We start from the raw sequence: 57,671 nt of genomic DNA, 5'->3' as shown, positions 1-57,671 counted from the left end.
GTGACGACGGTCGGCAGGTCCTTCAGCGTCGCGCCGATGACGCCGATCGGGACGCCGCCTTCGAACTTGACGGTGAACGGCAACAGCGCGGGCAGGCCGTTGGTGAAGTACACATTGGACCCGAGGAACGGGAAGTCCGCACCCTTGAACTTCTTGTCGAACTGGCAACCGTCGGTCGGGTTGCAGCCGCCGAACTGCATGCGCTGCAGCTCTTTGTAGCCCTCGTCGAACTCGTGGTTGCCGACGACCGACGCGCTGACGCCCAGCATGTTCAGGAAGTCGATGGTCGGCTCGTCGTGGAACAGCGCCGAGACCACCGGCGACGCGCCGACGTTGTCGCCGGCGGAGAACACGAGTGAGTTGCGCACCTGCGAGCGAAGCTGCTTCACGTGCGTCGCCAGGTAAGCGGCGCCGCCGGCGTCCACAGTGGTCCCGTCGGACTGCGTCACCCGGCCGCTGGAGCCGGACGGCGGCTCCAGGTTCCCGTGGAAGTCGTTGAACGTGATGAGCCGGACGTCGGTGGTGGGGTCCGGGCGCTGGGCCGCGGACGCGGGTGCGGTGGTCACCGCCGTCGTCGCCAGCGCGGCCGCGGCGAGCACCACGAGCCGGGTTGAAAGCCTCATGCGTGTTTCCTCCGATTCGCGCCCAGTCCCCTAACGGGCGCACGGCGGAGGATTCTGCCTCGCGAGGCAGTCAGCTACCAGGGTCAAAAGAGGGACGTAGAGCGAATGTCACCTAACGGCTGCCCTGGAGCAGCACGCGCGCGACGAGCGCCGGGTCGTCGTTCATCGGCACGTGCCCGCAGCCCGGCAGCAGCCGGAACGTCCCGCCGGGAGCGACCTTCCGCAGGTCGGCGACTCGCGGCCGGGCGAGGATCCGGTCGTGCTCGGCCCAGGCGATGGTCACCGGGACGCCGGTGACCGGCCCGGTGAAGCGGAAGTCGCCGCGCGACTGCGCGGCGGTCGGTTCGAAGCCGGGCGCGGTCGCGAGCGCGTGGGCGTCCTCGACGACGGCGTCCGGGGTCAGCAGGCCCGGCTTCCCGACGATCATCCCGGTCAGCGCCTTGCGTCCGGCCGGGGTCGCGGCGATGCGGCGCACGATGTGCGGCGGCGTGCGCTGGGCAAGCGCGCGATGGGCCTTGAGCGTGGCAATCGCGTACATCTTCTGCGTCCGGTTCCACAGCCCGGCCGGCGACAACGCGGTGACGCTCCGGACGAGGCCGGCCTGGCCGAGCGCCAGCGACAACAGGCCGCCGAGCGAGTTGCCCGCGACGTGCGGGCGATCGAGGCCCAGCTCGGTGAAGAGCTCCTTGAACATCACCAGCGCGGGCTCGACGCCGTACCCGCCGGCCGGCTCGGGCGAGTCCCCGAAGCCCGGCAGGTCCACGGCGATGACGTCACGATGTGGCGTGAGCAGCGGAAACACCGGCGACCACGCCTGACGACGGTGCCCGATCCCGTGGATCAGCACCAGCGGCTCGCCCCGGCCTTCGCGGTCGTAGACAACGTCGTCCATTACCCGAGAGTAGGTCCGGGTTCGTGGAAAAGCTACAACCGCCGGTAACAGTTACTCTGCGTCCGGGTGAATCCGCGCCCCGGCGTCGGCGGAGCGCTGGACGGCGTCGAGCACGCGGTGCACGCGCAGGGCGTGCGCGAAGTCCGGCAGGTCACCCTTGAGGTGCCGTGCGTAAGCGTGCGCGACGTTGTACGACGGCTCGGCGGCGCGGCCTGCCAGCTGAGGCAGCTCGTACCGGGTCGGCACGGTGAGCTTCTCCAGCGTGCCGGTCCGGCTGCCGCGCAGCGTCAGCTTCGCGATCCAGAAGAGCGGGTCCGCCGCGGTGACGACCAGCGTGCCCTCGGTGCCGTTGATCTCCCAGCGGAAGTCCGTGGCGGGCGACGACCCGCCGCGCAGGTGCAGCGAGGCGACGGCGCCGCCGTTCAGCACACCGCTGACGGCGATCTGGTCCGGCGCGGTCATCGGGACCGAGTCGCCGGTGACCTCGTCGCGCACCCGCGACCGGACGGTCGCCATCGTCGCCGAGAGTTCGGAGAACCGGCCGAGCACCATGTCGAACGCGTCGACGGTGTGCGCGAACGGGATCGTCAGCATGGTCGCCCCGCCTTCGGGGTGCAGCTGGTAGTCGCGCCCGGCCCGGACCGACGGCCCCCAGTTGCCGCCCGAACCGATCAGCGACGTCGAGAGCACGCGGCCGACGTAACCGTCCTTGATGAGGTCGCGCAGGTAGCGCAACGCGGGCGCGGACCGCCCCTGCAAGCCGACGGCCGTCGGTTTCCCTTGAGCGACCTCGGCCAGCGCCTCGGTTTCGGCCAGGCTCACGCCGAGCGGCCACTCGCTGAGCACCTGCTTGCCCGCGGCCAGCGCCGGCTCGATGAGCGCCCGGTGCTCGGAAACCTTCACCGCGACGACGACCAGGTCGACCTCCGGGTGCCGCGCCAGCTCCCCGGCGTCGCCGAAGGTCAGCGGCACGCCGTACTTCTCCCCGGCCACCCGCGCCGACTCGGCACTGCTGCCGCTCAGCGCGCGGAGTTCGTAGCCGTCCACCGCGGCCAGCGCGGGCACGTGCGCGGTGGCGGCCCAGCCGCCGTTCGCGCTGAGCCCGACGATGCCGACCCGGACCGAAGCCATGAGTGTTCCTTTCGTTGCCCCTGCAGAAGACTTCGACGTGCCGAGCGTCGTGGTCATTCCCGGGTCAGCGCAAGCCGCATCCGGTTACGTCTCCCTTTCCCGGCTATGACTTCGAACTCGCCGGCCGCGCGACTGTGGCGCAACCCACACTGCGCGTCGCACGTGGACGGTCCCGGTCGGACCCCTACACGGAGAGTTCGGTAACACCCATCAACTCGGACGCGATGAGGCGATCGATCCGGCAAGTGGGGGAAACATGGGCATCGAGGTCGTACTCGTGGTGCTGGCCGTCGTCGTGCTGCTGATCGGCGGCACGGTGTTCAGCGCGTGGCGGGCCGAGCGCGCCGAGGACCGCGAAGACGACTGACCGATCGGCCCGGTGACGGTCGGCCGAGTGGCCGATGGGGTCGGGCTCTTCGACCGAAGCGGCTCCCGGGTCAAGATCCATAGCGTCGGTGGCATGACGAACGCACAGGTCACCGCCCTGCAGTACGGGTTCATCGGCTTCCTCGCGCTGTGGACCGTGGTGCTGGTGCCGCAGCTGATCACGCAGCTGGCCCGGCACGGCGGCCTGCGCCTGCGCGGCATCGCGGCGACCGGCGCGGTGCTGCTGTACGGCTGCATGACCCTCGCGGTCGTCTTCCTGCCGCTGCCCGGCCCCGGCACGCGCCGGCTGAGCCAGACGGTGCAGCTGCACCCGTTCCAGTGGATCACCGACATCCACACGGAGCTGCTGAAGCACGGCGAGCCGCTGTCGCAGTGGTTCATGACGCAGACGTTCCAGCAGGCGTGCCTGAACGTGCTGCTGTTCGTTCCGCTGGGGGTGTTCGCCAGGGTGCTGTGGCACCGCGGCCTGACCGGCACGGTCCTGATCGGCTTCGCCGCGTCACTGCTGATCGAGTCCACGCAGGTCACGGCCAACTTCGGGACGGCGCCGTACGTCTACCGCATCTTCGACGTCGACGATCTCATGAACAACGCGTTCGGCGCGGGAACCGGCTGGGTGTTCGGAGCGCTGCTGCTGGCGCTCCTGCGTTCACCGGTCGGCGTGCAGCCGGCCCGGCGCGAGCGGGTCCACCTCGCCCAGACGCGCTAGACGGGCCTTCCGCTGCAGGGCGGCCCGCTTGGCGGCCCGGCGATCCTCGAGAACGACGACGAGGACGGCGACGGCCAGCACGAGCGCGACGAGCCCGAGGACGATCGCAAGCTGCACGAAATCCTCCTCGGTACGGCGCTGTGCGGGAGATCACAACAGGTTACGCAGGTCCGTGGTGAATTCGCTACCCCGGCGACGGGTCAGCGGTGAACGCCCGGCGGACAGGCCGGAAACTGAAGGCGTGAGCACCCGACCCACGAAGGACCAGCTGGCCGCCGCGCAGGACACGACCATCCCCGACGTCATCGCCCCCGGCCTCGACGTCCTCTTCTGCGGCATCAACCCCGGCCTCTACTCCGGCGCGCTGAAACAGCACTTCGCGCGCCCCGGCAACCGCTTCTGGCCCGCCCTCCACGCCGGCGGATTCACGCCGAGGCGGTACCAGCCTGACGAACAGGACCAGCTGCTCGACCTGAAGCTCGGCATCACGAACGTCGTCGCGCGGACCACCGCCCGCGCCGACGAACTCACCGGCGACGAGCTCCGCGAAGGCGGCAAGCTCCTGGAAGCGAAGGTTCTCCGGTACCGGCCGCGGTGGCTGGCCGTCGTCGGGATCACCGCCTACCGGACCGCGTTCGGCTTCCCCAAGGCCCGCGTCGGCCGCCAGGAACACCGGATCGGCGATACCCGGGTGTGGGTGCTGCCGAACCCGAGCGGCCTCAACGCGCACTGGACGCCGGCCGGGCTCGCGGCGGCGTTCGCGGAGTTGCGGACCGCATCCGAACATCGTCGAAATCGTTGAACAAGGGCGAGCCACCCTCAGTAGCGCCCACCGCCCCATCAGGCCCGTTCCCGCCCGGTCGAGCCGACTTCCCGGGAAGGTTTTCTACCCAGAGTTTGCTGTGACCGGGCGATTAGGCCATGAGGGGGAGATGGCGTCATGAGCTGCGCAATCGCGACTCGTACCCAATAGGAGGAGTCACTTTTGGCCGGTCCCGGCAGGGGGAACCGGACGGTGCCGGACGTGTGAACCGAGGGGTCGCGTCAGGCGTCCCAAGAGCGACGGCGCAGAGACGGAGGCCCACGATGCACGGCATCGAGCCCACCCGCAGGCCCATCGGGCCGGCCGGACCCGGCGGGCGAAGTCTCGGCGTGGCGGTCGTCGACCCGGTCCCGATCTTCCGCGACGGCCTCGCCGCGCTCGTCCACCGCAGCCAGGGGCTGCACTGGGCGGGCCAGGCGGCCAGCCACCACGCGGCGCTGCAGCTGTGCGAGCAGGTCAAGCCGGACGTCGTCGTGCTCGACTCGGCCCTCGACCCGAACTGCCACCTGACGAAGCTGCTCAACGCGGGCGACCCGGCGCTGATCCTGGTCACGCTCATCCGTGACACGAATCGCACGCAGCAGTACCTCGCGGCCGCGATCGCCGCGGGCGCGCACGCGATCGTGCCGCGGTCGATCGACTCACGACGCCTCGCCGAAGCGATCCGGCGGGCGCACACCGAGCGCCGGTACATCGACCCGGCGCTGGCCGCGCTCACCGCCCGGCCGAAGCGCTCGACCGTGCCGAAGGGCGACCTCGCCCACGACAGCCCGCCGGGGCCGCGCGGCGGGATGCCGCTGTCCAGGCGCGAGTACCAGGTGCTCCAGCTGGTCGCCGAGGGTCTCGAGAACTCGGCGATCGCGAAGCTGCTGTTCCTGTCCGTCGAGACGGTCCGGACCCACGTGAAGAGCATCCTGCGCAAGCTGTCCGCACGGGACCGGACGCACGCCGTGACGATCGCCTTCCGCGGCGGGATACTGGTCGCCCGCGCGGAGGACGGCCACGTGCCGGTGACTGGCGACACAACGGCGCTTCCGGGGCAGCGCTGACCCCTGAAGAAGCCCGGATTTCCGTACTCGGAAGTGCGGATCTGCTTGCTCCAGTTACCCGCAGGTAATATCCTGAAGTTACCGGCGAGTAAGGCGACGTGTGCCCGGCCGGGGAGCCGAACACATTGGAGTGACGACATGGGCCACTACAAGAGCAACGTCCGAGACCTGGAGTTCAACCTCTTCGAGGTCCTGGGCGTGCAGGAGCGCCTGGGCCAGGGGGTGCTCGCCGAGTCTGACGAAGAGACCGCCCGCGGTGTGCTGTCCGAGCTGAACAAGCTCGCGACCGGCCCGCTCGCCGAGTCCTTCGCCGACGCCGACCGCAACCCGCCCGTGTACGACCCGAAGACCTTCAGCGTCAAGATCCCCGAGTCGTTCAAGAAGAGCTACCAGCAGCTCCTGGACGGCGAGTGGTGGCGCCTGGGCCTGACGAACGACCTCGGCGGCTTCGGCCTGCCGCCGACCGTGCAGTGGGCCGCTTCCGAGCTCATCCTCGGCGCGAACGCCCCGCTGTTCATGTACCTCGCGGGCCCCAACTTCGCGATGATCGTGAACAAGAACGGCACCGAAGAGCAGAAGCACTGGGCGCAGCTGATGATCGACCGCGCCTGGGGCGCGACGATGGTGCTGACCGAGCCGGACGCCGGCTCCGACGTCGGCGCCGGCCGCACCAAGGCCGTCCAGCAGGAGGACGGCTCCTGGCACATCGACGGCGTGAAGCGGTTCATCACCTCCGCCGAGCACGACATGAGCGAAAACATCATGCACTTGGTGCTGGCCCGCCCCGAGGGTCCCGGCATCGAGACCAAGGCGGGCACCAAGGGCCTCTCGCTGTTCCTCGTACCGAAGTTCCACTTCGACTCGAAGACCGGCGAGCTGGGCGAGCGCAACGGCGCCTACGTCACGAACGTCGAGCACAAGATGGGCATCAAGGCCTCGACGACGTGCGAGCTGACCTTCGGCCAGCACGGCACCCCGGCCAAGGGCTGGCTGCTCGGCGAGGTGCACGACGGCATCGCGCAGATGTTCCAGGTCATCGAGTACGCCCGGATGATGGTCGGCACCAAGGCCATCGCGACGCTGTCGACCGGCTACCTCAACGCGCTCGAGTACGCCAAGGAGCGCGTCCAGGGCGCCGACCTGCCGAACATGCTGAACAAGGCCGCGCCGCGCGTCACCATCACGCACCACCCCGACGTCCGCCGCTCGCTGATGCTCCAGAAGGCGTACGCCGAGGGCCTCCGCGCGGTGTACCTGTACACGGCGTCGTTCCAGGACCAGCTGTGGACCGGCGAGGGTGACCAGAAGGTCGCGCACGGCGTCAACGACCTGCTGCTGCCGATTGTCAAGGGCGTCGGCTCCGAGCGCGCCACCGAGCAGCTCGTGCAGTCGCTGCAGACGCTGGGCGGTTCCGGCTTCCTGCAGGACTACCCGATCGAGCAGTACATCCGCGACGCCAAGATCGACTCGCTGTACGAGGGCACCACGGCGATCCAGTCGCTGGACTTCTTCTTCCGCAAGATCGTCCGCGACAAGGGCGCGTCCCTGGCCTTCGTCGCCGGCGAGATCACTAAGTTCATCGAGTCCGAGGCGGGCAACGGCCGGCTCAAGAACGAGCGCGGGCTGCTCAAGCAGGCCCTCGAGGACACCCAGGGCATGCTGGGCTCGCTGATCGGCTACCTGACGACGTCGCAGGAAGACCCGCAGAACATCAACAAGGTCGGCCAGCACACGGTCCGCCTGCTGATGTCGGTCGGCGACCTGCTCATCGGCTGGCAGCTGCTCAAGCACGCCGAGGTCGCCATCGCGAAGCTCGACGCGGGCGCGTCCGCCAAGGACGTCCCGTTCTACGAGGGCAAGATCGCCGTGGCCTCGTTCTTCTCGAAGCAGGTGCTGCCGGAGCTGACCTCCCGCCGCGCGATCGTGGAGGCCGCCGACAACGCGCTGATGGAGCTCGACGAAGCTGCGTTCTGATGGTCACGAAAAGGGCTCTCCCCGAGTGGGGAGGGCCCTTTTCGCGTTTCAGGGTCGCGCGGGGCGGGCACTCCGCTCACCGAGTCCGACGGGCCCGAGTGGCCGGGTCCGCGGATCCTTGAGAGGAGAAAGTGATGACTGTTGCCGGCATCGTCAGCGCAATCATCGTCGGGCTGATCATCGGTGTCCTGGGCCGGCTGGTCGCTCCGGGCAAGCAGGGCATCCCGATCTGGCTGACCATCGTGATCGGCATCATCGCCGCCTTCATCGGCACGGCCATCGCCCGCGGGCTCGGGTACGCCGACACCAACGGCATCGACTGGCTGGAGATCCTCACGCAGGTCGTCCTCGCCGCCATCGGCGTCAGCTTGGCCGCCGGGCTCTACGGCCGCCGCGGTGTGACGAGGTAATCGCTTTTCGAGACCCGGCCCGGTCCGGTCCCCTGTCGGGGGCGGACCGGGCCGGGTCTTTTCATGTCACTCCATCGGGGGTCTGCGCGGGCGACGAGCCGCGATCGGTGCCACCGTGGCGCTTACGCACTATCCGAGGAGGCAGCTGTGCTCGGCGGACTTTGGGGCATCATCTCGACGATCATCGTGGGCCTGATCCTGGGCGTACTCGGCCGGTTGTTCGCGCCGGGCGACCAGAAGATCCCGATCTGGCTGACCATCGTCGTCGGCATCGTCGCCGCGTTCATCGGCAACTGGCTGGCCGGGGTGTTCGGCGTCAAGGACACCTCCGGCATCGACTGGATCCGGCACATCTTCCAGATCGTCGCCGCCGTCGTCGGGGTCATCGCGGCCTCGGTGATCTACGCCAAGGTCAAGGGCGGCAGCCGCACTACCGCCTGACGGCCAGGCCTGCGCCGGCGAGCAGCAGCACGGCGGCGCAGGTCATCGTCGTGGTGAGGGCGTGCGCGGACGACGTCGTGGCGAGCGTCAGGAACAGGCTGCCGAACGTGGCCACGCCGACGACCTGGCCCAGCTGCAGCGTGGTGGTCAGCAGACCGCTGACGTCCGCCGCGCGGTCGAGCGGGACGTGCGTCAGCGCGTTCACCATCAAGGAGCCGAACGCGGGTCCCATCGACAGGCCGAAGAGCAGCAGGGCCACGAAGAACAGCGCGCCGCCGTCGCTGCCCAGGGCGAGCAAGGCGTAGGCGACCGCGGAACCCACGTAACCGCACGGGGTCAGCCAGGCGTGCACCCGCTGGGGCAGCCGGTTCCAGAAGAACCCGCACAGGCCGAAGACGACGCCGCCCGGCGCCATCGCCAAGCCGGCGGCCAGCGCCGTCTTGCCGAGGCCCGACTGCAGGTGCAGAGCCACGCAGAAGAGGAACCCGCCGTAAGACGCGACTCCCGCCCCGAGCGTGGCCAGCCCCGGCGCGACGCCACGGACCTTGAGTACGGCGAGGTCGACGAGCGGGTCGCGCACGCGGCGTTCCACGAAGACGAAGAGCACGGCCAGCAGCATGCCGACGGCGATCGAGCCGAACGTCCAGGCGGGCCAGCCGGTTTCGTGCCCGAGCACCAGCGGCAGCACGACGAGCACCACGGCCGGCACGGCGATCGCGAGCCCGCCGAAGTCGAGCCGACGGCCCGCCTTCGCGGCTCCGGCGGGTACCAGCTTGAGCGCGAGCGCGGCCACGAGCACGCCGATGGGGACGTTCACCAGGAAGATCGGCCGCCAGCCCGCCCCGAACAGGTCGGCGCCGACGAGCACCCCGCCGACGACCTGGCCCGCGACGAACGCGACCGAGATGACGGCGGTGTACGCGCTGAGCGCCTTCGCCCGCGCGGCGCCGGTGAACTGCGCCTGGATGACGCTGATGACCTGCGGCATCATCAACGCCGCGCCGGCGCCTTGGGCGATCCGCGCGACGACCAGCGTCGCGGGGCCGGGTGCGAGTCCGCACAGCAGAGAGCAGACCGTGAAGGCGATCGTGCCGGTGACGAACAGCCGGCGCCGGCCGAACAGCTCGCCGAGGCGGGCGCCGGTGATCAGCAGCATCGCGTAGCCCACGGTGTAGCCGGAGACGACGAGCTGCAGCGCGGCGCCGGACGCGTGCAGGTCGGTGCGGATGTCGGTCATGGCGACGTTCACGACGGTGACGTCGAGCAGCGCCATGAACTGGCCGAGCAGCAGGACGGCCAGCATGAACCACGGCCGCCGGTCCGGCCGGGCTTCCCGGTCCGTGGCCGGGGCAGGAGTGGTCAGTGTCATGCCTCTGACCTTGGGACTTTTCTTTTGTACGTGGAGAGAGCCTGGGGATGCTGGTACTCCCAGCACCTCCTTCGGCTAAAACTGTCGTACCCCTCCGGCACCATGTCCGCATGACCCAGACGCAGGTCCGCACGAACCGCCGGGAGGAGCTCGGCGCGTTCCTCAAGGCGTGCCGGGCGCGGATCGGCCCGGCGGAGGTCGGCCTCGCGCCCGGCCCACGCCGACGTCTCAGTGGGTTGCGCCGGGAGGAGGTGGCGCTGCTCGCCGGTGTCGGCGTCACCTGGTACACGTGGCTGGAGCAGGGGCGGCCGATCAACGCGAGCTCGCAGGTGCTCGACGCGGTGGCGCGCACGCTGCGGATGGAACCCCCGGAACGGGAGCACCTGTACCGGTTGGCGGAGCTGACGCCGTCCCGGCTGCCGTCGACGGTGGAAACGGTGCCGGACACGGTGCGCGAGGTGCTTCGCGCGCTCGACCCGCTGCCCGCCACGCTGGTCAACGACCGGTTCGACATCCTGGAGTCGAACGCGGCCCAGGAGGAGCTGTTCTGGGAGTGGCACAGCTTGCCGTGCCTCCACAAGAACCTGCTGTGGTGCTGCGTGACCGAACCGAACGCGCGGCGGTTCTTCGTGAACTACGACGAGGAGGTCCCTTACATGGTCGCGCGGATGCGCGCCGAGTACGGCAGGCACGTCGGCGATCCGTCGTGGGAAGAGGACATCCGCCGGCTGTCCGCGCTGAGCCCGGAGTTCGCCGAACTGTGGGCCCGGCACGAGGTCGCCGAACCGCAGGCCCGGCTGCGGCAGCTGAACCACCCGCAGGCCGGCCGGATGACCCTCAGGCTGACCGAACTGGCGGTGTCCGAGGCGCCGGGACTGCGGATCCAGGTGTCCACTCCGGACGACGCGCGCAGCTGGGCGTTGCTGCCCCGGACCCGGCGGCCGTCATGACGTCCCTCGATTTGAGCGGCCAGGGGCTGACCTCGTTTCCCCCGCTGCCACCGGGGGTGACCCGGCTCGACCTGTACAAGAACTCGCTCACGTCGGTGCCCGCGTCGTTGTGGGAGCACACCGAGCTGGAAGTGCTCAACCTCGCGACGAACCGGCTTTCCTCGCTGCCACCGGGTATTTCGGCGTTGAAGTCGGTGCACACGCTCGACCTGGCGCACAACGAGTTCGATTCGTTGCCGGACGAGCTGGGAGATCTGGCCGGGCTCACCGAATACCTGTACGTCAGCGACAACCGGCTGTCTTCCTTTCCGGACGCTTGGTGCCGGTTGGGCCGGTTGCGGTACCTGGGCTGCACGGACAACCGGCTGAGTTCGCTGCCCGCGGATCTGTCGGGGCTCACGTCGCTGCGCGAACTCCGCTTGTACCGCAACGCGTTGACCGCGCTGCCGGAGTCGATCGGCACGCTGGGTGCGCTGCGGGAGCTGCACCTGCGGGGGAACCAGCTGGCTTCGCTGCCCGCGTCGATCGGGTCGCTCGGTGAGCTGCGCCAGCTCGACCTGCGGGAGAACCTCTTGGTGACCCTGCCGGATTCCGTGGCTCAGTTGTCCGAATTGGACAAGCTGGATCTGCGGTGGAACAAGTACTTCCGGGAGCCGGCCTGGCTGCGCGGCTTCGAGGAGGCGGGGTGCATGGTCCTTCGCTGACAACTCAACAGAGGATGGTCGGGCGCGGACCGTAGGTCGCGGTGCGCGTCGTCCGGCGGACCTCGGCGCCGCTCTCGACGTCGTAGAGCACGCGGGTGTCGGTGACGCTGAAGCCGGGTGAGCCGATCGTGGCCTGGCACGGGCCGGTACCGCTTCCGCCGAACTGGACCGGTGGTGGGTCGCCGGGCGTCTGGGCGCCGGTCTGGCTCTCGACGCGGTAGTGGCGGGTGCCCCAGATCCGGACCGTCACGGAGTCACCGGAAACCGTGGCCTGGACGGCGATCCCGGTCGGCGAGTCGTTGGTCAGCTTGAGCTCGACGGCGCTGCCGTCGGCGTTGACGGCCTTCGCGTCGCGGCCGGCGGGGTAGCGGTCGAGGTAGTGGTCGTGCTCGAGGTGGCCGCCGTCGGCCAGGCCCGCGAGGTAGCCCGCGTTGTACAAAGTGGACGCGAGCTGCGAGACGCCACCACCGACGACGGTCGCGCCGGTGCCGTCTTCGCCGGCCGGGGCGGGCACGTAGCCGTTGTCGGCGGTGCGCGGGCCGGAGCGGGCGCCGAGGCTGAACGTCTCGCCGGGCTTGACGATCGTGCCGGACACCCGGGCGGCGAGCGTCCGGTTGTTCGTCGCGGCCGGGCCGGCCAGGCCGCCGGTGGTGAACTCGCCGACGACCTCCTTGATGCCGAGCGCGCCGGCGGCATCGGTGGTCACGCCGGGCTTCGACGCGCTGTAGACGACGGGCAGGTCCCGGCCGTCGGTCTTCTTGAGCACGTCGATGAGCGGCAGGAACGTCTTCTCCCAGTTGACCTTCCGGGCGTCCTCGGAGGGCTCGACGGCCGGTTGGTCGCCGGTGAAGACGATCTGGGCGTCCTGGCCGTCGGTCTCGGTGCTCGCGAGCCCGTCCTTGAGGGCGGCCTGCAGCTTGCCCTGGTCGATGCGGACCTCGAGGGCCCCGCCCTCGACCGCGGCGAACTGGAACGACGACGCGATCGTGGCCGGCGTGAGCGGAACGTCCTTGCCCTGCCCGCGCACGACGACCGGTTTCGCGACGGCGGGCACGACGATCTGCTGGTAGGCGGCCTGCACGCCGGCCGCGGTCGCCTTCACGGGCGTGATCGCCATGCCGAGCTTGACGCCGCCGGGGTCGAGCCAGTGGTCGGTGACGCTGTGCACGGCGCCGTCGAGGTCGGTCAACTGCTGGCCTTGTCGCGGCCGGACCGGGTAGGGCGTGACGCCGCCGTCGCCGACCGCCGTGAACCCGACCGTGCCTTCGGTGGCCGGGTGGTTCAACTTGCCCTCGGCGAGCTGACGCACGGCTTGGGCGATCTGGTGGGGATCGGTCTGCGTCGCGACGCCGACCTCGCGGCTGGAGAAGAAGGACATGATCCGCGTGATCGGGCTCAGCGGCTGGTGCCCGGCGAGCCCGAGGGTGTTCGGCCAGTCGAGCCCGAGGCCGGACTCCGAGGGCACGAGTTCGGCCTGGACATCGCCCCCGTGGATGACGACGGGCCGGATGAGCCGCGGCTCGAGTTCCTGGCGCAGCTTGGCTTCCGCCTCGGCGTGGGTCAACCCGCCGACATCGATGCCGGCGACGGTCACCCCGCGCGGAACATCGCCGGCGCTGACGAGGAGATCGATGGCGTAGAGGATGACGAAGAGCCCGAGCGCGATCCCGATGGACATCATGGTCCGGGCGAGGCCCTTGCGCAGCTTCCGCGCGGGAGTCTCGGGGACGGGAGGCGGAGCGGGGGTTTCGAGGAGCTCGCCGAGCAGGTCATCGGCGAAGAGATCGGTGGTGACGGGCGGCGCCGCAGCAGGTTCGGGTTCTGCTTCGGGTTCTGCGAGCGATTCGGCGGGTCCGGCCGCGGCGAGCGGCTCCGCGGGCGCAGGCTCGAGTTCCCGCACCTCGGCAGGCTCGCGCGCCTCGTCGTTCTCCACGCCCCCGCCCTACAGGTAGAGCCCCGTTCCGTGCTCCGTGCGCTCCGTCGCCACCGCGTGGATGTCGCGTTCGCGCATCACCAGGTGGCCCTCGCCCTGGATCTCGACCTCGAGCTGGTCCTCCGGGTTGAAGAGCACGCGGTCGCCGGTCTTGACGTTCCGCACACTGTTCCCGGCGCCCAGTACATCACCCCACGCGAGCCGGCGCGCGACCTGCGCCGTCGCCGGGATCACGATGCCGCCGCTGCTGCGGCGCTCGCCCTCCTCCGGGGACAGCCGCACCAGCACCCGGTCGTGGAGCATCTGGATCTCGAGTTTCGCCCCGTCAGACACGGTTCGCATGCTACTCGGCCGGCTCACCGGCCATGACCAGGCTCAGCTCCCGGGCTCCGTCCGCCTGCAGCCGCACCGGCACGCCCCAGTCCTGCCGCGTGATTCGACACGCGGGGTGCTCACCACCGTCGTCACAGCTCGCGGCCTGCGCGACCACCTGCAGCACGCCCTCGGTGACACCCGGCGCCAGCCGGATCTTGCGCGTCAACCCCGTGCCGGTGCCGACGCCATCAGCCAGCAGCGAGGGCGGCGACGCGCTGATCTCCAGCCGGGTCGACGGGCCGAAGCGGTCGTCCAGCTTCTCGCCCGGCGGCGCCGTGAACACCACCGAAAAGTCGATCTCGCCCGGTGCGAGCACGGTCGGCGGCCTGCGTACGGCGTGCGCGTCGCCCGAGACCAGCGTCGGCTCGCCCGCGGGCAGCGGGCCGATCCGGTTCCCCGCCGACTCGACGACCAGCAGCTCGCCGTCGTGCAGCAGCAGGCCCTGTGGCTCCGAAAGCCCGGTGGCGATCGTCGTCACTTCGCGCGTGAAGACGTCGAAGCGGCGTACGGCGCCGTTGTAGGTGTCCGCGATCGCGATCTTGTCGCCGGGGAGCACCGCGAGTCCGAGCGGGTGCTGCAGCAGCGCCTGGTCGGCGGGGCCGTCGGTGTGGCCGAACGAAAACAGGTCGACCCCGATCGCCGTGTGCACCGTGAACGACTCGCCGTCGGGCTCGATCCAGCGCAGCGCCGACGTCTCCGCGTCGGCGAGCCACAGCTTGTCGCCGTCCGCGGCGAGGCCGGACGTCTGCGCGAAGAACGCCTCGCCGACGTCGCCGTCTCGGAGGCCTTCGACGGTCGTCCCGGCGAACCGGCGGATGGTGCCGGAAACCGGGTCGAACACGCTCAGCGTGTGGTTGCCCGCCATCGCGACGACGATCCCGCCGGCCGGGCCGTACCAGGCGACGTCCCACGGGCTCGTGAGGTCGACCTCGACGCCCTTGCCGGAGTCCGGTCCGGTGCGCCACTGCGCGCCGGTGCCGGCGACCGTGGTCACCTCGCCGGTGATCAGGTCGAGGCCGCGCAGCCGGTGACCGGCGGTGTCGGCGACGACGGCGTGGTAGCCGGCGCGCTCGGCGACGTCGTAGGGCAGCAGCGCGATGCCGGACGGCTCGGCGAACGTCGCAAGATCGAACGGCCCGTCCTGACCACCGCGCTCTCCGCTGCCGAAGCGCCGGATGACCGTCTCGCCGTCCGAGGCGAACTCGACCACGGAGTGGTGCCCGGTGTCCGCGACGAGGACGCGGCCCTCGGCCGTCGCGACGGCCTTGCTCGGGAACCGCAGCTCGCTGACCTGCTCCTCGACCGGGACGTACGGGCTGCCGCCGCGGCGAAGCGTCCCCTTCGCTTCGTGCTTCTTCACGAGGTCCGCGATGACGCGGCGAAGCGCCTCTTCGTGCCCTTCACCCGCGGCGACGTGCACGACGTACCCCTCGGGGTCGACGACCGCCAGCGTCGGCCACGCGCGGACCGCGTACTGCGACCACAGCTCCATCTTCGGGTCGTTGACCACGGGGTGGTGCACGTCGTAGCGCCGGACCGCCGCTTCGATCGACGCGCGCTCGCCCTCGTGCAGGAACTTCGGCGAATGGACGCCGATCGTGACGAGCACGTCCGCGAACTCGGCTTCGAGGGGGCGCAGCTCGTCGAGCACGTGGAGGCAGTTGATGCAGCCGCTGGTCCAGAAGTCCAGCAGGACGACGCGCCCGCGCAGCTCGGCGAGGGTCAGCGGGCGGCCGCCGGTGTTCAGCCAGACGTCGCCGCGCAGCTCGGGAGCGCGCACGCGGGCCTGCGGTCGGGGTGAAGTCACGGCAAGAGTGAACTACAAGTATTCACGCTCTGTTCCGGAGTTCAGCCGATGAGAGAACAAACTCACCCCACGGAGGTGCCCGTGAAGACGGCGGAAAAGAACGCGCGGCGGGGTGAGCCGCCGCTTAGGCTCAGGTCATGACCCCCGTCCAGCCGGCCGGCGCCCTCACGTTCGAGGAGGCACGGCACCTGCAGGAGAACCTCCGGGAACCGGTGCGTCCCGGGCTGACCGGACCCGAGCTCGACGACGTCGAGCGCCGGTTCGGCTTCCGCTTCGCCGCGGACCACCGCACGTTCCTGTCCGCCGGCGTCCCGATCGGCGACCGCTGGCCGGACTGGCGCTGCGGCAACCCCGACCAGCTGCGCAAACGTTTGGCCTGGCCGGTGGACGGCGTGCTGTACGACGTCGAGCACAACGGTTTCTGGCTACCGGACTGGGGCACGCGCCCGGTCGGCCCGGAGGACGCGGTCCGCGAAGCCCGCCGGCGCCTGGCCGACGTGCCGCAGCTGGTGCCGGTGTGCGGGCACCGGTACCTGCCGGGAGTGGCGGAAACCGCGGGCTACCCGGTGCTGTCGGTGTACCAGACGGACATCATCGTGTACGGCTCCGACCTGCGGGATTACCTGCACCGCGAGTTCGCGACGGGCGGCATCAGCACGGCCCCGCCGGACGGCCCGAGGTACATCGAGTTCTGGTCCCGCTTCCTCGACTAGCCGAATCTGAGGCTGTCTAGCGTCAAAGCTAGAGAAGCTTAGAAGCTCCTAGCTCTCCCGCCGCAGCATGCGGCTCACGCCCGCCGCCACCGTGGTCGCCAGGATCCAGCCCGACGCCGTGAACCCGGCCGCGACCCAGTTGTCCGCCCCGTGCATGTACCAGCGCGACTTGTTGCCGAAGTCCACGATCGGCACCAGCAGGTCCGCCGTGTAGATCACCGGGTTCCACTGCAGCCCCGTGTCCTGCTGGTTCACCACGCACCGCTGCCCGTTGGCGATGATCTGGTGCGCCTGGTCCGCCGACTGCCAGTGAACGCAGTCGTCGGAGCCCAGGCCGAACCACAAGCTGCCCAGGACCAGCAGCGTGAACAGCCAGCCCAGCGCGCGCACCGGGCGGTAGCCGTACCCGACCATCGACCGCTGCAGCCAGCTCCACAGCCGCACGCCCGGCCCGAAGAACTTGAAACCGCCGGCCAGCGCCTCGTACCGGAACTGTTGCTTGCGCAACGCCACCGTCGACGCGTGTTCTTCGTTCCCCGCCGCGCGGAGCATGTGGGCCAGCTGGTCGTACGGGCCCGGCCGGTAGCCGCGCATGGCCCTGCTCAGCAGGTCGATGCGGTGGTCCAGTGCCTTGTCGTCGGCCAGCGGGATGCTCTTGCCCAGGGCGTCGTAGCGGAAGTCCTCCAGCTCGATACCGCCGGACGCGGCCCAGAACGCCTCGTTGTCGGTCAGCGTTCCGCAGTGCGCGCGGCGCAGCACCACCCGGCCGGCCGGGGGGACGGCCGGCGTCAGCGTGAACTCGTCCGCCGCGACGTCGCCCGCGTCGAGCGCCACCAGGAACGGGGACAACGAACCCAGCTGAGAACCGCGCAGGTCGACGCGGCGGGCGACCTGGGCGCCGTCGAGGTTGACGCCGCCCTCCGCGACGAACGGGCGGCTGTTGTTGTCCCGGAGCGTCAGGTCGCGGCCGATCCGGCCGGTGCGGATGTCGAGGGAAAAACTGCTGGTCGCGCGCAGGCCCGGCTCGGTCAGCCGCGTCCCGGCCAGGTTGATCGAGCCGCCGACCTCGACGCCCTGCAGCCGCAGCGTGCCGTGGATCGTCGCGTCCGTCAGCTGGAAGTTGCCCGCGATCTTCGACCGGCGCGCCGAAAACACGTCCCGGCCGGGGTGGCGGAACACCGAGTTCCAGGCCAGGAAGTTGCCGCCGACGGTGACGTCGGCCAGCCGCAGCTGGCCGGTCGGGACGCGCAGGCTCGTCGCCTCGATGTCGCCGCCGATCTCGGTGCCGTCCAGGTGCAGGGCCCGGTCGTAGTAGGGCTGGGACTTGCCGCGCACCACGCTGATCTCGGCGCCGGCCAGCCGCAGCGAACCGCCGATCCGGGCGTTGACCATGCGCAGGGTGCCGAGCGCCTGCAGGCCGTCCGACAGCTCGACGTTGCCGTCGACGCGCATCCGGTCGGCGACCAGGGCCGGCCGCGGGTCGAGGTACGGGTCGTTGGACTTCCACGCGTCGACGGCGATCGGGCCCTGCTGGGACACGGTCAGCTTGGCTTCGCGCAGCACGATGTCGCTGTCGACCGTGGCGCTCGGCAGGTACATGATGCCGGTGGCGGAGAAGCGTTTCCGCTGGCTGGCGGGCCCGTAGTTGTCGACCTCGCAGAGCAGGCTGCCGCCGATGTGCAGGCCGTTGCCGTTGAGCGCGAAGCCGTCCGGGTTGTTCAGCGTCGCGCCGGAGAAGTTGACGTTACCGCCGGTCCGCAGGCCGGGGAGCCGGACTTCGCCGTTCGCGACCATCCGGTACGCCAGCAGCGCGCCGGCGAGCACCAGCCGGTCGGCGTGGATCGCCTTGCCGTGCGGGTGGGCGATCACCGTGCGGGTCAGCACCAGCGAACCTTCGATCACCGCGTCGGTGAGGTTGACCGCGGCGTTCGGCATCCCGCGCTCGCGGTCGTCGCCGCGCTGGACGGTGGTCTCCTCGACCTCGTGGTCGGCGCCGTCGACCTGCACGACGCTGCGGATCAGCCGGACGTCGTTGCGGCTGCGCATGTTGCGGGCCTTGAGCCCGGGCAGCCAGCACTTGCGGAAGACCAGGCCGAGCAGGTGGGCCTCGCGCACGTCCGGCGGCTGCTCGAACCGGCAGCGCTCGAAGCGGAAGAGGTACTTGAGGTCCGCGGCACGCAGGTCGAGCGTGCCGGTGATGTAGGTGTCCTCGACGTAGACGATCGGCGCGTTCGTGGCCTGCCGCCGCCAGCGCAGCAGCCCGCCGTTGCCGGGTTTCAGCAGGTCGGACGCCTTGACCTCGTAGCGGCGGTCGGGGATGCCCGCGAACGGGTCGAGCGGAGGCAGCGCGCTTTCGGTCGTCATGGAGCTGCCCCCTCCTCACCCACTTTCAAAGTAGCGAACGCGAACGATATTCGCAGGCGTTTCGCAGGTGAACGGCTGAATTCCCGCCGGCGGCCTCAGTCGAGTCCCGCGCTGTGCGTCGGGTCCAGGACGCGCGCGAGGAACGACTTCGTGCGGTCGTGCTGCGGGTCGACGATCACCTGGCTCGGCGGGCCCTGCTCGACGACCACGCCGCCGTCCATGAACAGCACGCTGTCGGCCACCTCGCGGGCGAACTGCATCTCGTGCGTGACGACCAGCATCGTCATGCCCTCTTCGGCCAGCTGGCGCATCACGGCGAGCACGTCGCCGACGAGCTCCGGGTCCAGCGCGGACGTCGGCTCGTCGAACAGCATCACGTCCGGGTTCATCGACAGCGCCCGCGCGATCGCGACGCGCTGCTGCTGCCCGCCGGAAAGCTGCCCGGGCAGCGAAGTCTCCTTCTCGCTCAGGCCGACCTTCTCGAGGTTCTCCCGGGCGACCCGCTCGGCCTCCTCCTTGCCACGCTTGAGGACCTTCCGCTGCGCGACGGTGAGGTTCTCCAGCACGGTCAGGTGGGCGAAGAGGTTGAACGACTGGAAGACCATGCCGATCTTGCGCCGGGCGCCGTCGATGTCGACGTCCTCGTCGGTGATCTCGTTGCCGTTCACCACGATCTTGCCCTGCTGCGGCTCCTCCAGGAGGTTCACGCAGCGCAGCAGCGTCGACTTGCCCGAGCCGGACGGCCCGATGATGCACACGACCTGGCCGCGTTCGACCTGGAGGTCGATGCCCTTGAGCACCTCCAGCGGGCCGAACGCCTTGTGCAGACCGGAGATTTCAACGATGACGTCGGTCATGTGGCACCCCCGCCGGACACCCCGGCACCGTATTTCTTTTCCAGCCGCTGCTGCAGGATCGACAGCGGGATGGTGATGACGAGATAGCAGAGGCCCGCGACGACGATCGGGGTGAGCCCCTTCGCCTCCAGCAGCGCTTGGCGGCTGAACTGCGCGAGCTCCTGCTGCGCCGGCGTGGTCCCGAGCAGGAACGCCAGCGACGAGTCCTTCGTCAGCATGATCAGCTCGTTGGCCAGCGGCGGCAGCACGATCCGGAACGCCTGCGGGATGACGATGGTGATCATCGACCGGAAGGGCGACATGCCCAGCGAGCGGGCGGCTTCGACCTGCCCGCGCGGCACCGCCTGGATGCCCGCGCGGATCGTCTCCGCCATGTAGGCCGAGGACACGATGCCCAGCGCGATCATGATGGACACGTTGCGCGGCAGGTGCGTGTCCGGGAACGCGATCGGCACGCCGACGCCGACCGCGAGGAAGATCAGCAGCGCGGGCAGGCCGCGGAAGAACTCGATGTACGCCCGCGCGAACCATCGGTACGCGCCCACAGAGGACAGCCGCATCAGCGCGAAGACGAGGCCCAGCCCCAGGCCCAGCGCGAAGCCGAGGGCAGTGAAGATGATGGTGTTCTTGAGCGCGACCGTGATCACGTCGGGGAACTGCGCCGCGGCGACGTCGAGGTCGAAGAACGCCCGCCCGATCTGACCCCAGTTGGCCAGGAACGCGAAGACCACGACGATCACGAGCAGCAGGACGTACTGCGCACCCCGGAACGCCGAACGTCGCCGGCGTCGGCTCAGTGCCATTTCACTCCTCTGGCCAGCCCGGAAGGGCATCGGAAACACCGCTGTGGCCGGTGCCGAAGCACCGGCCACAGGCGGGGGGTCTTACGAGGTGGGGTTACCGGGCAGCCAGGTCGGCGCCTTGCCGAACCACTTCTGGTAGATCTGCGCGTAGGTGCCGTCGGAGACCGACGCCTTCAGCGCGTCGTTGGTGGCGGTGACCAGGGCGGTGTTGCCCTGCTTGATGCCGATCCCGTAGAACTCGTTCGTCTTGAACTCGGTGGCGACGGCCGTGTCGGGGTTCGTCTTGACGAAGTCGTACAGGACGCCGTTGTCGTTGACGCCCGCGTCGACCGTGCCGTTCTTGACCGCCTGCTCCTCCAGCGCCAGGTCGTCGAAGGTGACGATCTCGGCGCCCTTCGCGTTCTCCTTGGCGTAGTCGGCGCCGGTCGTGGCCGACTGGACGCCGATCTTCTTGCCGGCGACGTTGCTGAAGTCCTTGATCGGCGACCCGGCCTTGACCAGCAGCGCCTGGGTGGCCTCGAAGTAGGGCTCCGAGAAGTCGAACTTCTGCTTGCGCTTGTCGGTGATCGTCATGCCCGCCGCGGCGAGGTCGCACTGGCCGCTGTTCATGGCCTCGCCCGACTCGATGTTCTCGAACGCGATGTCGACGATGTTCTGCTGGACGCCCAGCTTCTTCGCGACCAGGTCCACGAGGTCGACGTCGAAGCCGACGATCTTGTCGCCTTGCTTGACCTGGAACGGCTGGTAGGGCAGGTGCGTGCAGGTCGTGAGCTTGCCGGACGCGATCAGCTGGACACCGCCGGCCGCCGTGCCGCCTTCGTCACCGCCACACGCGGTCAGGGCGGCAGCCGCCAGGGCGAGCGCCGGGATCAGCGCGAGCGCCTTGAGTTGGGGTCCTCGGGCCACGTCGTCACTCCTCGTAGTTCTCAGTTCGTGAGAGCACGCATATTGCCACTCATCCATACCAAAGCACAGCACTGTCGAGTTACAGCGACGTTTCGCGCCGCGCCAGCCTGTAGAGGAGTGTCGCGCACGAAGGGGCACGTGGGTGAGGATGTCGTTCATGAACGCGACCCCGCCCCGGCCGAGTCGGTGCTGGCGGTGTGGGTGGCGATGGGGCGGGACTATGCGGACGTGGCGCCGTTGAAGGAATTTTCACCGGGGGTGGGCAGTCCACTTTGGACGTCTCGGTCCACCTGACCCGGCTGGCCTGAGCGCCCCAATGTGGCCTTCGGTGCGTCTGACGCAACCAAGGCGGCCTTCGGTGCGTCAGACGCAACCAAGGCCGCCTTGGGGCGCTCGTCAGCCTCGGGCGTGGGCGTCCAGGATGTGCGCGACGGCCTCGGTGACCCGCTGCGCGTAGTCCAGGTGCAGCCACTCGTCCGGCACGTGGATGTTCGAGTCGGACCCGCACGCGCCGGTGACCAGGAACTGGGCCTCCGGGTACTTGCGCGAGAGCAGGCCCATGAACGGGATCGACCCGCCCATGCCGGTCGCGCGGTGGGGCTGGCCGAAGACCTCGTCGCTGACCGTGCGCAGGGCCGTCGTCAGCCACGGCGACTCCGTCGGCGCGTTCCAGCCGTCCTCGGCCTGCGGGTTGCCGCCGAAGGTGACCTTCGCGCCGTACGGGACGTCGGTGGTCAGGGCCTTCTTCACGGCTTCGAGGCCCTTCGCGGCGTCGGCCGTCGGGGGGAGGCGGAAGCTCAGCGTCAACGTCGTGCTCTCGCGCAGGACGTTGCCCGCGTCGGCGGGCTTCGGGAAGCCGTCGGCGCCGATGATCGACAGCGTCGGGCGCCACGCGTTGTTGAGCATCAGCTCCAGCGCGTCTTCGGTGATCACGCGACCGCCCTCGACCAGCGGGAACGCCGTCGACAGCGCCTCCGGGAAGTCCTGCGAGACGGCCTTGAGCTCGGCCAGCCGGTCCGCCGGGACGTCCACCTTGAGCTCGTCGAGCAGCAGCTCGCCGGTCGCGCTGTCCTCGAGCCGCTCGATCAGCTGCCGCAACACGCGGAACGAGCTGGCGACCACGCCACTCGCGATGCCCGAGTGCTGCGCCGAGTCCAGCAGCTGCACCGTGACGTCGAGGTGCAGCATCCCGCGCAGGCTCGTGACCAGCCACAACCGCTCGTAGTCGCTGCCGCCGGCGTCGAGGCAGACCACCAGCGAGACCTCGCCGATGCGGTCGGCCAGGTGCTCGACGTAGGCGGGGAGGTCGGGGCTGCCGGACTCCTCGCCGGTCTCCAGGAGCACCACGATCCGGGCGTGCTCGCCGCCGGCCGCGTGGACGGCTTCGATCGCCGTCGTCGCCGCGTAGCCGGAGTAGCCGTCGTCGACGGACCCGCGGCCGTACAGCCGGCCGTCGCGGATCACCGGGGTCCACGGGTCGAGGCCCTCCGACCAGCCGCCCACCGGGGGCTGCTTGTCGAGGTGGCCGTACATCAGGACGGTGCCCTTGCCCGCGGCGCCCGGGGTCGCCGGGACGTCGACGAGCAGCAGGGGAGTGCGGCCTTCGAGCCGCACGACGTCGAGGGTCGCCCCGGGCAGGTCGCGCGCGGCGATCCACTCGCGGACGTGGTCGACGGCGGCGGCCAGGTGACCGGTCGTCGCCCACTCGGCGTCGAAGGCCGGGGACAAGGCGGGGATGGCCACCAGCCCGGACAGGCTCGGGATGACGCCGTCGGTCCACGACGTCACAACGGATTCACGAACGGATTTCTGCTCCACGTGATCCATCGTGCCACGCTGTGACACCTGGGGCTTCGCCCCAAGCCGGGGGCTCCGCCACCCGGACCCCCGGAAGCCGCGGGTCCCGGCGTGCGGCACATCACAAAGACGTCGCCCGACCAGGTGATCACGCAGGCGCACGGCCGGGTGCTCGCGCGGCCACTCCTGGTGAGCGCGGGGACCGGCTCCCTACTCTCGTAGGTCCGATGCTCGGGCTTCCAAGCGTTTTCCCTGTTCAGGACCCCTTTCTCAGCAACAAATCAGCATCCGTCACTGACCAAAGCCACGACCTTCGTGCCAGGATGTCGGCGTGAACCGTCAACGCCGACGGTGACCGAGCGCTTCGGAGACCCGAGACGCTGGTCCCCGCCGGTGCAGTCGCTGTGGTCGCCACAAGCGGCCGCCAGAGGCACCGACACGAGGAGTACCGCCCATGCCGTCCGAACAGTGGACGCACCCGGAGCCTGGAGACGGGCCGGCCGCCGTAGCGGCCCAGCCTTCCCCCGAGCAGGTGATCGCCGGATTGCGAGCGACCAGCGAAGGTGGCGCTGAGCTGACTCAGCTGCTCACCCCCGAAGGCGAACGGGTCCCGTCGCCCCGGTTCGACAAGTACGTCGACGACATCGACGACGAAGCCCTGCGCGGCCTGTACCGCGACATGGTGCTCGTCCGCCGCGCGGACCGCGAAGCCAACGCGATGCAGCGCCAGGGCCAGCTCGGCATCTGGGTCCCGCTGCTCGGCCAGGAGGCCGCGCAGATCGGCTCCGGCCGCGCGCTGAAGAAGAACGACATGGCGTTCCCCAGCTACCGCGAGCACGGCGTCGCGTACGCGCGCGGGGTCGACATGAAGGACCTGCTCGGCATCTTCCGCTGCACCGACCACAGCGGCTGGGACTACCAGGGCACCGGCTTCCACCCGTACACCATCGTGATCGGCAACCAGGTGCTCAACGCCGCCGGGTACGCGATGGGGCAGAAGTTCGAGGGCAAGGTCGGTGACGACGACGGCGAAGCCACGATCTGCTACTTCGGTGACGGCGCGACCTCGCAGGGCGACGTCCACGAAGGATTCGTCTGGGCCGCCGTCTACGACGCGCCGCTCGTGTTCTTCTGCCAGAACAACCAGTGGGCCATCTCCGAGCCGACCGAGCGCCAGTCGCGCCTGCCGCTCTACCAGCGCGCCCGCGGGTACGGCTTCCCCGGCATCCGCGTCGACGGCAACGACGTCCTGGCCTGCCTCGCGGTGTCCCGCTGGGCACTCGACGAGTGCCGCCACGGCAACGGCCCGGTCCTGATCGAGGCGTTCACCTACCGGATGGACGCGCACACGACGACCGACGACCCGTCGCGCTACCGGCTCTCCGACGAGCTCGAAGAGTGGAAGCTCAAGGACCCGATCGAGCGCGTCCGGGCGTTCCTGGCCCGCAAGGGCGGCGCCGATCACGACTTCTTCGACCAGGTCCAGGCCGAGGCCGACGCCTTCGCCGCCGACCTGCGCGAGTACACCTTCAACATGCCGGAGCCGCCGCCGGAGAGGATCTTCAGCAACGTCTACGCCGAGGGCAACCCGGTGCTGGACGCGCAGCGCGAAGAGTTCCTGTCCTACCTTGACGGTTTCGTATCGGCGGGTGAGCACTGATGACCGATCTCCAGAAACTCACCATCGGCAAGGCGCTCAACCTCGGCCTGCGCCGGGCGATGGAAGAGGACCCCAAGGTCCTGATCATGGGCGAGGACGTCGGCAAGCTCGGCGGCGTCTTCCGGATCACCGACGGCCTGCAGAAGGACTTCGGCGAGCAGCGCGTGCTGGACACGCCGCTGGCGGAGTCCGGCATCATCGGCACCGCGGTCGGCCTGGCCGTGCGCGGCTTCCGGCCGGTGTGCGAGATCCAGTTCGAGGGCTTCATCTTCCCGGGCTTCGACCAGATCTCCTCGCAGCTGGCGAAGCTGCACTACCGGACGCAGGGCAAGATCAAGATGCCCATCGTGATCCGGGTGCCGTTCGGCGGCGGGATCGGCGCGGTCGAGCACCACTCGGAGTCGCCGGAGTCGCTGTTCGCGCACATCCCGGGCCTCAAGGTCGTGTCCATTTCGAACGCCGTCGACGCCTACTGGGGCATCCAGCAGGCGATCAAGTCGGACGACCCGATCCTGTTCTTCGAGCCGAAGCGGCTTTACCACTCGGGTGCGCTGCGCGCGGAGATCGACGTCGCGGGCACGCTTTCGCCGGTCTTCTCCTCGCAGGTCGTCCGCGAGGGCACGACGGCGACGGTCGTCGCGTACGGGCCTTCGGTGAAGGTCGCGCTCGACGCGGCCGCCGCGGCCGAGGACGGTGGCCAGTCGCTCGAGGTCATCGACCTGCGCACGCTCTCGCCGCTGGACCTCGGCCCGGTGTTCGAGTCGGTGCGCAAGACCGGCCGGCTGATCGCGCTGTCGGAGGCGCCGTCGGAGGCGTCGCTGACCTCGGAGATCGCCGCACGGGTCCAGCAGGAGTGCTTCTACTCGCTGGAAGCGCCGGTCCTCCGGGTGACCGGATTCGACACGCCGTACCCGCCCGCCAAGCTCGAGGAGCACTACCTCCCCGACCTGGACCGGGTGCTGCACGCCGTCGACCGCTCGCTCAACTGGTAAGGGGGATCTCCGCGCAATGCCTACGTACAAACAGTTCCCCCTGGCCGACACGGCCGAGGGGCTGACCGAAGCCGACATCCTGTCGTGGCACGTGAAGCCGGGCGACACGGTGACCGTCAACCAGATCGTGGTCGAGATCGAGACCGCGAAGGCGGCCGTCGAGCTGCCGATCCCGTGGGCCGGGGTGGTCACGGAGCTGCACGTCGAGCCGGGGCAGACGGTGGAGGTCGGCACGCCGATCCTCACCATCGACGTCGACCCCGGCGGGGCTTCGGCTGCCGCGCCCGCGCCCGTCGAAGAGCCCGCCGAGGAGGAGATGAAGCCGCTGGTCGGCTACGGCTCCAAGGCCGTCGTCACGCAGCGGCGCGCCCGCAAGGGTTCGGAGCCCGCTCCGGCTGCTGCTGTCGCTGCTCCTCCGGCGCCCGCTCCGGTTGCTCCTCGCGGTGGGTACGTCCCGCTGGCGAAGCCGCCGGTGCGGAAGCTGGCGAAGGACCTCGGCGTCGACCTGCACGCGCTGACCGGCACCGCTTCGGGCGGCGTGATCACGCGCGAGGACGTCGAGCGCGCGGCCAACGGTGCTGTCGTGGCGGCTCCTGCCGCCACTGTGGACAGTGGTTACGACCCGGCGACCCGCGAGCGGCGCGTGCCGATCAAGGGCGTCCGCAAGATGACCGCGGCGGCGATGGTGCAGAGCGCCTACACCGCTCCGCATGTCACGGAGTTCCTGACCATCGACGTCACGCCGATGATGGAGTTCCGCGAGAAGCTGAAGAAGTCGCGCGAGTTCGCCGGGGTGAAGGTCACGCCGCTGACGTTCGCGGCGAAGGCCGTGTGTCTGGCGGCGAAGCGCACCCCGGACATCAACGCGGTGTGGGACGACGCGGCGCAGGAGATCGTCTACAAGGACTACGTGCACCTCGGGATCGCGGCGGCGACGCCGCGCGGCCTGATCGTGCCCAAGGTCCGCGACGCCGACTCGCTGTCGCTGAAGGAGCTGGCGGGCGCGTTGACGCAGCTCACGGACGTGGCGCGTGAGGGCAAGACGTCGCCGGCGGACATGGCGAACGGCACGATCACGATCACGAACGTGGGCGTGTTCGGCGTCGACACCGGAACGCCGATCATCAACCCGGGCGAGTCCGCGATCCTGTGCCTCGGCGCGATCAAGGACCAGCCGTGGGTGGTGGACGGCGACATCAAGGTCCGCAAGGTCCTCCAGCTGTCGCTGAGCTTCGACCACCGCGTGGTCGACGGTCAGCAGGGTTCGGAGTTCCTGGCCGACGTCGGCGCGCTGCTGGCCGACCCGGCCATGGCGATGACGTACTGACGCACTGAAGGTCCGTGAAGGCCCCCTTACCGGCTCTTATGGCCGGTAAGGGGGCCTTCACGGCTTTCGCCCTCGGCATACTCGCTTGACGGAGTGAGTGCTCACTCCGCACACTGGTCGCATGACACCAGCACCCGAAACCCGGCGGAGAGCGCCGGGCATGAGCGTCGAGGCCCGGCGCGACATGATCGTGCACGCGGTGCTGCCGCTCCTGATCGAGCACGGCGCCGGCGTGACCACCAGCCAGATCGCCCGCGCCGCCGGCATCGGCGAGGGCACCATCTTCCGCGCGTTCAAGGACAAGGACGAGCTGTTCGACGCCTGCACGGCCGAGGCGTTGCGCCCCGACCACGTGCTCGACGCGATCGCCGAAATCCCCATCGAGCAGCCGCTCGAAGACCGGCTCGCCGAGGCCGCCGAGGCGCTCGGCGCCCACCTCGAGCGCATGGGCGCGCTGATGGGCGCCCTGCACGCGTCCGGCCGGCACAAGCAGCGCGACCCCGAGCAGCGCCTCAAGGACCGGCGCGCCACGTGGAAGGGCGGCCGCAGCGAGTCGATGGCCGCCATGCGCGGCGCGATCACCGAGCTGTTCGAACCCGAAAAGGACCGGCTGCGGTTGCCTCCCGAGCAACTGGCCTCGCTGTTCCTGACCCTGTTGTTCGGCGGCCGGCGAATGGCACCGGTCGACAACGCCGCCACCACGCGCCAGGTGGTCGACGTCTTCCTGCACGGCGCTGTGGAGGCTCCGTGATCCCGGGCGGTGGGGGCGGCATGGAGTTCATGCTGGCTCGGCGAGGACGGCGGCGGCACGCCTCGACGGTTCCGGAAAGCGGCCTCACCGGGCCGGTCGAAATCCCGGAACCCAAGCCGGAAGACCAGCCGAAGGACCTTCGCTCGCGGCTCAAACGCGCGAAGACGTCCCTGGCGGGCACGGTCCGCGGCCTGCCGAAGGTCGTGCGGCTGACGTGGCAGGCCAGCCCGGTCCTGACGATCCTCCTGGCGCTGATCACGCTGCTGTCGGGCCTCTTGCCGACCGTGACCGCGTACATCGCGAAGCTGCTGCTCGACTCCGTCGTCGCGGCGATCCAGCACCGCGGCACCACGGCCGACATCGTCAACGTCGCGCTGTTCCAGTTCGGCGTGCTCGCCGCGACCGCGATCAGCAGCGCGATGACGTCGATCGCGCAGTCGCTGCTGCAGGAACGCATGACGCTGACCATCCGCCACCAGGTGATGGCGCACGCGAGCGAGCTGCACCTCGCGTACTTCGAGGGCTCGACGTCCTACGACATGCTGCGCCAAGCCGCGCAGGAGGCGCCGACGCGGCCGCTGTCGATGATGAACTCCGCGCTGGGGCTCGTCCGGACGCTCATCACGTTCGGCAGCATGATCGCGCTGCTGGTGGCCGTCAGCCCGCTGCTGGCGCTGGTCGCGCTGCTCGCGCCGATCCCGGCGTTCATCTCGCAGTCGAAGTACGGCTCGCGCGCGTTCTGGCTGACGTTCCTGATGTCGCCGATCAAGCGGCGGATGGACTACTTGTCTTCGCTGGTCACGACGGACACGTACGCCAAGGAGACGAAGCTGTTCGGGCTCGGCCCGTACTTCGTCGACCGGTTCCGCCGGCTCGGCCTCGTGTCGTACGAGCGGCAGCGGAAGCTGACGATCAACCGCAACCTCAGCTCGACTTCCTGGGGGTTGCTGAGCACGTTCGCGGGCTCGGCGATCGCGCTGTACATCGCGCTGCAGGCCGTCGGTGGCCGGCTGACCCTCGGCGACCTGGCGCTGTACACGGCCGCGGCGACGTCCGTGCAGACGTCGGTGTCCGGGCTGTTCACGGCGTTTTCGGGGATGTACGAGAACAACCTCTACCTCGACACGCTGTACCGCTTCCTGGACACGAAACCGGAGATCACGGCCCCGTCGTCACCGCGCTCGATGCCGTCCACAGTGGAGGGTCACATCGAGTTCGACTCGGTGACCTTCGCCTACCCGGGAGCGGACGAGCCGGCGCTCGACACCGTCAGCTTCGAGATCCGCCCGGGCGAGACGGTCGCGGTGGTGGGCCGCAACGGCGCGGGCAAGTCGACGCTGTTCAAGCTGCTCTGCCGGCTCTACGACCCGACCGCCGGCACGATCCGGCTCGACGGCGTCGACATCCGCGAGTACGACCCGGTCGAGCTGCGGACCCGGATCAGCGCGATGTTCCAGGACTACGTGACGTACCAGGGCACGGCGGCGGAGAACATCGGCCTCGGCGACCTGACCCGGCTGGAGGACCGTCCCCACATCGAGGACTCGGCCCGCCGAGCGGGCGCGGACGAGCGCATCGAGCGGCTGCCCAGCGGCTACGACAGCCCCTTGGGGCGTTGGTTCGACCAGGGCGTCAGCCTGTCCGGCGGCGAGTGGCAGAAGATCGCGCTGGCGCGTGCGTTCCAGCGGGAAGCGCCGCTGTTGATCCTCGACGAGCCGACGTCGGCGTTGGACGCGCAGGCTGAGCACGACCTGTTTTCGCGGCTGCGAGAGCTGTCTGAGGGCCGGACGACGCTGTACATCTCGCACCGGTTCTCGACGGTGCGGCAGGCGGAGCGGATCCTGCTGCTGGACCACGGGAAGGTCGCCGAGTACGGAACGCATGAAGAGCTGATGGCGGCGAAGGCCGGGTACGCGGACCTGTTCACGCTTCAAGCGCAGGCGTACCTGGACGAGGTGCCGAGCTGAAGATCAGCACGACCGCGCCGGAGGGCCGGCGACCCGCGGTAGCCGAGGGCTTGCCCGAATACTGTCGGTGCCTGCCCGTACCCTCGATTCCGGTTCCGGGAGGAGGAGTCGGTGAGCCAGGAGTTCCAGCCGTTCGCGCATCTGACCACCGCGAACACCGCCCTGCACCGCCAGGTGATGGGCGCGTTCGTCCAGGCCAAGCGCCGGTTCACCGTGCACCTGCGCCCGGAAGACGTGCTGGAGACGCTCGAGGGCGCCGACCTGGTCGCGATCAACGGCTCGCTCACCAGCCTGGTCGAGTGGGGGAACCTCCGCGCCGATCCGGACACGAGCCGGGTCACCACGGTCGAGGACTTCCACCGCGCCCGGTTCCTCTACCAGCTCACCGAACGCGGCGAAGCCGCCGAGCTGGCGCTGCAGACGTACGACGAGGCGCTGGGACGTCGTGGCGCGTTGCAGGCTGTCGCGCTCTCGGACATCGCCACCCAGCTGCAGGCGCTGCTCGAGCTGGCCGGCCATTCCGCACCGGACCCGGCGAAGGTGCATCTGCTGCTCCGCGGCCTCGTCGACCGCTTCACGGACCTGGCGGGCAACGCCCAGGCCTTCATGGGGTCGCTGCAACGCACGATCGACCTGCACGACGCCGACATCGACGCTTTCCGCGCCTACAAAGACCGGCTCATCGACTACCTCGAACGGTTCATCCGGGACCTCGTCGGCACCGGCGGGAAGATCGCTTCGCTGATCGAGGAGATCGAGCGGCTCGGCGTGAGTGCTCTGCTGGACATCGCCTCCTGGCGGGAAGCCGAAGACGCCGCGCCGGGGCAGGGCGAGGACGGCGACGACCCGCGGCGGCCGGAATTCGAGCGCGTCCGGCCGCGGTGGGAAGAGCGGTGGCACGGCGTGCGGGCGTGGTTCGTCAGCGCACCGCAGCACCCGAGCCAGGCGAAACTCCTGCGCTCGCAGGCGCGCGCGGCGATTCCCCAGCTGCTGCAGGTGGTGGCCGCCCTCAACGAGCGGCGGTCGGGCCGGTCCGACCGCTCCGCCGATTTCCGCAGCCTCGCGAGGTGGTTCGCCGAGGCACCGGACGACGCCGCGCTGCACCGCCTGTGGCGGTCCGGGTTCGGGTTGTCCGCGTCGCGGCACCTGACGATCGACGCCGATTCGCTCCAGGCGCGCACCGAAGACGAGATCCCGGCCGGCACTTCCTGGACGCAGGCGCCGCCCTTGGCGATCAGCCCCCGGCTGCGCAAGACCGGCAGTTACGAACGCCGGGGCAAGCCGAACCGCGTGGTCGACCGCTCGGAGCAACGCCGGTACCTCGCCGAGCTGGCCACCCGGGAAGCCGCCGAAACGGCCGCCGCGCGGGCCGCGCTCGTGACCGCGCACCCGACGAGGCTGACCGACCTCGGCCGGCTCGACCCGGCCGCGTTCCGGCTGTTCCTCGCCCTGCTCGGCGACGCGCTCGCGGCCCGGACGCCGGGGCAGCGCGCGGTCGCCACCACGACGTCGGACGGCAGCATGGCCATCCGGCTGACCGCGCTCGAGAACGCCGGGATCGCCGAGGTCGAGACGGCGCACGGAGTCTTCCGCGGACCGGATCACCTGGTGGAGATCGTCGACCTCGCCTCGGACGACGCCGAGGAGGCGAGCGCGTGAGCTCGTTGGCCGACGCCCTGTCCGCGTCCCGCCTCGACGAATTCCGCCGGGCCGCGCGAGCGCTGCTGCGGCGTCCGATCCTGCGCGCGACGGGACCGGATTCCGCCGATTTCGTCCTGATCCGGCGGCACGCCGGCGAGCTGCGCGCGTGGTTCGACCGCAACACGGGGTGGCAGCTGCTGGTCGACAGCGAGGTCGCCCGGCTCGTCAAGACCGTCGCCACCACCGCGGATCACACCCATCCGGCCCGTGACGTCCGGTCGAAGCAGCCGTTCAGCCGCCGCCGCTACGTTCTGCTCTGCCTCGCACTGGCCACGCTGGAACGCGCCGACGCGCAGATCACCCTGGGCCGCCTCGCCGGGCAAGTGGTCCTGGGCGCCGCCGATCCCGCCCTGACCGAGGCCGGGATCGCGTTCACCCTCCAGGGCCGCGAGGAGCGGACCGACCTGGTTTCGGTGGTGCGGCTCCTGCTCGATCTGGGCGTGCTCAGCCGGGTCGCCGGCGACGAAGACGCGTTCGTCAAGGACACCGGCGACGTGCTGTACGACGTCGAACGCCGGGTCCTGGCCGGCCTGCTGGCGGCGCCGCGCGGCCCGTCGACCATTCAGGCGGGGGCCTTCGAAGATCGGCTGACCGCGCTCACCGCGGAACTCCCGCCGACGACCGACGACCTGCGCAACCAACGCACCCGGCAGCGGCTCACGCGACGGTTGCTGGACGAACCGGTGCTCTACTACGACGAACTCACCGAAGCCGAGTTCGCGTACCTGACCGGCCAGCGCGCGGCGATCACCGCCCGGATCGCCGAGCTGACCGGCTTGGTGGCCGAGGTCCGCGCCGAGGGCATCGCCATGGTCGATCCCGCCGACGACCTCACCGACGTCCGGATGCCGGAGAGCGGCACCGAAGGTCACGCGACCCTGCTCCTCGCGGCTCACCTCGCGAGCACCGGTGGCCGTCCGGTGCCACTGACCGAGCTGCACGCCGAGGTCCGCGGGTTCGCCGCCGAAAACCGCGGCTACTGGCGGCGCAATTCCGCCGAACCCGGCGCCGAGATCGAGTTGACGACGACGGCGCTGGTCCGGCTGGAAGCACTGCGGCTGATCACCGTGACCACGGATGCCGTCACCGCCCGCCCCGCGCTGTCCCGCTACGCGCTCGCCGAACCGACGATCCAGGAAAGCCGATGACGCGCGAACTGCCCGAACCGGCCTTGACCCGCTGGCAGCCGCTGCGCGCCGGACTGGTCGACCTCTTCTACTACGACACCGAAGAGTTCCGGTTTCGTGACGGCCGGTTGCTGCTGCGCGGCAACAACGGCACCGGCAAGTCCAAGGTGCTCGCGCTGCTGCTGCCGTTCCTGCTCGACGGCGACCTGTCGCCGCACCGCGTCGAGCCGGACGCCGACCCGAAGAAGCGGATGGAGTGGAACCTCCTGCTCGGCGGCGCGCACCCGTTCCCCGAGCGGCTCGGGTACACGTGGCTCGAGTTCGGCCGCGTCGACGACGGCGGCGAAACCCGGTTCCGCACCCTCGGCTGCGGGATGAAAGCCGTGTCCGGCAAAGGCATCGCCCGGCACTGGTACTTCGTCACCGAGCAGCGGGTGGGCGCCGGGCTGGACCTGGTCGACGCGACCGGAACGGCGTTGAGCCGAGACCGGCTCGGCGACGCGCTGGGTGAGCACGGAATGGTCTACGACCGCGCGCGCAACTACCGGCGAGCCGTCGACGAGGCCTTGTTCGGCTTCGGCGAACAACGCTACGGCGCCCTGGTCGACCTGCTGGTCCAGCTGCGCCAGCCGCAGTTGTCCAAGCGTCCCAGCGAAAAGGCGCTGTCGGCCGCGCTCACCGAATCCCTGCCGCCGCTGGACCAGGCCGTGATCGCGGACGTCGCCGAGGCCTTCCGCAGTCTGGAGGAGGATCGCGATTCCCTGGCCGCGATGACGGAAGCGCGCAAGGCGGCGGAGTCGTTCCTCGGGCACTACAGCCGATACGCGCGGATCGCGTCACGACGTCGTGCGGCGCGGCCGAGGACCGCCCAGGCCGAATATAGGCGGGTCGGCGAGAACCTGGCCGCCGCCGAGACCGCGTACCAGGCCGCTGAATCGGCGCTGACCATCGCGAAGGCCCGGCTTGGGGAACTCGCCACCGACCGGAAACGCCTGGCGGCCCGGGACGAGACCCTGCGCGCCAGCCCGGAAATGCGCAGTAGGAACGAACTCGGACGCGCCGCCGAGGACGCCCGCAAGCTCACCGATGAAGCCCGCCGGCTCGCGGGCGAACGGGACCGCGCCGCCGGCAAGCTCGCCACGCGCCGAGAGCGTCACGAGCGCGCCGGCGCCCGGCTCGCGTCGGCCCGCACCCAGCTGGACGCTTCCCGCGAGGCCGCGCGGGAAGCCGCCGAGCTCGCCCGCATCGCCGGCCCGCTCGCGGAACGGGTCGACGCCGCACTGACCGGAAGCCCGGACGTCGCGAGGCTACGGGCAGGCGCGGAGGAGCTGGCCGCGCGGCAGAAGAACGCGATCGAGCAGGTCCACGCGCTGATCCAGGCCGCCGGGAAAGCCGTCCGGGAGCTCACCGAAGCCCGCCGGAAGGCCGACGAGCTGGACGCTGAGGCGGACGACCTCGCGCAGCGGCGGTCCGTCGCCGAAACCGCGGTCACCGAACGCGGTACCGAGCTGGTCACGGCGGTGCGCGGCCACCTCGGCGCGGCCGCCGAGCTCCGGCTCGCCGACCTGGCGGCCACGCTGGCGGAGCTGGAGTTGTGGGTCGAGACCCTCGACGGCGCGAACCCGGCGACCGTCGCGGTGCGCGACGGCGGCCAAACCGCGAGCGCGGCCCTCGCGCGTGCCGACGCGTCCCGCGAGGCCGAGGAACGCGCGGCGCGGCACCGCCTCGACGAACTGGCCGCCGAAATCGACCGGTTGGAACGGGGTGACCACACCACCCCGCCGGTGCCGTACACCAGGCAGCGCGCCGACCGGTCCGACCGCGCCGGCGCACCGTTCTGGCAGCTCGTCGACTTCGCCGCCGACGTCGAGCCGGCGGCGCGCGCGGGACTCGAAGCGGCGCTGGAAGGCGCGGGCATCCTCGACGCCTGGGTCACCCCGGCGGGCGAGCTGCTCGCGCCGGACACCGAGGACGTCGTGTTCCGCCCGGACGGCCGAGTCGGTGGAGCGAGCCTGAGCACCGCGCTGATCCCGGCGATCGACCGCGGAAACCCCTACGCCGACGCCGTTTCCGATGAGGTCGTCACCGAACTGCTCGGCGCCGTCGGCCTCGGCGAGCACGGCGAGACGTGGGTCCGCGCGGACGGCGCGTACCGGATCGGCGTCCTGACCGGCTCGTGGCACAAACCCGCCGCCGAGTACGTCGGCCGAGGCGCCCGCGAGGCCGCGCGACGTACTCGCCTGGCCGCCCTCCACGCCGAGCTGTCCGCGGTGGAGTCAGAGCTCGGAGCACTCGCCGAAGCCCGGCGCGTCCTCCGCACACGGCAAGCCACTCTCGCCGCCGAAGTCTCCGGTCTGCCGGGTGACGAGGCGCTGCGTGAGGCCTATTCCGACGTCAAGCGCCTTGCCGGGGAAGCGCGGCAGCTGGTCGCGAAACAGTCGGCCGCAGTCGAGTCGGTCCGGCTTGCCACCGAGCGCGCCGAAGCCGCGAAAGCCGGCCTCGAAGAGAGTGCCGCGGATGCCGGGTTGCCTGCCACGGCCGCCGAGCTGTCCGAAGTAGACAGTGGAGTCCATGCCTATCGGACCGCGCTCGCCGGGCTGTGGCCGACGGTCGGCCTGGTCGCCGAAGCCCGTCGCGAGATGGACGAGGCCGCGGGCGAACTCGAGGAAGCGGACCACCTCCTGGCCGAGGTGGCGGAGCGCGCGGACGTCCGGCACCAGGAGGCCGCGGGAGCCGCTGAACGGCATCGGACCCTGCTGGAGACGGTCGGCGCCGCCGTCGCCGAACTCCAAGCACACTTGGCCGAGGTCGCGGAAGCGATCCGCGCCAACGAGAGCGAGACCGAAGCCGCCGGCCACGCGCGGGACAAGGCGCTCGACGAGCGTGGCAAGGCGGACGGCCGTCGCGAGACGCTCACCACCGAACTGGAGACAGCGACGGCCGAACGAGCCGCGGCGGCCGAGTCGCTCCGCCGGTTCGCCGCGACCGGGCTGCTCGGCATCGCGGTACCGGACATCGACCTGCCGGATCCGGCCGGTGGGTGGGCGCCGGACCCGACCGTGCGGCTGGCGCGGCGGATCAACGACGAGCTCGCGGAGACACCGGACGACGACAACGCCTGGGATCGCGCGCAGAAGCGCGTCAACGACGAACTCAAGACCCTCACCGACACGCTGTCGCGGCAAGGCAGCAAGGCATCCGGTGATCTGCTCGAGGACGGTCTCGTCGTCGAGGTCGAGTTCCGCGGCAAGCCCGCGACGGTCCCCGAACTCGCGGGTGCGCTGGCCACCGAGGTGGCGGACCGGGAACGCCTGCTGAGCGAGCGTGAACGGGAGATCCTGGAAAACCACCTGGTCAACGAGGTGGCCAGCACCCTGCAGGAGCTCATTTCCGCCGCCGAAAGCCAGGTCGCGCGGATGAACGCCGAGCTGGAGGAGCGGCCGACGAGCACCGGCATGCGGCTGCGGCTGCAGTGGAAGCCCCGCGAGGACGGTCCGGCCGGGCTGGCCGCGGCCCGGGAACGGCTGCTGCGGCAGACCGCCGACGCGTGGTCGGACGACGATCGGGCGGCCGTCGGCGGGTTCCTCCAAGCCCGGATCGCCGAGGTCCGCGCCCGGGACGCCGCCAGCACCTGGCTGGAAAACCTGACCGAAGCCCTCGACTACCGCGCCTGGAACAAGTTCGTCATCCAACGGCACCAGAACGGCCAGTGGAAGCCCGCCACCGGCCCGGCCTCGGGTGGCGAACGGGTACTCGCGGCGAGCGTGCCGCTGTTCGCCGCGGCCTCCTCGCACTACGCGTCCGCGGGTAATCCACACGCACCGCGGCTGGTGACCCTGGACGAAGCCTTCGCCGGCGTCGACGACAACGCGCGCGCGAAGTACCTGGGCCTGCTCGCGGCGTTCGACCTGGACGTGGTGATGACCAGCGAGCGCGAATGGGGGTGCTACCCGGAGGTACCGGGCCTGGCGATCTCCCAGCTGTCGCGGGTCGACGGGGTGAACGCGGTCCTGGTCACGAACTGGACCTGGGACGGCCGGCGGCGCACGAAAGCCGAGCGCGCAGCTCCGGTCACCGCCTCGACGGAACCGGTCGGGCCGGCACCAGGCGGTCTCTGGTCTTGACCGGGAAGAACGTCGGCGAGCCCGATGACCGCGTCGACCGCGACCGGCTGAGCCGGCTGTTGGGCGGCGAGCTGACCTGGCTGGTCGAGCGGGTCCGCAAGCGCCTGGAGCGGGGCGAGTCGCTCGACACGTCGGTCACGCTGACCAGCGCTACCCAGGAGCAGCGCGACGCGGTGCATCGCCTGCTCGGACGCCGTCCCCGCGCGGGGGCCGCGCTCACCGTCGCGCTACCCGCTGTCGACGAGATCCTGCGCCGCTCCGGCGCGAGCCCGGACGGCCTCGCCGCCGCCGTCACCGCGCTGACCGGCCCGATCACCGACCGGGCGGCCCGTGCCGCGACACTGGACACAGCATGGCGACGCGCCTTCGCGCCGCTGACCGCGGTCGCCAACTCCCGGGCAGAACTCGCGGAGTGGTACGCCCGGCTGCACGCGACCGGGTTGGTCCGACGTCTCACGAGCACCCCCGAAACCGCTGGACCACTACTCGCCGACCTCGCCCGAGTGGTCGCCGACCTGCCGTCTTCCGGTGAACCGCTCAGCACTTTCGCGGCCAGGACCGCGCACGACGCCCACGCCCTCGACGACGGCCGCCCGCTGGCGACGCTCGCCCTCGGCGCCGCCCGCGTCCTCGCCGGCCTGCCGGAGGCGCCGAGCCGTGAGGTCTGGGCATCGGTCGGCGTGGTGCGCGACGACGTGTCGAGCACGGTGCTCACCCTCGGCTTCCCCGGCGACGCGCACACCGCCACCGGCCGCGCCCTCGCCGCGTTCCACGCGGTCGGTCAGCCGGTGGTCCTCACCCTGCGCCAGCTGGTCGGCGCCCCACCTCGCCTGCCCACCGGCTCGATCGCGATCTGCGAAAACCCCGTCGTCGTCACCACGGCCGCCGACCGCCTCGGCCCGGCGTGCCCACCACTGGTCTGCACGCACGGCCAACCCGGCGCAGCTGTCATGCACCTGTTACGCACCCTCGCCGAGACCGGCGCCGACCTTCGCTTCCACGGCGACTTCGACTGGGGCGGCGTCCGCATCGGCAACGTCCTGTTCGATCGCCTGCCCATCCACCCATGGCGCTTCGACGCCTCGACCTACCGGACAGTCGTGGCCGCCCACCCCGGTACTGCCCTGGCCGGCACCCCCGTCGCCGCCACTTGGGACCCGCACCTGGCCCCGGCGATGACGGAACTCGCCACGAAGGTCGAGGAAGAACGCCTCCTCGACACGCTGGTCCAGGACCTGGCCGCGGACTGACTCTCCGGCTGCGGGAGCAAATCGGACAGGTCGTTCGTTGTACGGGTATGGCTGTCGCGTTCTTGTTGTACGTCTTCGCCGAGATCGCCGCGATCTGGGCGGTGGGTTCGGCCGTCGGCGTGCTCGGCACGCTGGGCCTCCTACTGGCCGGCGCCTTCCTGGGCTCTTGGCTGGCCCGCCGCGAGGGCGGCAAGGCAATGCGGGCGTTCATGTCCGCCGCGCGGGCCGGCCAGCCGGCGGAGAAGGAACTCACCGACGGGATGCTGGTCGCGCTCGGCGGGGTGTTGATCCTGGTGCCGGGGTTCGTCAGCGACGTGCTCGGGTTGCTGTTGATGCTGCCGCCTTCGCGGGCGGTGGTTCGGCGGTTGTGGCTGAAGCGGATGGAGAAGCGGGCTGTGCGGTTCGCCAACCAGCGCCGGGGGCCGGTGATGGTGGTGGATAGTGAGGTTGTGCCACCTACGGAGCCCCAACCGCGTCGCGAGCAGCCGACGGTGATCGAGGGTCGGATAGTGGAGAACTAGTCCACGCTGGGCTCGCCGGCCCGAACCTTGTCACAATGTGCGCGTGGAGCGCTTGAAGACCACGTCCGCGATACGCGTCCGGATGAGCAAGCAGAAGTCCCGGAACACCGGGATCGAGATGGCGCTGCGCAAGATCCTCCACAGTGCCGGCTTCCGTTACCGAGTGCACCGTCGGCCGGTGACCGGCGTCCGCCGCGAGGCGGACCTGGTATTCGGCCCCGCCCGCGTCGCGGTGTTCGTCGACGGGTGCTTCTGGCACGGGTGTCCGGAGCACGCGACCTGGCCGAAGAACAACGCGGACTTCTGGCGGGAGAAGATCGAAACCAACCGACGCCGCGATGCCGACACCGACGTTCGCCTCGACGACGCCGGTTGGCTATCCCTACGGATCTGGGAGCACGAAACCGCCGAGGCTGCCGCGGACCGCGTAATCACCGCAGTACGGGAACGCCGTTGAGCCTCAGTTCCTGGTCGTGTCCTTCACCAGGCCGTCAACTCCGTTGCGCGTATCTTTCCAACTTCGCTTGACGCACGAATCCAGCTTCACCACGTCGAGCTCCTTGCCCAGTGCCGCGGCGAGGACGTGCGCGGCCAACCGCGGTGGGATCGCATTGCCGATCTGCTGCGCGATGCCCCGACCGGACCACGGGTAGTCCGGTGGGAAAGTCTGCAGCTTGCCTGCTTCGTAGTCGGAGAAGCGGTCCGGCATACCCTTCGGTCTACCGACCAAACGGTTGCGGGAGACCTTTCCGGTGACAGTGAACGCGGGCTGTGTCGACAGCCGCTCACCACGGTCTTTCGGATCGCCGCCGGTGCCGTAGTTGGACACCACGGTGAACTGCTCCGACCAGCCGAGCGCCTCGCCCATGGTCTTCCACGGACGCAAGTGCGGATCGCCCTCGCCGCGCGCCGTCCCTTTACGATAACGACGGTGCGTGGGCTGGGGGAGCTTCGCCTCACCGTCGCGTCGGGCGATCAAGATCGCCCGACGCCGGGTCTGCGGAACTCCGAAGTCCTCCGTGTGGAGGATCCCGCAATCGACGTTGTAGCCGCGCCCTTCGAGCACCCGCGCGTACGCTTGCCACACCGGCAGCACCGCGGGAACCTGTTCGAGAACGATCGCTTCGTACGGAACGCCCGCATCCAGCGCCCACCTCAGGGGCTCCAGCACCAGGCCAGTGCGCTCGTCGTCCAATTGCGCAAGATCCTCGGTGAAGTCCTTGCCGTCGGCAATGGCGTCGACGAAGGAAAGCACCTGCTCCAACGCTCGCCTGCCCGTCCCTGCCCCGGCGACGGTGTACGTCTGACACGGTGGGCCGCCGCTCAAGTAGCGGGCCTTCGGGTAGTCGGCGGGCTTAGAAAGACGGACATCACCCTGCTTGGTGTGCAGCCCGGCTCGCTCGCGCGTGACGCAGGCATCTTCGTCCCATTCGATGCCGGCGACGGACACACCGAGCCAGTGGGCGGCGACGTCGAGCCCACCCGGGCCAGCGAAGAGGTCCACCATCTCGACCTGCGCAGACAAACATGAAGGCGGCTGTCCGTCGGTCATGGAGCGGAAGTGTATAAGGCAGGTCCGAAGAGAGACAGCACTACCGAACCCGACACGCCGGCTGGGCGCTTGTTTCGGCACGTACGCCAGCGTGACACGTTCGTGACCGACCAGAGTAACAAAGTCGACCGTCATCACGACGTGAAAGATCACGAAGCACGTTGCGCTTCGAGGGGACTACTCCGCTCAGTGATCGCCGTCCGACGTCGCCGACAAGGGCCGACGACCCTGCTGCGGACCGCTTCAGCGTAGATCATCCCGTCGTGCGCCCGGATACGCAGAGGTGAGTGTCGGTGACCGACAATGCCGAACGGAAGTACTCGGCGTCCCACGCCTCGGCGAACCCCGAAATTCCGGACAGCCTTGTCGTAATGGCGGCCGGTAACGGCTGCGACTCGACGAACGGTACCCCCACCGTCGGATACGGGCGACGGGGACCGACAAGCCGCTCACTCCAACGGCCTCATCTAATCAGAGATCACCCGCGACGCAGACCGCATGTGATAGGGAAGAAGACTCACGTATTCGAGAGACGAGTGCCGACGATGGAGTCCGTGTTGCACGATCGGATCAGGGCCAGAAAGGTGGACACCGATGTTGCCCGGCAACGATCGAGCACCTGCTCGCACACATACGAGACACCACGGCTGCAATACCGGATGATTCGAATTACCTCGCCGCGCACCGAGAAGCCGATGTCAAGCACGAGGAGCGGGAATCAATGGTGATAGATCCGCACTCTTGGCAGCCGGACCACTCGCTGGTCCAGGCGGTTATGAACCAGTTCGATGTCGCCATCGCGGTGTACAACAAGAACTCGAACCTCCTCTCGGAGCACGCGAATCATGAGGAATCGATCCGGGTCGGCGGCTACTCGGAGCGGACACTGCTCGAGCTCGTCCAGAACGGCGCAGACGCCATGTCCGGAGCCGACCGCGAAGGAAACCTCACGGGCCGAGTCGAAATCGTCCTCGACATGACGAACCAGACGCTCTACTGTGCCAACACCGGACGTCCGTTCTCTCGGAGCGGGATCACCGCGATCACACACGCTCACCTGAGCGGCAAGCGAGGCGACGAAATCGGTCGCTTCGGACTTGGCTTCAAGTCCGTTCTCGCCGTTTCGGACGCCCCCCAGGTCTTCAGTCGGTCGGTGTCATTCGAATTCAACTCGCCACAGGCCCGTGTAGCACTCGCCGGGATCGAGCCCGCTGCGAAACGCCGTCCGATCCTACGGACCGCAACGGTGTCAGACGCCGTGGCCGCATTTGCTGGCGATCCAATCCTCGCCGAGCTCGCCGATTGGGCGACCACGGTTGTCAAACTTCCCCGGGCATCCGGCCTCACCCGGCTCCGTCACGAGATCGAGCTGTTTCCTTCGGAATTCCTGCTCTTCGTCGGCGCCATCCGAGAGGTCAAGCTTCGAGTCCTCGGCACCGAGCCGTTCGAGACGACCCACGTCTCCCGGGATTTCGGAAACGGGGTCCTGAAGATCGAGCGACCTGACGGGAGCGGCGACGAGTGGATTGTCGAGAGCCGGATGCACTCGCCGTCGGCCGAAGCCCGGAGGCAGGTCGGCGAAGCAGTCTCGCGTGAAAGGGTCAAAGTAACTGTCGCAGTCCCACGACGTCACGCACGGCAGCGGATCGGACAATTCTGGTCTTACTTCCCCCTGAAGGACCAAACGTCGGCCTCGGCCCTGTTCAACGCGCCGTGGAGTGTCAACGACGACCGGACCACGCTGCTCAGGAACGACTACAACCGGGAGATGCTCAAGACTCTCTCGGAAATGTTCGTCGGTCTGCTGCCGCAGGTGAGCACGTCCGACGACCCCGCCGCACACCTCGACTACATGCCTGCACGAGGCCGGGAAGCGCTCTCATTCGGCGACGAGCTGCTCTGTGCACACGTGCCGCAGCTGTCTGCAAATGCCGATCTTGTTCCCGACGCGACAGGAGCAATGACACGCGCCGCGAGGCTGCGGCCCCTGGACCTCACCGTCGCCAACGTCGAAGCGGACGATCATCAAGCGTGGATCAATTCACCGAATACGGCCGATGACGTTCCGCACTGGCGTTGTTACACGTCATCGCAGCGAACCACACGACTGCGCCAACTGTTCCTGGCATCGGTATCCCAAAGTCTCCTCGGCAGCGACAGGGATGACAAACGGACCCTGGAGGCTGTGCCCAAGCGTGGACTGCTCTCCTGGCTTCGGGAGTGGGCCGACGGCGACGACGTCGCGTCTTCTGCCCGTGCCCTCGAGTTCGTGTACGCCCACCGGAACCTACCCGATGTCGATCAGGCCAGAGTGATCCCGACCACCAACGGCATCCGCACGCTGCGGGACAGGAACACCGTCTTTCTGAACCAGGAAGACGACATAGCGATCGAAAATGCCGTCTTCGTCGCTCCCGATTACCTCGCTCAGCCCGAAGTGGACAAGATCCTCAGAGAATTCAGATTCCGCGACTTGGACCCTCTCGCGATTCTGAATGCCCGCCTGGCGAAGCTGTCGGCCAATCCTGATGACGAACAACTCTCCAAGGTTTGGGATGCTGTGCTCGGGGTCCCGATGGCGCAGGCGGTAAAGGTCCTGGCCGATCACACGACCACGGTCAAGGTTCCGACCGCGGACGGCGGCTGGGCGTGGCCGACACAGGTTTTCGATCTCGACGAACCCCTAGGTGACGAGCTGGCGGCCAAGACTCTGGATCACGAGCGTTGCCTGCCCTCGGTGGCGCACCGGCTCGGTGTCGTGCACAGCCCCGTCAGCAGGTACTCGTCGGAGGACGAGCCCCGTTTCGGGCAGTACCGCGAGTGGGTCCTGGCCACGCTCAACGCGCAACAAGGTCCCGGTCAGCGTCCGGTCGAGCGAGTGGAGTTGTACCCGGGCGAGGGCCCCGGCCCGTTTTCCGTGCTGTTCCTGCTGCGGGATGCCGAGGCATCCGACCGGACACGCGCGAACTGGACCGTCGGATTGCTCCAAGGCGGGGACTCGGACTGGACGTGCGAAGATCTGGACACGGGCACGTCCCACCGGATGCAGTCGCCCGTTCGCTGGGCAGTGGACCGCGCCGGCCTGCTGGACACCGATCACGGATTCCGTCTTCCTGCCGAGGTCGTCGCTCCGTCAATGCTCAAGTACAAATACCTTTTGCCACTTTTCCGCGGACCTCGCCCAGCCGCTGAGGCACTGGGTCTCCCTGACGCCTTGGACGCCGTACCGGCTCCGATGCTCCGTAACGCACTCGAAGCAGAGCTGTTCCCACCCACTCTCGACAACGCCGTGCTCGTCGAGTTCATCACCACCGCATGCCGCGTCGCGTACCCCGACAGTCGTCCCGTGACCATCCCGGCTCGGGTGAAGCGCGCGGTCGAAGCACGTCCACCGGCATCCGTGTACCTCGCCACAACTGACGAGCAGGAAGAATTCCTGTACTCCCGTCAGCGACCGTATCTTCGGGTAACGGAAGATACGGTCGTCGATCTCACAACTTCCGTCGGCTGCCGCCGATTCGAAGACAGCTTTGCGTTCTCGATGGTGATCGAAGGGGAACAAGAGAGCGAGCGCGTCGTTGACATCTTCAGTGGGCTGCGGGCCACGCCAGCCGCCGACGCAGTGCGAAACGCAACGATTGCACGGGCGCTTCGCTTGGTCAAGCGGGTAACCACCGAGAATGGCGTCGAGGACCAGTCGCTCGAGTGGCACCGCGATGGGCCCAATTTACTGGTACTCAGTGACGCCGACGAGCGCCGCCTCCTCGCCGTCGTCAACGAGGCCTTCGGCCTCTGCCTCACGAACGCCGAACTTGAGAACGTCCGTAAGGCTGCGCTTGACCAGCGGCTCCAGGCGCTTCGCCAAGAAGCGAAGGCCGCGTCCACCGACGCCGAACGGCTGGAGGTCTACTTCGGTCCAGACGACCTGCGCGACGCACTGCCCAAGGGACTTTGGCAAGCGCTCGAAGGTCAGGGTCTGGTGGATGACAACACCTCGGTCGCCGAACTGCTCCTGAGGGTTTTCGGCTCCGACTCGATCAAATTGCTCGCCGACCAGTTCCGACAAGAAGGCTTCGTCGATGTACCTACACAGTGGACGGGAGGCGCCTCGACCATCTCGTGGTTGCGGCAGATGGGTTTCGGAAGTGAATATGCTGGCCGACGCACGCGGCACCAGGAGGAAGAATTTGTCGTCCCGGGTGCCGTAAAGCTCAATGCTCTTCACCCGTTCCAGCAGAAGATCAGTAGCCGCCTGAAGGACGTCCTCACACTTCGTGAGGCGAATGGTCGTCACCTCAAGGCAATGGTCGAGCTTCCGACTGGATCGGGCAAGACACGCGTGGCGGCCGAAACGGTCCTCCGGCTCTTCATCGACGGCGGCCTGCGCGGGCCGGTCCTGTGGATAGCACAGTCGCAAGAACTCTGCGAACAGGCAGTCCAAACCTGGAGCACCGTCTGGCGTGGCCTCGGAGACGAGCGCCCGCTGACGGTAGGCCGACTGTGGGAAAACAACACAGTGCACGAACCGGATACGGAATTCTCTGTCGTGGTCGCGACGGATGCCAAGCTCGACATCGTCCTCGAGAATCCCGAGTACGGTTGGCTGAGGAACGCGGCTGCGGTGATCGTCGATGAAGGGCACCGAGCAGGCGGTTCTGAACGGTACACTCGAATTCTGACCTGGTTGGGCATTGCTGGCCGCGGTTGGGAACGTCCCCTCGTCGGGCTGTCTGCGACGCCTTTCAAAGGTACGTCCGAATCTGCGACCGCAGCGCTCGCGAGCCGATTCGGCATCCGTAAGATCGATATCTTCGACTCGGCCAACGCCTACCGGCATCTCACGGAAACCGGTGTCTTGGCAAGGGTTCAGCACGAGGTGCTTTCGGGCATCGACGTCGTCCTCCAGCCGGACGAGGCGGCCGAGGCAGAGCGGCAACGCCGGGTTCCGGCACGTGTCATGGACCGCGTCGGCGCCGACCTCGCACGTATGTCGACGCTCGTCAACCACATCATGAGCCTGGATCCGAGCTGGCCGGTGCTCGTCTTCACCCCGAACGTCCTTTCAGCCCAGGTGCTCGCCGCGACATTGCGCTATCGAAACGTCGCGGCGGCCGCCGTGAGCGGGCAGACCGGCAGACAGGAACGCCGAGAAGTCATCGAGAAGTTCAAGAGGAACGAGATCCGCGTTCTCGCGAACTGTGATCTGCTGGCCCAGGGGTTCGACGCCCCCGGTGTCCGCGCCCTCTACATTGCTCGCCCCACTTTCAGTCCGAACGCCTACATCCAGATGGCCGGACGCGGCCTCCGTGGACCCGACAACGGAGGAAAAGAAGAGTGTCTGATCGTAGACATGGCAGACAACTTCGGAACCTTCAACGATTGGCTCGGTTATCGTAAGTACGAAGACCTTTGGCAGGAGCAGCACGCGTGATCCTCGTTCCGGACCTGACCGACATAGAAAAGAATGCGACCAGCGACGCGGAACGCCGTGCAGCCCGCCTCCTGCGGGAGATCGAGGGGGACGCCGACGCAGTTGCCTTCCATTCGGTGAAATTGCGGTCCCACGCATACAAACAGCAGGCCGAAGCGGACTTTGTCGTGCTGTGGAAAAAAGTCGTCATCGTCATCGAGGTCAAGGGCGGCGGCGTGAGGAAACACGACGGCGTCTGGTACAGCATCGACCGACGGGGTGACTGGCACAAACTGGCCACCTCGCCGATGGAACAAGCGCAGTCGGCGATGTATGCCCTTCGGAAAATCTTCCGCGAAGAAGGGGTCGGCTGGTTCGCACACGAGGCCGTCGTGATCACTCCGGACATCGATGACCCTCCGCACTCGATCGAGTGGCAGCCGAGCAACTGGCTGGCGCGTGATCACATGAGTATCGGGAGGTTGACCAACGCTCTCGACAAGATTGCGGACAACGCACAGAAGCCGCCGACGGACCGTAAGCTGGCAAGAATCGAAGACCTGCGGACGCGCCTGTTCGGGCACTTCACCCGCATGCCGGTGATCGACGCACAGCGCGGTGCGGTGATCGAGGAGCAGAACCGCGCCACGGCGGGCCAGGCTAGGGTGCTCGCGTCTCTGGCGCGGAATCCTCGGGTGCTGATCTACGGCGGCGCCGGTACAGGTAAGTCACTGGTTCTCGTCGAGGCGGCCAAGCAGGAGGCGGACCAGGGGAGATCCGTCCTGATAACATTTCGCTCGCCTGCGCTCCGCAGCTTCTTCTCACCTCACGTGCTCGGTCGCGAGATCGATTTACTCCCCTTCGACCTGCTGGAACCCGCCAAAGCCTATGACGTCGTCTTCATCGACGAGGCACAAGACCTGATGACGGCGGCTGGTATGGACAGGATCGACGGAGTGGTCGTCGGCGGCAGGGACACGGGGCGGTGGCGGATGTTCCTCGATATGAACAACCAGGCGCATGTGGACGGGCACTTCGACCCCGATGTTCTGGAGATCGTTGTCTCCGAGGCGCTTTCAGTCGATCTGGCCCTCAACGTCCGAAACACCCGGGCGATCGTGCACATGGTCCAAGAGTACGTCGGAGCGGATGTGGGAGATCCGGGCATCGTCCACGGTGAAAAGGTCCGATGGCAGACGACCGAAGAAGAACACAGTCTGGCCAAGGCCGAATCCGTGGCGGAGGGATTGACTGCCGACGGCGTCCGTGCCGACGACATCTGGATCATCTGCACGACCTCGAGCGCACCGCCTGAGAAGACGAAGCGTGGTTTCACCGTGACCAGCCCCAAGTACGCCAAGGGCCTCGAGGCAGATCACGTGATCGTCTGTGAGCTTCCCGAGCGGTTCGACGAAGCGGCGACCGCAGCCTTCTACGTCGCCGTGACGCGCGCACGAGTTTCCTTGGACGTGGTACTCACCCGCGATGACAAACGACGCATCCAGCACCTGGTCCGACGACAGTTGGAGAAGAAATGACCCTCACCCGGATTCAGGAGGTTGCACTGGGTCACCTCCGGACGGCGTACACCGGCCCTGATTGCGGTGAGAAGGAAGTTCTTTTCAACTTGCCCGACCGTCAGTACGCCGTGGGAATACTGTTTCCCGCAGCATCGGCGCCTCCGGGACCAGACGCCGCCGGAGAAGGTGCGCAGGTGGAGGCGGACGTTGTTGCGGGTGATGTGGAGGAGGCCGGCGCGAGCGTCCCGCTGGCCGAGGACTGGCGGCCGTCGTCGGTCGCGATTTCCTTCGTCACCGACAAGCCGAGCGTGTCGTGCGACTTCTCCGGTGGGACCTACCGGTCGATCAGCGACGAAGGTCCGCCACGTTGGCAGCGTGCCCCCTTCCGGTTCGAGGGGCTCGAACTCGCACAGGACCATCCCCCGCATGTCCTCAAGGCGGGCGAGGTTCCGATCGAGATCGGATCGAGGTGGCGTACCTACGGGGACGCTCACCTCGTGACAGTGCACGCTCGTGTGTTGGCCGCTTCGACCGAGGAGGACCGCCGCGACATCGACCTGACGCTCTTCCAGGTAGCTCTCGGGGTGACCCCCGCACTCGGTGGCCGAATCCTGGAGTACGACAGGACCAACGCGTTCGACTCCGACCCTGAATCCGCTGAGTTACGGCTCCGGTACCGAGACAACAAGATTTACGCGGTCGGCCACGGCATGGCGGCGGACTGGGACCTTACCGACGGGATTTGTACGCGGATCTTCCTCCAACCGGTGCCTGCCTTCGTCGTGCCCGCTGTAGAGACGACCGGACTCAATCCCGAATCCGTAGAATCGGCAGCACTCCTCCTCGACAACCTGTCACGTATCGACACGGAGACCAGCCGCGTGACTTCGATGCTGGACGCTTTCGTCGACGCATTCTCCCAATGGGTCACCGAGCAGACCGACTGTGTCGACGGCTTCGGAGCCGATGCGCCGATCGCGCGCTCCATCACCGATCGGGCGGGTACTGCCTTGCACCGGATGAGAGCAGGCGTCGAACTCCTTCGCGCGCCTGGGCAAGACTCGTTGAGAACCGCCTTCGCACTTGGCATGACCGCCATGCAGCTCCAAATCCGTCAGACCGCGATCAAGAGCGGCATCGATCCGATGCTCGTCGAGGAGCCCCGGTGGCGTCCGTTCCAGCTCGGTCTCCTGCTGGTGGCCATGGCATCGACAGTCGACGAAACACACGGTGACCGTGAACTCGTCGACTTGATCTGGTTTCCAACCGGCGGCGGCAAGACCGAGGCCTACCTCGGCCTGGCGGCCGTGGAGATCTTCCGGCGCCGCATCACCCACGGCGTCTCCGGGGCGGGCACCGCCGTGATCACGCGATATACCCTTCGCCTGCTGACCTCCCAACAGTTCCAGCGCGCGGCCACACTCATATGTGCCATGGAGCTGCTTCGGAAAAAGGACCAGCGAGCGAAAGGGATGGCACCGTTCTCCATCGGACTCTGGGTGGGGAACGAGGTCACTCCTCGCACCCGGGTAGACGCGAAGGCAGCGCTTGAACGTCTACACAGAGCAGCACGCCCCGAGGAAGCGAACCAGTTCCAGATCGAGAGCTGTCCGTGGTGTGGCGCGCCGCTTCTACCGCGAACAAGGTCCATCAACCTGGCTGGCTACGGCTTCCGCGACGTCGGCCATGACGTAGTCATCCACTGCACTCAGGCGAAATGCGAGTTCCACAGTGAGCTCCCCGTGGCCGTAGTCGATGACGTCCTCTACGACGAACCGCCGACAATTCTCCTGGCGACCGTCGACAAGTTCGCGCGCCTGCAGTTTCTTCCCGAGGCTGGCAAGTTGCTCGGACTCGGCACGCCGTTTCGGCAACCGTCGCTGATCATCCAAGATGAGCTGCATCTGCTATCGGGTCCGCTTGGCACGACCGTCGCTGTCTTCGACGCCGTCATCCAGGTGCTCCTGAGCCATGGCGGTCGGGCTCCCAAAATCGTCGCGTCGACCGCCACGATTCGTGCCTCGGACGAACAGGTTCGAGGTCTGTACGGACGAGACGTGGCTCTGTACCCGCCGGCGGGTCTGCACGGCGACCGGACCTTCTTCTCGCGTCCGGTAGAAAACGGTGAAGGCCGTCTCTACGTCGGGCTGATGCCCCAGTCGATCTCGCAGGTGTCCGCGGTCGTCGCCGCGACAGCCCCCCTGGTCGAAATACCGGAGGTGCTCGCCGCGGGCTCGACCACGTCCACCTCGAGAGACTCCTACTGGACGCTGGTGATGTATCACAACAGTCTCCGTGAACTCGGTCGCACGGGGACGCTGGTGGTCGACGACGTCAACGGTCGTCTTGAACCGCGCTCGGAGCGGCTGAGGGTACCGTTGCGGCAGGTTCGCGCCGAGCGGATCCTGGAGCTCACCAGTCGACGAGGGCCGGATGAACTTCCCAATGACCTTCGCGAGCTGGGACGAAGCATCGACGATTCGCCAGAGGCGATCGACGTCGTGCTTTCGTCGAACATGCTCTCGGTCGGGATCGACATTCCCCGACTGGCTCTGATGCTGATGGTGGGGCAGCCCAAGACGACCGCCGAGTACATTCAGGCGACGAGCAGGGTGGGACGTGGCCGGAACAACGGCGTGGTCACCACACTGTTCCGGTCCAATCGGGCCCGTGATCGCTCGCACTTCGAAAGCTTCCGTTCGTATCACGAAGCCCTGTACCGCAACGTCGAACCGACGAGCGTGACCCCGTGGTCGTTGTCCTCTCGAACGCGTTCCTTGGCCGGTGCATTGGTCGCCTTACTGCGGCATTCATTTCCGATTCTTGCCGCGAACGACGGCGCGTCGCACCTTGACCTCGACGACGATCGCATACAAGGCTCGATCGAAAAGCTTTTGACGCGCTTCCTAGACTTGGTGAATCGCTCGGACGGAGTCGAAGCGGAAGAGACCAAGGAAGAGGTGTGGCGGCTCCTGCGCGAATGGGACCGCCGTGCGAAGATCGCCCGCGAGGCCTGTGGCGTACTGGTGTACGACCGCCGGAAGCAGGAAGACGATGCGCTGCTCAAACGCTTCGGCCAGAGTGGTCCGGGGTGGCTCGTTGCAGATTCGATGAGGTCGGTCGAGCCGAACGTCGCGATCCGCGTACGCGAACCGCTGGAAGGTGGCAACGGTGGAACCCGTCGTGCATGATCTACGTCTTTCGGAGACGATCACGCCTTTCGGCGTGGGAGCCATCGTTGATGTGCTGGGCGAATCTCTGATCGCGGCCGACACCTCCTGGTGGGACCGCAAGTACGCGACCGAGATCAGCTGTGATCGGCTTCTCGCCCGGCTGGGGCCGGGCGTCCTTCGACAGGCGCCCGCACACGCCGGGCGCGCCGCCAAGGAAACAGCGCACCTGCTCTACTGGCGCTTTCCCGCGTGGCGGTTCTGCGAGCAATGCACACGATTATCCCAGATCACGGGCAGGAACAAGGGTCGCTGGGTCAACAGGTGCGAATGCGGCGGAAGGCTCGTTCCGATGCGCTACGTCGCCGTCTGCGAGAAAGGCAGCCACATTCAGGACGTGCCCTGGTTCAAGTGGACGCATCGGGGCAGCAGTGGGGACGTCACCGACTCCGTGCGTTTTTGTCGTTCTTACAAGGAACTTAAGTTCGTGCGATCGTCCCAGCGCGGCGAGGGCCTTGCGTCGCTCAACGTCCACTGTGCGGGGTGCCGGCGCAGTCGGCCGCTCTCCGAGCTGGTGGGTAAGAATTCACTGAACCGCGACGGGATTCGCTGTACTGGTTGTCAGCCTTGGCAGGAGCCGACTAGCGACAAGGTGTGCGATCATCAGCTCAGCGCCGTTCAGCGGGGCGCCACCGGAAACTACATCGCCGAACATCTGTCGGCCCTCGACATTCCCGAAGATATTCCCCGGTCGGCCGAGCAAGCGGAAGAAATCCGCAATCACGTGTACTTCGAGAAGGTGGTCGCCGACAATGGCGGCCCCCAGGCCGAGATGGTGGCCGGATGGATTGCCGACGAGGTCGGGGTTACAGCTGCGGACGTGCTCACACTCGCGGCTGGCGGAGACGCTGCTGAGGAACCTTCCCTTCTCGGCCTTAAAGACGGCGAGTGGGCAGCCTTCTGCAAGAAGCTCGATGGCGGTCGGGATCACAGCGTTGGCGACTTCGTGGTCGACGGTTGGCAGGTGTCCGCCGAGAGTCGCCAGCCCTCGGCATTGACGAGCAGGTTGACAGGAATCGGCCAGGTGCGCCGCGTCCGCGAGGTTCGGGCACTTCGCGGCTTCCGGCGGCACAACGCCGACGCCGAGTTCATCAAAGCCGGCTTGGGTATCGACAGCAAGCGAAAGCCGATCTACCCGGCCATCGAGATGTTCGGCGAAGGAATCTTTCTCCAATTCAACGAGGACCGGTTGTCCGAGTGGGAAAGCCTGCCGGAAGTCCGCGCGCGTGCCGAGATCCTGGTGGATCGGTGGAACTCCAGTCCATGGGCTCACCGCCTCGCCGTGCCGGAGCCGCGTTTCATCGCGTTGCACACCATCGCTCACCTTCTCGTCCGTCGGCTGGCCTTCGCCAGCGGTTACTCATCGGCTTCGCTCCAAGAGCGCATCTACGCGCACTCTGAGCGTCCTGATCGCACCGCCGGCATTTTGATCTACACAGCGGCTGGCGACGCGCAGGGAACTCTCGGCGGCCTCGTCCGGCTCGGACATCCCGATAAGCTCATTCCTCTGCTGCTGGCTGCCTTGGGCGACGCGGATGTCTGTTCGAACGATCCGGTGTGCATCGAGAGCGATCGCCAAGGTTCTTCGAACCTCAACCTGTCCGCCTGCCACGGCTGCGCACTCGTCAGTGAGACTTCATGTGAGACCGGAAACCGTCTCTTGGACCGCCAGCTGGTCCTCGGCGGTGGGACCGTGCCCGGACTTTTGGACCATGTACTTGACGAGGTGCGGCGCACGGACAGCGGATGACCTCGATCGAGGACACCGCGACGGCGCTGTTCGCAAATGCTGGCTACAGCTAGTCCCCGGTCGGCTTGGGGATGTCGAAGTAGCTGGAGAACCGCACCGCAGGCGCGTACTCGCCCTTCACCTTCACCCGGCCCGTCACGAACATCGCCGCCACTGCTGCGTTGCCCGTGGCCATCCGGATGAAGTCGTCCACCGACAGGGTGATCGTCGTGTCCGGGGTGCGGGACAGGTCCGTTGAAGAAACGCACACTCCGTCCTCGATCACCGTCTGGAAACGGTCGAATCCATCTTCGCCAGAGCCGTCGGAAAAGCGCCACGAAACCACGAAGTCCACATGGCGCGCGTGCTCCGGGAGGAAATGCTCCGACATTCGGCGGAAGATCTCGTCGAGGAACACCGAACGCAACTCCGGGTGGTCCGCGATGGCCTTCAGCTGGTCGCGGGAACAGCGCTTGACCACGTCCACCAGGACGTCCGTCGACAGGGAGCTCAGCTCGATTCCCGCTCCCGCGGAGCCCAGCATGTGCAGGGTTTCCAAGACCTGGATGAACTGCGCGGCCGTCAGGTTGGCGAGGACCAGCTTGTCCGCGAACGCGTTGACCGCGTGGCCGGCACGAACACCGCGGGGCCGGGAAAGGCGCCACTTCGCTTTTCGGGGCACGGCGACGAACTATACGGGGTGGGGGAGGTCGAAGAATCCGATCAGGCCCGCCGCGAAGGCCAAATCGCCCTTGACCTTGATTCTTCCCGTGACGAACAACACCGCCGGCGTCGACTGGTGGGTGATCAGGCGGAAGAAGTCCGCGGGCGCGATCGTGATCGTGACCCGAGGGGACGAGCGCACGTCCCGGGTGACCGTGCACGAGCCGTGCGAAATCACCGTCTCGTAGCGGTCGTAGCCGCCTTCACCTACTCCACCCGACAGGCGCCAGTGGACCACCGCGTGCAGGTCACGAGCCCTGTCGGACCTGATGTGCGCGCCCATGCGGGCGAAGATCTCGTCCAATACCCGCTCTCGCAGGGGCCGCTCCGCGACGACGCTCTCGAGCTGCGCGCGGGACGCCGACGACACCAGGGACGCGAAGCGCGCAGGGTCAACCTTGCTCAAGTCAAACGCCGGAGCGCGCGAGGCCAGCGTCAGCAGCGCCTTCAGAAAACGGCGGAAGTCGTCCTTGCCGAGATCGCGGGGGTTGACCGCGTCGGCGAGGGCGTTGACGTCGAGGGCGTGCGCCTCGGGGCTCAGCGGGTCGAGCCGCTCCAGCGCGTTCAGCAGCGCCGCCCCACGGAGCTCCGCGACCTGATCTGCGCTGGTCATCCCGGCGTTGTCGGCCATGGTCACTCCCTCTCAAGTTACTCACCCGTAGGCTACCCGCCAGTAGGTAGGCGGGCAAGCGTGCCGAAATCACCCTCCCGGGGCAGCGCCCGGTACCGTCTCCGGGCAGCAACAGGGAGGTCCAGCGTGTCAGAGGATGATCAGCGTCCGCCCGAACGGGCTCGGCGGCTGCCGCGCGCCGTTCGCGAGCGGCAGATCTTGGACGCGGCCGTCCAGGTTTTCTCGCGCCACGGCTACCACGCGGCCTCGATGGACGAGATCTCCGACGTCGCCGGGGTCTCGAAGCCGATGATCTACACCTACCTCGGCTCGAAGGAGGACCTCTTCGGCGCGTGCATCCGCCGCGAGGCGACGCGACTACTGGAAGCCATCCAGGCCGGCGTGAAGCCCGACCTGCCGCCGGACATGCAGCTCTGGCACGGTCTGCGGTCGTTCTACCGCTTCGTCGCCGAGTACCGCGAGTCGTGGACGGTCCTGCACCGCCAGGCGCTCACCGTCGGCGGCGCGTTCGCCGCCGAGATCACCGACATGCGGGCGCGCGCGATCCAGCTGGTCGCGGCGCTCGTCGTGTCCGCCGGCACCCGCAAGGGCGTCGGCGAGCAAGCCGAGTTCTCCGGCGAAGGCCTGTCCGCGGCCCTGGTCGGGGCGGCCGAGTCGCTGGCCGACTGGGCCCTCGACCACCCCGACATCTCCGACGGCGTGCTCGCCTCGTGGCTGATGAACCTCGTCTGGCTCGGCTTCAACGACCTCATCGAGGGCCAGGTCTGGAAACCGTCAGAGTGAGCTGACCGCGCCTTCCAGGTGCGGCTTCGAGCCGCTCCACAGCTCGAACGCCCAGCCCTCCGGCGTGGCCCACGAAGTGAACGCCGCCTTGGCCGGCAGCAGCACCGGCTGCTTGAAGCGGACGTCCACCGTGAACGCCGAGGGCAGCCGACCCTCGAACGCCGCCAGGGCGTGAGCCTTCGTCCACATCCCGTGGGCGATCGCGCGCGGGAAGCCGAACAGGCGAGCCGTCAGCGGGTGCAGGTGGATCGGGTTGCGATCCCCGGACACCTCCGCGTAGCGACGGCCGATGTCGCCCGGCACTCGCCAGATCGCGTCCGGAGTCGGCGGGGCCAGCTGGTCCCGCCGCGAAGAAGCGCCTGAAGAGCCGCCGCGACGCAGGTACGTGCTCACGTCGACCCACACCAGATCGTCCCCGGCCCAAGCTTCGCTGACGACGTCGAACTGACGGCCCTTCTCGTGCGCGCGCAGGTTCTCCGCGCGCACCCGGATCGTCAGTGGCTCGCCCAGGCGCAGCGCGCGGTGCTGGGTGATCCGGTTCGTCACGTGCACCATGCCGAGCAGCGGGAACGGGAACCCCGGCTCGGTCATCAGCGCCATCTGCAGCGGAAACGCCAGCATGTGCGGGTACGTCGCCGGCAGCTCGTCGCTCAGCCGGAAGCCGCACACCGTGTTGTACGCCGCCAGGTGCGCCGGGTCGACGACGACGCCGGTGCGCACCAGCTCCGTGTCCGGCAGCGAAGAACCCGACGGCTTCCGGAGAACGCCGCCGAGCAAGGCCTTCGGGTACAGCGTCGCCAGGCTCGGCGTGCTGTCCAGTTCGCGGATCGCCACCGTCACGCCCCCAGCAGGGCCTGGCCGCAGACGCGGACCACGTTGCCGTTCACCGCGGCCGACGCCGGGTTCGCGTACCAGGCGATCGTCTCGGCGACGTCGACCGGCAGGCCGCCCTGGCCGAGGCTGGACAGCCGCCGCCCGGCCTCGCGGATGAACAGCGGGACCGCCGCCGTCATCTTCGTCTCGATGAACCCCGGCGCGACGGCGTTGATCGTGCCGCCGTACGCCGCGAGCTGCGGCGCGCCGACGTTCACCATGCCGATCACGCCCGCCTTCGACGTCGCGTAGTTCGCCTGGCCGACGTTCCCCGCGATGCCCGCGATCGACGAGACGCCGATGATCCGCCCGTTCTCGTTCAGCACGCGGTCGCCGAGCAGCTTGTCGTTCACCGCGAGCTGCGACGCCAAGTTCACCGCGATCACCGAGTCCCACGCGCTTTCGCTCATGTTGCCCAGCGTCTTGTCGCGCGTGATGCCCGCGTTGTGCACGATGACGTCGACGCCGCCGTGACGCTCCTTCAGGTACTCCGCGAGCTTCGCGGGCGCGCTCGGCGAAGTGATGTCGAGCTGCAGCGACGACCCGCCGATCTTGTTCGCCACCTTCGACAGGTCGCCGCCCTGGGCGGGGATGTCGAGCGCGACGACGTGCGCGCCGTCGCGGGCCAGCACCTCGGCGATCGCCGCGCCGATGCCGCGGGACGCGCCGGTGACCAGCGCGACCTTGCCGTCGAGCGGCTTCTCCCAGCTCGCGGGCGCGGAAGCCGTCTTGCCCTCGGCGCCGATCCGGATGACCTGCGCGTCGACGAACGCGGACTTCGCGGAGAGCAGGAAGCGCAGCGTCGACTCTGTCGCCTCTTCGGCGCCTTCGGCGACGTACACGAGCTGAGCCGTCGCGCCGCGCTTCAGCTCCTTACCGACGGAGCGCACGAAGCCCTCGAGAGCGCGCTGAGCGATCCGCTCGCGGCCTTCGACCTGCTCCGGCGGCGTGCCCAGGACGACGACGCGGCCGGACGGGCCGACGCTGCGAATCACCGGGTGGAAGAAGTCGTAGACCTCGCGCAGGCGCGAAGGATCGGTGACGCCGGTGGCGTCGAAGACGAGCGCCGCGTGCCGGTCGCCCGAAGTGGTGACGACGTCGATGCCCGCGTCGGCCAGTTGATCCTTAAGGGTCTTCTCGAGCCGGCTGCCGGGCGCGGCCCCCAGAAGTGCGGGACCCTCGAGGGCGGGTTGCCCGGGCTGGTACCGGCGCAGCGTGGCGGGGTTGGGCAGGCCGAGCTTCGGCACCACGAACTTCCCCACCGGGGTTTTCGTGAACTGCTGGTACCTGTCCGCCATCGAATGCCTCCCGTGCAGTCTGCGTCACGTCGCAGTCTAACCTACTTGCGAGTAGGTTACAGTGTGAGAGAGCCGATCAGAGAGGTGGAGTTCATGCCGCCGAAACCGCGACATTCAAAACAAGCACCTGCCGTTCGCAAGGTCGCGATCATCGGGGGCAACCGGATCCCCTTCGCGCGGTCGAACGGGCCGTACGCGAAGGCGTCGAACCAGGACATGTTCACCGCCGCGCTCGACGGCCTGGTCAGCCGCTTCTCACTGCAGGGCGAGGTGATCGGCGAGGTCGCCGCCGGCGCCGTGCTCAAGCACTCGAAGGACTTCAACCTGGCCCGCGAGAGCGTGCTGGGCAGCAAGCTCTCGCCCGCGACGCCCGCGTCCGACGTCCAGATGGCGTGCGGCACCGGTCTCCAGGCCATCGTCAACGTCGCCAACAAGATCGCGCTCGGCCAGCTCGACTCGGCCATCGCCGGCGGCGTCGACACCACGAGCGACGCGCCGCTGGCCGTCAACGAGGACCTGCGGCAGATCCTCATCCGGCTCAACGCCGCCAAGACGCTCGGCGACCGGCTCAAGCTCGTCGCGAAGATCCGCCCGGGGCACATCGTCCCGGCGATCCCGCGCAACGAGGAGCCGCGCACCGGCCTCTCGATGGGCGAGCACGCGGCGCTCACGGCGAAGATCTGGGAGATCACGCGCGAGGCGCAGGACGAGCTGGCCGCCGCCAGCCACCAGCACCTCGCCGCCGCCTACGACCGCGGGTTCTTCGACGACCTCGTGACGCCGTTCCTCAAGCTCGCGCGCGACCAGAACCTGCGCGCGGACTCGACCGCGGAGAAGCTCGCCAAGCTCAAGCCGGCCTTCGGCGGCCCCGGCGGCACGATGACCGCGGGCAACTCGACGCCGCTGACCGACGGCGCGTCGACCGTCCTGCTCGCCACCGACGAGTGGGCGAAGGCGCACAAGCTGCCGGTGCTGGCGTACCTGACGTTCTCGCAGACCGCGGCGGTCGACTACGTCCACGGCGAGGAGGGCTTGCTGATGGCGCCCGCGTACGCCGTGCCGCGGATGCTCGCCCGGGCCGGGCTTTCGCTGCAGGACTTCGACTTCTACGAGATCCACGAGGCGTTCGCGTCGCAGGTGCTGGCCACGCTCAAGGCGTGGGAGGACCCGGCGTTCGCCAAGGAGAAGCTGGAGCTGGACACGCCGCTCGGCGCGATCGACCGGGCGAAGCTCAACGTCAACGGCTCGTCGCTGGCGGCCGGGCACCCGTTCGCCGCGACCGGCGGCCGGATCGTCGCGACGCTGGCGAAGCTGCTGCACGAGAAGGGGTCCGGCCGCGGCCTGATCTCGATCTGCGCGGCCGGCGGCCAGGGCGTCACCGCGATCCTGGAGAAGTAGCTCCCCAAAAGCCGTGAAGGCCACCTTCAGGAACTTAAAGTTCCTTAAGGTGGCCATAAACGCGTTAGGGGGTTGGTGGGGGGGGGC

At 68.6% G+C, this 57,671-nt stretch carries 44 protein-coding genes and 1 pseudogene (1 of these 45 running past the window's edge); 27 read left to right on the top strand and 18 right to left on the bottom strand.

Annotated features, from left to right (window positions below; all coding sequences use genetic code 11):
- From AB0N03_RS16865 to AB0N03_RS16855, 3 genes are all read right to left on the bottom strand, one after another.
- On the bottom strand, positions 1–623 hold the beginning of the coding sequence (locus AB0N03_RS16865; protein ID WP_364371796.1) for a bifunctional metallophosphatase/5'-nucleotidase. The gene continues 1,072 nt to the left of window position 1, outside the view; 623 of the gene's 1,695 nt are visible here — the first part of the coding sequence; its start codon is at positions 621–623; its stop codon lies beyond the left edge, outside the window.
- Between the two features lie 112 nt (positions 624–735).
- Positions 736–1,515, bottom strand: a complete 780-nt coding sequence (locus AB0N03_RS16860; protein ID WP_364371793.1) for an alpha/beta fold hydrolase — start codon at positions 1,513–1,515, stop codon at positions 736–738.
- 51 nt (positions 1,516–1,566) lie between these two features.
- A complete protein-coding gene (locus AB0N03_RS16855; protein ID WP_364371790.1) occupies positions 1,567–2,646 on the bottom strand; it encodes a Gfo/Idh/MocA family oxidoreductase in 1,080 nt (359 codons plus the stop codon).
- Between the two features lie 460 nt (positions 2,647–3,106).
- Here AB0N03_RS16855 and AB0N03_RS16850 point away from each other — a divergent pair, with 460 nt between their 5' ends.
- Complete coding sequence (locus tag AB0N03_RS16850; RefSeq protein WP_364371787.1) at positions 3,107–3,742, top strand: VanZ family protein; 636 nt, start codon at positions 3,107–3,109, stop codon at positions 3,740–3,742.
- Here the strand turns inward: AB0N03_RS16850 and AB0N03_RS16845 are convergent.
- A complete protein-coding gene (locus AB0N03_RS16845) occupies positions 3,683–3,859 on the bottom strand; it encodes a hypothetical protein (protein WP_364371784.1) in 177 nt (58 codons plus the stop codon). The genes AB0N03_RS16850 and AB0N03_RS16845 overlap by 60 nt on opposite strands.
- Before the next feature lie 124 nt (positions 3,860–3,983).
- Here AB0N03_RS16845 and mug point away from each other — a divergent pair, with 124 nt between their 5' ends.
- The 5 genes from mug (at position 3,984) to AB0N03_RS16820 (ending at position 8,439) form a co-directional block, all read left to right on the top strand.
- Positions 3,984–4,544, top strand: a complete 561-nt coding sequence (gene mug, locus AB0N03_RS16840; RefSeq protein WP_364371782.1) for a G/U mismatch-specific DNA glycosylase — start codon at positions 3,984–3,986, stop codon at positions 4,542–4,544.
- A gap of 284 nt (positions 4,545–4,828) precedes the next feature.
- A complete protein-coding gene (locus tag AB0N03_RS16835) occupies positions 4,829–5,614 on the top strand; it encodes a response regulator transcription factor (RefSeq protein ID WP_364371779.1) in 786 nt (261 codons plus the stop codon).
- Positions 5,615–5,752: 138 nt separating this feature from the next.
- Entirely contained in the window at positions 5,753–7,588 is a 1,836-nt protein-coding gene (locus AB0N03_RS16830; RefSeq protein WP_364371776.1) for an acyl-CoA dehydrogenase, read from the top strand.
- A gap of 134 nt (positions 7,589–7,722) precedes the next feature.
- The gene (locus AB0N03_RS16825) at positions 7,723–7,998 is read left to right on the top strand and encodes a GlsB/YeaQ/YmgE family stress response membrane protein (protein WP_364371773.1); all 276 of its coding nucleotides are present in this window, start codon (positions 7,723–7,725) and stop codon (positions 7,996–7,998) included.
- A gap of 147 nt (positions 7,999–8,145) precedes the next feature.
- Complete coding sequence (locus tag AB0N03_RS16820) at positions 8,146–8,439, top strand: GlsB/YeaQ/YmgE family stress response membrane protein (RefSeq protein ID WP_364371770.1); 294 nt, start codon at positions 8,146–8,148, stop codon at positions 8,437–8,439.
- Here the strand turns inward: AB0N03_RS16820 and AB0N03_RS16815 are convergent.
- Positions 8,429–9,808: an MFS transporter gene (locus AB0N03_RS16815; protein ID WP_364371767.1), complete on the bottom strand. Its 1,380-nt coding sequence runs from the start codon at positions 9,806–9,808 to the stop codon at positions 8,429–8,431. The two genes, AB0N03_RS16820 and AB0N03_RS16815, sit on opposite strands and share 11 nt — an antisense overlap.
- A 110-nt stretch (positions 9,809–9,918) precedes the next feature.
- Between AB0N03_RS16815 and AB0N03_RS16810 the strand changes: the two genes are divergently transcribed.
- Positions 9,919–10,758: a helix-turn-helix transcriptional regulator gene (locus tag AB0N03_RS16810; protein WP_364371764.1), complete on the top strand. Its 840-nt coding sequence runs from the start codon at positions 9,919–9,921 to the stop codon at positions 10,756–10,758.
- Entirely contained in the window at positions 10,755–11,462 is a 708-nt protein-coding gene (locus AB0N03_RS16805) for a leucine-rich repeat domain-containing protein (RefSeq protein WP_364371761.1), read from the top strand. Before AB0N03_RS16810 ends, AB0N03_RS16805 begins: the two co-directional genes overlap by 4 nt.
- 4 nt (positions 11,463–11,466) lie before the next feature.
- Here AB0N03_RS16805 and AB0N03_RS16800 read toward each other — a convergent pair whose 3' ends face one another.
- The 3 genes from AB0N03_RS16800 to AB0N03_RS16790 are packed head-to-tail and all read right to left on the bottom strand — an operon-like array spanning position 11,467 to position 15,550.
- Positions 11,467–13,395: a VanW family protein gene (locus AB0N03_RS16800; RefSeq protein ID WP_364371758.1), complete on the bottom strand. Its 1,929-nt coding sequence runs from the start codon at positions 13,393–13,395 to the stop codon at positions 11,467–11,469.
- A gap of 9 nt (positions 13,396–13,404) precedes the next feature.
- Positions 13,405–13,737, bottom strand: coding sequence for a co-chaperone GroES (locus AB0N03_RS16795; RefSeq protein ID WP_364371755.1), 333 nt, complete (start codon positions 13,735–13,737; stop codon positions 13,405–13,407).
- A gap of 1 nt (position 13,738) precedes the next feature.
- Positions 13,739–15,550 (bottom strand): NHL domain-containing thioredoxin family protein, encoded by a 1,812-nt coding sequence (locus AB0N03_RS16790; RefSeq protein WP_364372290.1) that lies wholly within the window; start codon positions 15,548–15,550, stop codon positions 13,739–13,741.
- 164 nt (positions 15,551–15,714) lie between these two features.
- Between AB0N03_RS16790 and AB0N03_RS16785 the strand changes: the two genes are divergently transcribed.
- Entirely contained in the window at positions 15,715–16,290 is a 576-nt protein-coding gene (locus AB0N03_RS16785) for a hypothetical protein (protein WP_364371752.1), read from the top strand.
- Between the two features lie 48 nt (positions 16,291–16,338).
- On the opposite strand, the gene AB0N03_RS16780 is transcribed toward AB0N03_RS16785, so the two are convergent.
- From AB0N03_RS16780 to AB0N03_RS16765, 4 genes are all read right to left on the bottom strand, one after another.
- On the bottom strand, positions 16,339–18,654 hold the full coding sequence (locus AB0N03_RS16780; protein WP_364371749.1) for an oxidoreductase: 2,316 nt from the start codon (positions 18,652–18,654) through the stop codon (positions 16,339–16,341).
- Between the two features lie 95 nt (positions 18,655–18,749).
- On the bottom strand, positions 18,750–19,511 hold the full coding sequence (locus AB0N03_RS16775; protein WP_364371746.1) for an amino acid ABC transporter ATP-binding protein: 762 nt from the start codon (positions 19,509–19,511) through the stop codon (positions 18,750–18,752).
- Positions 19,508–20,314 (bottom strand): amino acid ABC transporter permease, encoded by an 807-nt coding sequence (locus AB0N03_RS16770; protein ID WP_364371743.1) that lies wholly within the window; start codon positions 20,312–20,314, stop codon positions 19,508–19,510. The genes AB0N03_RS16775 and AB0N03_RS16770 overlap by 4 nt, the downstream gene beginning before the upstream one ends.
- An 81-nt stretch (positions 20,315–20,395) precedes the next feature.
- Positions 20,396–21,220: a transporter substrate-binding domain-containing protein gene (locus AB0N03_RS16765; RefSeq protein ID WP_364371740.1), complete on the bottom strand. Its 825-nt coding sequence runs from the start codon at positions 21,218–21,220 to the stop codon at positions 20,396–20,398.
- A 195-nt stretch (positions 21,221–21,415) separates the two neighbouring features.
- On the opposite strand from AB0N03_RS16765, the pseudogene AB0N03_RS16760 reads away from it, so the two are divergent.
- A pseudogene (locus AB0N03_RS16760) lies at positions 21,416–21,528 on the top strand (transglutaminase family protein); the annotation flags it as partial.
- 88 nt (positions 21,529–21,616) lie between these two features.
- Here AB0N03_RS16760 and AB0N03_RS16755 read toward each other — a convergent pair.
- Positions 21,617–23,038, bottom strand: coding sequence for a M20/M25/M40 family metallo-hydrolase (locus AB0N03_RS16755; RefSeq protein WP_364372287.1), 1,422 nt, complete (start codon positions 23,036–23,038; stop codon positions 21,617–21,619).
- A 433-nt stretch (positions 23,039–23,471) separates the two neighbouring features.
- Between AB0N03_RS16755 and pdhA the strand changes: the two genes are divergently transcribed.
- The 11 genes from pdhA (at position 23,472) to AB0N03_RS16700 (ending at position 38,894) form a co-directional block, all read left to right on the top strand.
- Complete coding sequence (gene pdhA, locus AB0N03_RS16750; protein ID WP_364371737.1) at positions 23,472–24,677, top strand: pyruvate dehydrogenase (acetyl-transferring) E1 component subunit alpha; 1,206 nt, start codon at positions 23,472–23,474, stop codon at positions 24,675–24,677.
- On the top strand, positions 24,677–25,669 hold the full coding sequence (locus AB0N03_RS16745; protein ID WP_364371734.1) for an alpha-ketoacid dehydrogenase subunit beta: 993 nt from the start codon (positions 24,677–24,679) through the stop codon (positions 25,667–25,669). Before pdhA ends, AB0N03_RS16745 begins: the two co-directional genes overlap by 1 nt.
- Positions 25,670–25,685: 16 nt before the next feature.
- Positions 25,686–26,996, top strand: coding sequence for a dihydrolipoamide acetyltransferase family protein (locus AB0N03_RS16740; protein WP_364371731.1), 1,311 nt, complete (start codon positions 25,686–25,688; stop codon positions 26,994–26,996).
- A gap of 160 nt (positions 26,997–27,156) precedes the next feature.
- Positions 27,157–27,747: a helix-turn-helix domain-containing protein gene (locus AB0N03_RS16735; RefSeq protein ID WP_364372284.1), complete on the top strand. Its 591-nt coding sequence runs from the start codon at positions 27,157–27,159 to the stop codon at positions 27,745–27,747.
- A gap of 20 nt (positions 27,748–27,767) precedes the next feature.
- On the top strand, positions 27,768–29,714 hold the full coding sequence (locus AB0N03_RS16730) for an ABC transporter ATP-binding protein (protein WP_364372282.1): 1,947 nt from the start codon (positions 27,768–27,770) through the stop codon (positions 29,712–29,714).
- A 111-nt stretch (positions 29,715–29,825) separates the two neighbouring features.
- Positions 29,826–31,373, top strand: coding sequence for a TIGR02677 family protein (locus AB0N03_RS16725; protein WP_364371728.1), 1,548 nt, complete (start codon positions 29,826–29,828; stop codon positions 31,371–31,373).
- Positions 31,370–32,563 (top strand): TIGR02678 family protein, encoded by a 1,194-nt coding sequence (locus AB0N03_RS16720; protein ID WP_364371725.1) that lies wholly within the window; start codon positions 31,370–31,372, stop codon positions 32,561–32,563. The genes AB0N03_RS16725 and AB0N03_RS16720 overlap by 4 nt, the downstream gene beginning before the upstream one ends.
- The gene (locus AB0N03_RS16715) at positions 32,560–36,666 is read left to right on the top strand and encodes a TIGR02680 family protein (RefSeq protein ID WP_364371722.1); all 4,107 of its coding nucleotides are present in this window, start codon (positions 32,560–32,562) and stop codon (positions 36,664–36,666) included. Before AB0N03_RS16720 ends, AB0N03_RS16715 begins: the two co-directional genes overlap by 4 nt.
- A complete protein-coding gene (locus tag AB0N03_RS16710; protein ID WP_364371720.1) occupies positions 36,663–37,916 on the top strand; it encodes a TIGR02679 family protein in 1,254 nt (417 codons plus the stop codon). Before AB0N03_RS16715 ends, AB0N03_RS16710 begins: the two co-directional genes overlap by 4 nt.
- Positions 37,917–37,963: 47 nt before the next feature.
- The gene (locus AB0N03_RS16705; protein ID WP_364371717.1) at positions 37,964–38,437 is read left to right on the top strand and encodes an FxsA family protein; all 474 of its coding nucleotides are present in this window, start codon (positions 37,964–37,966) and stop codon (positions 38,435–38,437) included.
- Positions 38,438–38,519: 82 nt separating this feature from the next.
- Positions 38,520–38,894, top strand: coding sequence for a very short patch repair endonuclease (locus AB0N03_RS16700; RefSeq protein WP_364372279.1), 375 nt, complete (start codon positions 38,520–38,522; stop codon positions 38,892–38,894).
- Between the two features lie 3 nt (positions 38,895–38,897).
- Here the strand turns inward: AB0N03_RS16700 and AB0N03_RS16695 are convergent, their stop codons facing one another.
- The gene (locus AB0N03_RS16695; RefSeq protein ID WP_364371714.1) at positions 38,898–39,989 is read right to left on the bottom strand and encodes a DNA cytosine methyltransferase; all 1,092 of its coding nucleotides are present in this window, start codon (positions 39,987–39,989) and stop codon (positions 38,898–38,900) included.
- A 721-nt stretch (positions 39,990–40,710) separates the two neighbouring features.
- Here AB0N03_RS16695 and AB0N03_RS16690 point away from each other — a divergent pair.
- Genes AB0N03_RS16690 through AB0N03_RS16675 form a run of 4 tightly spaced genes read left to right on the top strand, consistent with a single transcriptional unit; the run spans position 40,711 to position 51,899 of the window.
- Positions 40,711–45,420: a DEAD/DEAH box helicase family protein gene (locus AB0N03_RS16690; RefSeq protein ID WP_364371711.1), complete on the top strand. Its 4,710-nt coding sequence runs from the start codon at positions 40,711–40,713 to the stop codon at positions 45,418–45,420.
- Positions 45,417–46,937 carry an NERD domain-containing protein gene (locus AB0N03_RS16685; protein ID WP_364371708.1) on the top strand — a complete coding sequence of 507 codons (1,521 nt, stop codon included), beginning with the start codon at positions 45,417–45,419 and terminating at the stop codon, positions 46,935–46,937. The genes AB0N03_RS16690 and AB0N03_RS16685 overlap by 4 nt, the downstream gene beginning before the upstream one ends.
- The gene (locus AB0N03_RS16680; protein WP_364371705.1) at positions 46,934–50,110 is read left to right on the top strand and encodes a helicase-related protein; all 3,177 of its coding nucleotides are present in this window, start codon (positions 46,934–46,936) and stop codon (positions 50,108–50,110) included. The genes AB0N03_RS16685 and AB0N03_RS16680 overlap by 4 nt, the downstream gene beginning before the upstream one ends.
- Entirely contained in the window at positions 50,091–51,899 is a 1,809-nt protein-coding gene (locus AB0N03_RS16675; RefSeq protein ID WP_364371702.1) for a DUF1998 domain-containing protein, read from the top strand. Before AB0N03_RS16680 ends, AB0N03_RS16675 begins: the two co-directional genes overlap by 20 nt.
- Positions 51,900–51,948: 49 nt before the next feature.
- On the opposite strand, the gene AB0N03_RS16670 is transcribed toward AB0N03_RS16675, so the two are convergent.
- Both AB0N03_RS16670 and AB0N03_RS16665 read right to left on the bottom strand, forming a co-directional pair.
- Complete coding sequence (locus tag AB0N03_RS16670; RefSeq protein WP_364371699.1) at positions 51,949–52,560, bottom strand: SCP2 sterol-binding domain-containing protein; 612 nt, start codon at positions 52,558–52,560, stop codon at positions 51,949–51,951.
- A gap of 9 nt (positions 52,561–52,569) precedes the next feature.
- On the bottom strand, positions 52,570–53,232 hold the full coding sequence (locus AB0N03_RS16665) for an SCP2 sterol-binding domain-containing protein (RefSeq protein ID WP_364371696.1): 663 nt from the start codon (positions 53,230–53,232) through the stop codon (positions 52,570–52,572).
- Positions 53,233–53,358: 126 nt separating this feature from the next.
- Here AB0N03_RS16665 and AB0N03_RS16660 point away from each other — a divergent pair, with 126 nt between their 5' ends.
- Positions 53,359–54,015 (top strand): TetR/AcrR family transcriptional regulator, encoded by a 657-nt coding sequence (locus AB0N03_RS16660; RefSeq protein WP_364371693.1) that lies wholly within the window; start codon positions 53,359–53,361, stop codon positions 54,013–54,015.
- Here AB0N03_RS16660 and AB0N03_RS16655 read toward each other — a convergent pair.
- A complete protein-coding gene (locus AB0N03_RS16655; RefSeq protein WP_364372276.1) occupies positions 54,007–54,849 on the bottom strand; it encodes a MaoC/PaaZ C-terminal domain-containing protein in 843 nt (280 codons plus the stop codon). The two genes, AB0N03_RS16660 and AB0N03_RS16655, sit on opposite strands and share 9 nt — an antisense overlap.
- Before the next feature lie 2 nt (positions 54,850–54,851).
- Positions 54,852–56,186, bottom strand: coding sequence for a 3-oxoacyl-ACP reductase (locus AB0N03_RS16650; protein WP_364371690.1), 1,335 nt, complete (start codon positions 56,184–56,186; stop codon positions 54,852–54,854).
- A 93-nt stretch (positions 56,187–56,279) separates the two neighbouring features.
- Here AB0N03_RS16650 and AB0N03_RS16645 point away from each other — a divergent pair, with 93 nt between their 5' ends.
- Entirely contained in the window at positions 56,280–57,584 is a 1,305-nt protein-coding gene (locus AB0N03_RS16645; RefSeq protein WP_364371687.1) for an acetyl-CoA C-acetyltransferase, read from the top strand.
- Positions 57,585–57,671: the final 87 nt, after the last annotated feature.

The organism is Amycolatopsis sp. NPDC051061 (genome assembly GCF_040682935.1).
In the GTDB taxonomy this organism is placed as follows: domain Bacteria; phylum Actinomycetota; class Actinomycetes; order Mycobacteriales; family Pseudonocardiaceae; genus Amycolatopsis.
The sequence above is the reverse complement of the archived record's forward strand: the minus strand, read 5'-3'. Positions and strand labels throughout refer to the sequence as shown.

Excerpts from the sequence above, each read along its gene's own strand:
- AB0N03_RS16860 (WP_364371793.1), bottom strand. The coding sequence starts at position 1,515 with ATGGACGACGTTGTCTACGACCGCGAAGGCCGGGGCGAGCCGCTGGTG.
- AB0N03_RS16855 (WP_364371790.1), bottom strand. The coding sequence starts at position 2,646 with ATGGCTTCGGTCCGGGTCGGCATCGTCGGGCTCAGCGCGAACGGCGGC.
- AB0N03_RS16850 (WP_364371787.1), top strand. The coding sequence starts at position 3,107 with ATGACGAACGCACAGGTCACCGCCCTGCAGTACGGGTTCATCGGCTTC.
- AB0N03_RS16835 (WP_364371779.1), top strand. The coding sequence starts at position 4,829 with ATGCACGGCATCGAGCCCACCCGCAGGCCCATCGGGCCGGCCGGACCC.
- AB0N03_RS16830 (WP_364371776.1), top strand. The coding sequence starts at position 5,753 with ATGGGCCACTACAAGAGCAACGTCCGAGACCTGGAGTTCAACCTCTTC.
- AB0N03_RS16825 (WP_364371773.1), top strand. The coding sequence starts at position 7,723 with ATGACTGTTGCCGGCATCGTCAGCGCAATCATCGTCGGGCTGATCATC.
- AB0N03_RS16815 (WP_364371767.1), bottom strand. The coding sequence starts at position 9,808 with ATGACACTGACCACTCCTGCCCCGGCCACGGACCGGGAAGCCCGGCCG.
- AB0N03_RS16810 (WP_364371764.1), top strand. The coding sequence starts at position 9,919 with ATGACCCAGACGCAGGTCCGCACGAACCGCCGGGAGGAGCTCGGCGCG.
- AB0N03_RS16805 (WP_364371761.1), top strand. The coding sequence starts at position 10,755 with ATGACGTCCCTCGATTTGAGCGGCCAGGGGCTGACCTCGTTTCCCCCG.
- AB0N03_RS16795 (WP_364371755.1), bottom strand. The coding sequence starts at position 13,737 with ATGCGAACCGTGTCTGACGGGGCGAAACTCGAGATCCAGATGCTCCAC.
- AB0N03_RS16785 (WP_364371752.1), top strand. The coding sequence starts at position 15,715 with ATGACCCCCGTCCAGCCGGCCGGCGCCCTCACGTTCGAGGAGGCACGG.
- AB0N03_RS16780 (WP_364371749.1), bottom strand. The coding sequence starts at position 18,654 with ATGACGACCGAAAGCGCGCTGCCTCCGCTCGACCCGTTCGCGGGCATC.
- AB0N03_RS16775 (WP_364371746.1), bottom strand. The coding sequence starts at position 19,511 with ATGACCGACGTCATCGTTGAAATCTCCGGTCTGCACAAGGCGTTCGGC.
- AB0N03_RS16770 (WP_364371743.1), bottom strand. The coding sequence starts at position 20,314 with ATGGCACTGAGCCGACGCCGGCGACGTTCGGCGTTCCGGGGTGCGCAG.
- pdhA (WP_364371737.1), top strand. The coding sequence starts at position 23,472 with ATGCCGTCCGAACAGTGGACGCACCCGGAGCCTGGAGACGGGCCGGCC.
- AB0N03_RS16745 (WP_364371734.1), top strand. The coding sequence starts at position 24,677 with ATGACCGATCTCCAGAAACTCACCATCGGCAAGGCGCTCAACCTCGGC.
- AB0N03_RS16740 (WP_364371731.1), top strand. The coding sequence starts at position 25,686 with ATGCCTACGTACAAACAGTTCCCCCTGGCCGACACGGCCGAGGGGCTG.
- AB0N03_RS16735 (WP_364372284.1), top strand. The coding sequence starts at position 27,157 with ATGAGCGTCGAGGCCCGGCGCGACATGATCGTGCACGCGGTGCTGCCG.
- AB0N03_RS16730 (WP_364372282.1), top strand. The coding sequence starts at position 27,768 with ATGGAGTTCATGCTGGCTCGGCGAGGACGGCGGCGGCACGCCTCGACG.
- AB0N03_RS16715 (WP_364371722.1), top strand. The coding sequence starts at position 32,560 with ATGACGCGCGAACTGCCCGAACCGGCCTTGACCCGCTGGCAGCCGCTG.
- AB0N03_RS16705 (WP_364371717.1), top strand. The coding sequence starts at position 37,964 with ATGGCTGTCGCGTTCTTGTTGTACGTCTTCGCCGAGATCGCCGCGATC.
- AB0N03_RS16700 (WP_364372279.1), top strand. The coding sequence starts at position 38,520 with ATGAGCAAGCAGAAGTCCCGGAACACCGGGATCGAGATGGCGCTGCGC.
- AB0N03_RS16695 (WP_364371714.1), bottom strand. The coding sequence starts at position 39,989 with ATGACCGACGGACAGCCGCCTTCATGTTTGTCTGCGCAGGTCGAGATG.
- AB0N03_RS16690 (WP_364371711.1), top strand. The coding sequence starts at position 40,711 with ATGGTGATAGATCCGCACTCTTGGCAGCCGGACCACTCGCTGGTCCAG.
- AB0N03_RS16680 (WP_364371705.1), top strand. The coding sequence starts at position 46,934 with ATGACCCTCACCCGGATTCAGGAGGTTGCACTGGGTCACCTCCGGACG.
- AB0N03_RS16665 (WP_364371696.1), bottom strand. The coding sequence starts at position 53,232 with ATGGCCGACAACGCCGGGATGACCAGCGCAGATCAGGTCGCGGAGCTC.
- AB0N03_RS16650 (WP_364371690.1), bottom strand. The coding sequence starts at position 56,186 with ATGGCGGACAGGTACCAGCAGTTCACGAAAACCCCGGTGGGGAAGTTC.
- AB0N03_RS16645 (WP_364371687.1), top strand. The coding sequence starts at position 56,280 with ATGCCGCCGAAACCGCGACATTCAAAACAAGCACCTGCCGTTCGCAAG.